Consider the following 57,671-nt stretch of genomic DNA (forward strand, 5'->3'; position numbering starts at 1 on the left):
AGAAGATATAGCGCACTTCAAAAATGAAATAGCGGAACAAAATAAAGATTTTATTAAATTAGAGAAAGCATCAAAAGAACTATCAAATTTAAGTAATGAATTAAATGAATTAATTAAACAATTTAAATTATAGAAAATTAGGAGAAGCGATTGCTTCTCCTAATTATATTAATAAATTTAATAATTCATCATAATTGTTAACTTTTTTACAAGGTAAATTATGTAAATTTTTAGGATCATATAATATGAAATCCATTCCAGCATTTTTTGCACCTAAATAATCTGAATCAGGATTATCTCCTATATATACAGAATTTTCAATTGGTACATTAGATATTTTTGCTGCTTCAAAAAATATTAAAGGATGTGGTTTTGGTTTTCCTACTTTTTCAGAAGTTAAAATAAATTCAAAATAATTTTCTAAATTCAAAGCTTTACTTCTTCCTTGTTGAACCTTCTCTACCCCATTTGTAATAGCAGCCATTCTTTGTTTATGTTTTTTTAATTCTTCTAAAAGTTCTTTTGCACCATGAAAGAAAAATCCTAGATGGGATAAATATTCTAAATATAATTCAGAAATTTTTTGATAATCTATATTCATATTTATACCAATTGCATTAAAAAACTCTTTAAATCGTTCGACAATAATAATATTTTTTGAGAATTTTCCTTCTGAAAACAATTTCCACCATTTTTCATTTATAGGTCTATAAATTTCTAAATATTCATCTTTTGTAGGAATATTAAGTTCTTTTAAAACTCCAAAAAGTGCAAATTTTTCTGATTTTTCAAAATCAAGTAAAGTGTGATCTAAATCAAAATAAACAATTTCGTATTTCATATTTTCTCCTTTCTTACTATAAAATAATAAAATGATTTATTTAAATATCCGTATTCAACTAATTTAAAATTTGCGTATTGTAAATAATTTAAAGGTTTTCTAATCATTGACGAACCCAAAAGTGGATAAGTAAATAAAGTAGAAAAATATAGCCAAAAATCTTTTAAAATATTTCCAGTTAAACCATGTTCAACAAAAATACCTTTACCGCCATTTTTTAATACATTATAAACTTTTTTCATTGATTTAAAAGGATTATTTACAGAACAAAAAACATCAATTGATAATATTGTATCAAAAGTATTCTCATTAAAAGGTAAGTTTTCTATTGAAGACTGAATGAATTTTAAATTTAAATCATTTCTATTTTTTGCTTTATTTTTTGCTATTTCTAACATCTTTTCGCTTTCATCTATTAAAACAACATTGGAATTTTTAGGATAATATTTTATATTATTACCAGTTCCAACAGCTAAGTCTAATGTATAACCTTCAATTTTTCCTACAAATTTTTTTCTATATTTATCTAAATATTTTTCTTCTAAAGAAAAAAGTAATTTGTCATAATATTTTGCAATATAATCATATTTACTCATGTTGCCACCTCTAATTTAAAAGTGTATAATATATTTATATTCTATCAAAAAAATTAATAAAAATAAAATAGGAGGGGAAAATGAAAATAGATGTATATGGAGCAGTATTTTATGACATATATATATTCGGTGAAAAACCGCATGAAAGTGAGATACTTGAAATGCCAGGTGGGTCAGCATTTAATATAGCATATTTATTATATAATTTAGGTCATGAAGTTAATTTAAATAGTTTTTTAGGATATGACTATAGAGGAGATATTTTAAATAAATTAATACCTTTCAAGAATTTAGATAGAAAAAATGAAAAAACAGCAATTTTTATATCAAAAAATGAAATTCCTATAGCAGTTGAAAGAAAAATAAATGATTGTGAATTTATCAAATTAGAAAAAAAATCAGATATAGCTATTATTACAACAGAATTATCAAAAAAAGAATTAAAAAAGATAGAAAAATTAAATTACGATTTTATATTTTTTGATATTGGTCCTAGACCTTATATTTCAAAAGATATATTCAATAATGCATTTGTAATTGGAAATGAAAAAGAATGTGAATATAGAAACTGTGATATAGTTAAAATTGGAATTAAGGGTGTTGAGTATAAAAATAAAATATTTGAAAGCAATAATAAAGAAGCAAAATATAAAATAGGATTGGGAGATATATTTGATGGTTTTTTTATTCATTTTTATTTAAAATTCAATAATATAGAATTAGCTATAAAAGAAGCTATTAAAGAAGTTGAAAAAGTATTAATTATACCAGGAGCATATAATAAAATAAATTCCTTAATAAAAAAGATATAATTTTTTTACATAAAAGATATAATTTTTTTACATAAAAGAAAATTTCTTTTGATAATATAAAACCAACTGGTCGGTATTTTTAGAGAGGAGTGATTGTATGAGTAAATTAAGTAGCTTTATTTTTAAAAACTCTAAAATTATCTTTTTATTATTAACTGTTATAACTATTATATCAATATATCTTATTTCTAAATTAGAAATAAGACCAGGTTTTTTAGACTTATTACCTAGTAATGATTCATATGTTGAGGTATATGAAGAGGCAATAAATGAATTTAAGAGTATTGATAGTATAATAATTGGAATAGAAGGGAATAGAGAAAATATAATTGATTATATTGAAAATATTTCTTTAAAATTAAAAAATATAGAATATATAGATTATGTGTATTATAAAAACCCGATAGAATTTATTTCAAAAAATATATTTTTATTGAGTCAAGAACGTGACCAAAAAATTTTAAAAGAGTTATATTCTTCTACAAATCTCGAAGAATTTTTTAAAGCAATAAATGTTATGTTTACTGAACCAGAAAATGGATTTAAAATACATGAAAGTGAAAAAAAGCAATTTGAATATATGTTGAATTCTTTTGAGAATTTATTATACAGTATTGAAAATATAGATGAAGAGGGTATAAATAAAAACTTAAAAAGTATGTTATTTGGTGAAGAATATTTATTATCGAAAGATGGTACTTTTGGAATGATAATAATAAGACCAACAATAAATTCAAATGATATAGAAAAGGTTGTATATTTAGTAAATAAAATAGAAAATTTAATTAAATCAGAATCAAAAAATTACAATGTAAAAGCTGGATTATCAGGAACATTAGTAATTGCTAGAGATGAGATGGTTGTTACAGAAAGAGATATGTTAATAGCTACATCAGTTTCAATTATTTTAATATTAATTATATTTATTTTAGGTTTTAGAAGCCTTAGATATATGATTTTAGCAGTTATTCCATTAATATTAGGAATTATTTGGGCTTTAGGATTTGCAAAAATAACAATAGGTTCTTTGAATATAATGACTGTTATGATGGGGGCAATATTAGCTGGTTTAGGTATTGATTATTCAATTCATATTATTTCACTCTTTATTGAATTGAGAAAAAATGGATTATCTGTAAAAGAATCTTTAGTAGGGGTTTTTGAAAAAAATATTAGAGGAGTAATTGCAGGAGCAGTAACAACTGCTATAGGAATGGGGATTTTTTCGATTAGTTCTTTTCCAGGGTTTAGAGAATTTGGAATTGTATTATCTTCTGGAATTATTCTAACATTATTAGCATCAATATTTGGACTAACAATATTGTTAAAAAAATTTGGAGATAAATATAAAGATCCAGGTAATTTCTTTGTGGTAGATTATAACATAAAAAAGTATAGAGTTATAAGTTTAATATTGTTTTTTGTGCTTTTAAGTATATCATTAGTTAAAATAAATAATATAGAATTTGATAAGAATATGATGAATATAGAGGCAAAAGGATTAGAAAGCATTAAATTAAATGAAAAGATATTAGAAAAATTTGAATTTTCTCCTGATAATACAATATTTATAAGTAATGATTTATCTGAAGCTAAAATTTTATACAATGAATTAAAGGAATTAACGATATTTTCTGAAATAGATAGTATTGTTAATTATATACCAGAAACAGAATCTCAAGTAATTGGATTGAGTATATCAAATGAAATAAAAAATAAAGAGTATATAGAAAAAGATATTGGTAATATAAAATCAGAAATAAACAATTTAAACTTTAGTTTAACTAAGACAGCGCTTTCTTTAAATTTAATAGGACAAAAAGATTTAGGAGATAATTTAAATGGAATTGTAAAAAATGGAGTGTTATTAAGAATAGCAAATAAAAGTGTAGAAGATTTAAAGAAAATACAAAAAGCTATATTAGATACATTGAAAGATATGAGGGGAAATTTAAATACAAATAGTATTATAACTTTTGAAAATATTCCATATGAAATAAAAAATAACTATGTTGGTGAATCTGGGAAACTTTTAACAACTGCATATACAAATGGTGATATTTGGAATGTTGATTTTCAAAAAGAATATTTTAATTCTTTAGAAAAATTAAACTTTAATAATGTAAGTGGAACAGCTTTGATTTTTTTAAGGGTTATTCAAATATCTTCAAAAGAAGGTATAAAGGTTTTACTGTTAACAATATTATTTATATTTATTGTATTATTATTAGATTTAAAAAGTTTAAAATATGCCATTTTGTCTTTGCTTCCTATGTTACTATCAATAATATTATTACTAGGAGTAATGGGATGGTTCAATATCAAATTTAATGTAGTAAACATTATAGCCTTGCCGCTTATTATTGGTATAGGCGTAGATGATGGGATTCATTTTATACATAGATATAAGAAAGAAAAAGATTTGAGATCCTCTTTAAAAAGTACTGGTAAAGCAATTACTATGACAACATTAACAACTGGAGCAGCATTTGGTTCATTTATATTATCAAAATATAGAGGGTTTATAGGTTTTGGGTTATTATTGTTATTAGGAGTAATTTTTAGTTATTTAATTACAGTATTTGTAGTTACATCTATTTTAAGCTATTTAGAGGAAGAAAAATGAGGACATGTATAATATATGATACTAAAAGAAATTCAACAAATATTATATCTAATTGGATAAAAAAAGAGTTAGAAGATAAAAACATAGAAGTGAATATTTTTAAAGTTAATGAATTTGATGGAGATTTTAATTATGATTTATTTATAATAGGATCACCTATATATTATGAAAGACCATTAAAAGGCATTTCTAATTTTATAGAAAATAATTCATATTCATTAAATAAAACAAAAGTAGCAATTTTTATAGTATGTATGGCAAAAATCTTTGGAAATGCGACTGGAGGATATATAAAAAAACATTATTTATTTCCTTTAGAAAAATATTTTGATAATTTAATTATTTCAAGTGCGATATTTGAAGGCTGGTTAAGAAAAGAAAATTTAAAAGAAAAAGAGAAGATTAAAATTTGGATAAATGAATTAATAAAAAAAATGGAGTGGTAATATGGAAGATACATATGAGAAAATAATAAAATCTGCATATGAAATTTTTTCAAAGGAAGGATATCAAAAAGCAAGTATAAATAAGATTAAAGATAGAGCTAAAGTATCAAAGGGAGCAATATATCATTATTTTAAAAGTAAGGAGGAATTATATTTTAAAGTTTTAGAATATTTTTTGTTTGAGTTTACAAATATTGTTGATAATGTTGAAATATCTAATTTAAAAGATTTAGAATCATTGGGTTTAGTATATATAAAAAGATATAAAGAAGATAATGAAATGCAAAAATTTTTAATAGATTTTTTTCTTCAATCTATGTTAAATAAAAAAATAAATAAATTAATGAATGATTTTCTAAAGAAAGCAATAGAATTTATTGAAAGTAAAATAGTAGAAATGCAAAGAAAAGGTATTATTCTTAATGAAATTAATGCAAATTTTTTAGCGCAAAAAATATTTTTAATTTTAGATTCTTTAGGTATATATATTTCTATAGGATCTGATATAATTGATTTAGAAAGAATTTGGATTGATTATGTAAATAATAATTTAGGTATATATTTTAAGGACTAGATATTTCTAGTCCTTAATTTATAAAATTTATAATTTTTTTACTGAGAATATTTTTAAATAATATACTACTTTTATGACCTGTAGGTATTTTGTCAACAATAACATTAGGTAATAATGATATTAAGTCATCAGTTGCTTCTTTTGGAATAACCTTATCAAATATTCCTCTAATTAATAATATAGGTTGGTCAACAAACTTTGCAAATGAAATTGGATCATAAGAATAACATGGAATAGGTGCTTTATCAAAGATATCATCTATTGTTTTAAAATTGTTTAAAACAAAATCAACAGCATTTTTTCTAAAATTTTCTATGCAAAACTTTTCTGAATTACACCCATATGAATTACCTATAGTATAATATTCTTTCCTTATAACCTCGGTGTAGGGAGAATGAAAATTAATCCATCTCCAATTCCCACCTGTTATCATTAAAACCCCTTTTTTAATTCTTTTATCTAATGCTAATGTCATTGTTCCTATAATTCCTCCAAAAGATACACCTACTAAATATAATTTGTTTGGATTATAATCATTAAAGTTTTCTATTATATCTATAGTCCTTCTGACATCTTTAACTGCATTATGAAATTCTACAACGCATTTATCTGGATTTGCAGAATAAAATAAATCACCACCATTATACCCTTTAGGTGTTCTTTGAAGATGATAAGGTAATATTACAACAGATGTCCTATAATTAAACTTTTTAAAATATCTTGCATACCATTCTAGATATGGAATGTTTGTATTTCCAATTCCATGTAAGAATACAATATCTCCATTAACTTTTTTTGGTTCGAATAAATGAACATATACATTTTTATTCTCATCATAATTTGTATTATAATTTACTGGAAACTTTAAAACTGTATAATCATTTTCATTATACTTATCAAAATTAATGTTTTCTTTTTTATACATATACATATACATCACCTCTTTAAATATTATAATTATAAAAGATTAAATAAATATGATTAAGTATTTAATTTAAAAGCAAATTATCAATGGTATAATAATTATGCTAAGAAAGGAGGAGATAAAATGCCAATTAATTATGGTTCTGATACTGGGAAAGGATTTTATAAAGAGGAAGATTTATCTATATTTTTAAAAGCAGTGGAAAGCTCTATTATAAAAGCGCCTGTAAAAAACAATAACAAAGTGTTTTTGAGCGATCTTTGGGTTATTTCGTCATTGCCTATGGACTTAATAATAGAGGTGTTAAAAAAATATAAAGATGAATTGACAGTTCCTGAAGATATAGAAGAAATATATGATGATAAGCACAATGAAATTGTTTGGAAAAAATAGAATACAATAAAAATAAAAGAATTTCTATTATAATTAGAAATATTTTTCCATAATCAATTATAATATTCGTTTTTTAAACTTGAATATTTTTTCGAGTTAGAGTATCATAAACATGGAAATTAGCACTCGGATATTGTGACTGCTAAAAAAATAAAAAGATAAGGAGGGTGATTTGAATGAAAGTAAAGCCATTAGGTAACAGATTATTAATAAAACCTGTTATTGAAGAAAAGAAAACTGAAGGCGGTATAGTTTTACCAGATACTGCAAAGGAAAAACCTATGAGAGCAGAAGTTATTGCTGTTGGAAATATAGATTCTGATGTAGAATTAAATGTAGGTGATCATGTAATTTTTGCAAAATATTCAGGAACTGAAGTAAAAATAGATGATGAAGACTATATTTTAATTGATGTAGATGATATTTTAGCAAAATATGAAGACTAAGGAGGTGTTGTGAAATGGCAAAAATAATGTTATTCTCAGAAGAAGCAAGAAGAGCTCTTGAAAGAGGTGTTGATAAAGTAGCAGATGCTGTTAAAATAACTTTAGGTCCAAAAGGTAGAAATGTTGTATTAGAAAAAAGCTGGGGTTCTCCAACAATTACAAATGATGGTGTTTCAATTGCAAAAGAAATCGAATTAAAAGATAAATTTGAAAATTTAGGTGCTCAATTAGTTAAAGAAGTAGCTTCTAAAACAAATGATGTTGCTGGTGATGGTACAACAACAGCTACAGTATTAGCACAAGCTATGATTAGAGAAGGTTTAAAAAATGTTGCAGCTGGTGCTAACCCAATGTTAATGAAAAACGGAATTCAAAAAGCTGCAGCAAAAGCTGTTGAAGAAGTAAAGAAAATGAGTAAAAAATTATCAAGTAAAGATGACATAGCACATGTTGCTTCAATTTCTGCAAATAACGAAGAAATTGGTAAATTAATTGCAGATGCTATGGATAAAGTTGGTGAAGATGGAGTTATTACAGTTGAAGATTCAAAAACAATGGAAACATTTGTTGAATTTACAGAAGGTATGCAATTTGATAGAGGATACATTTCACCATACTTTGTTACAGATACAGAAAAAATGGAAGCAATCGTAAAAGAACCATACATATTAATTACAGATAAAAAGATTTCTACAGTAAAACCATTAATCCCAGTATTAGAAAAGGTTGCTCAAGCAGGAAAACCATTAGTAATTATTGCAGAAGATGTTGAAGGAGAAGCATTATCAACATTAGTATTAAATAAATTAAGAGGAACATTAGAATCAGTAGCAGTAAAAGCTCCTGGATTTGGAGATAGAAGAAAAGCGATGTTACAAGATATTGCTATATTAACAGGTGGAGTTGTAATTAGTGAAGAAGTTGGATTAACATTAGAAAACGTAACATTAAACGACTTAGGTAGAGCAGATGTTATAAAGATTAGAAAAGATGATACAATTATTGTTGGTGGAAAAGGTGACGAAGAAAAGATTAAAGAAAGAATTAAACAAATAAAAGGTCAAATCGAAAATACAACATCAGAATATGAAAAAGAAACATTACAAGAAAGACTTGCAAAAATGGCTGGTGGTGTTGCTGTAATTAAAGTTGGTGCTGCTACAGAAACTGAATTAAAAGAAAAGAAACACAGAATTGAAGATGCATTATCAGCTACAAGAGCAGCAGTTGAAGAAGGTATTGTACCTGGTGGTGGAGTAACATTATTAAGAGCTAAAAAAGGAATTGAATCATTATTATCAGAATTAGATGGTGATGAATTAATTGGAGCTAAAGTTGTATACAATGCTTTAGAAGCTCCTATTAGACAAATAGCTAAAAATGCAGGTGTAGATGGCGCAATAATTATAGATAGAGTATTATCAAAAGATACACCTTCATACGGTTATGACGCATTACACGATGATTATGTTGATATGTTTGAAAAAGGTATTATCGATCCTGCAAAAGTTACAAGAAGTGCAGTTCAAAATGCAGCATCTATCGCTTCAATGTTATTAACAACTGAAGTATTGGTTGTAGATGAACCAAAAGAAGAAAAAGCTCCAGAAATGCCTGATATGCCAGCATACTAATACCAATTAAACCCTCCAGCATGACTGGAGGGTTTTTATTATAATGAATGATATTGGAATGAAAAAAATTTCATGGAAAATTGAGATTTTTTAATTTATTTAAACATAAACATTAAAATTTAAGATTTATGGTATAATATAACTGATAATAGAACTTGATAGAGAGGGGATAATAATGGCTAAAAAGATAAGAGGTTTAGGTGGTAGAAGTTTAAAATCATCAGGCGGAAAAAAGAATGATATTATGAAATTAATGCAAGAAGCACAAAAAACACAAGAATTAATGGAACAAGAATTAAAATTATTTGAATCAGAATTATCTATAAAAGAATTTGAAGCAACTAGTGGTGGGGGAGTAGTTAAGGTAATAGCTACTGGAGATTTAAAAATAAAAGATATAGTAATTTCAGATGAATTGGAAGATGAAGATTTTGATATTATAAAAGATATGATAATTGCTGCTACAAATGAAGTATTAGAAAAAGCTAAGAGCTATAAGGAAGAAGAAACAGAAAAAATATCTCAAAAATATTTAGGTGGATTAAATTTAGGTATCTAATTAACAATATTTAAATATAATCACCAATAAATGTTTATAATTGTAAAATATTTACTTTAAAAAAGTGTTATATAATAAATTAGAGAAAAAAATAACAAGTAATTTTTAATCACATTATTATTAATCTTATAGGAGGTGTTTATTAATGGCTATTAAAGTTGCTATTAACGGTTTTGGGAGAATTGGGAGAGTTGTATTTAGAGAAATGATGAAAAGAGGAAATTTTGAAGTAGTTGCAATAAATGATTTAACAGACACAAAAACTTTAGCTCACTTATTAAAATACGATAGTGTTCATGGAAAATTTGATGGAACTGTTGAATTAGCTGAAAATGGTTTTATTGTAAATGGAAAAGAAGTTAAAGTTTTTGCAGAAAAAAATCCTGCAAATTTACCTTGGAAAGATTTAGGAGTAGATATAGTTATTGAATCAACAGGTGTATTTAGAAATAAGGAAAAAGCTATGCCTCATATAGAAGCAGGTGCAAAGAAAGTTATTATTACAGCTCCAGCTAAAGGTGATGTTGATTTAACAGTTGTATTAGGTGTTAATGATGAATTGTTATCAAAAGATCAAGTTGTTATTTCAAACGCATCATGTACAACAAATTCAATCGCTCCAGTAATTAAAGTTTTAAATGAAAAGTTTGGAATTAAAAAAGGATTATTAACAACAGTTCATTCATTTACTAATGACCAAAGAGTATTAGATTTACCACATTCAGATTTAAGAAGAGCAAGAGCAGCTGCTGTTAATATTATTCCTACAACAACAGGTGCGGCAAAAGCTGTTGGAATAGTAATTCCTGAATTAAAAGGTAAATTAGATGGTATAGCAATGAGAGTTCCTACTCCAGATGGTTCTATTACAGACTTAACAGTAGTAGTTGAAAAAGAAACAACTGCTGAAGAAGTAAATGCTGTTATAAAAGAAGCTTCAGAAACATATTTAAAAGGAATTTTAGGTTATACAGAAGAAGAAATAGTTTCTTCAGATATTATTGGAACAACATTCTCAGGTATCTTTGATGCATCATTAACAAAAGTAATGGAAGGTAACTTAGTAAAGGTTGCATCATGGTATGATAATGAATATGGATATTCTGCAAGAGTTGTTGATTTAACAGAAAGATTAGCATCAATGTTATAATAATACTACAAGGGGACTTAAGTCCCCTTTTTTGAAAGAAAAAAAGTAAAAGGGGGAAAAATATAATGGAAAAAATGACAATTAAAGATTTAGATTTAAATGGAAAAAGAGTAATAATGAGAGTAGATTTTAATGTTCCTATGAAAGATGGAAAAATTACAAATGATAAGAGAATAAAAGAGGCAATACCTACTATTAAGCATGCATTAAAAGAAGGTGCTAAAGTTATATTATTATCACACTTAGGAAGACCAAAAGGAGAACCTAAGCCAGAATTTTCATTAAGACCAGTTGCTGAAAGATTAAGTGAATTATTAGGACAAGAAGTAAAATTTGTTCCAGAGGTTGTTGGTGAAGAAGTGAAAAAATCGGTTGAATCATTAAATGAAGGAGAAATATTATTATTAGAAAATACAAGATTTATGAAAGGCGAAACAAAAAATGATTTAGAATTGGCAAAACAATGGGCTGAATTAGCTGATATCCATGTTAACGACGCATTTGGAACTGCACATAGAGCACATTCATCAAATGTAGGAATTGCTCAATTTATACCAAGTGTTGCTGGTTTCTTAATGGAAAAAGAAATAAAATTCTTATCCAAAGCAACTAAAGATCCAGAAAAACCATATGTAGTTATTTTAGGTGGTGCTAAGGTATCAGATAAAATTGGAGTTATTACTAATTTATTAGAAAAAGCTGATAAGATTTTAATTGGTGGAGCTATGATGTTTACTTTCTTGAAAGCACAAGGAAAAGAAATAGGTTCTTCTAAATTTGAAGAAGATAAAGTAGATTTAGCAAAAGAATTATTAGCGAAAGCACAAGAAAAAGGTGTAGAATTAGTATTACCTGTTGATACTATAATAGCACAAAAATTAGAAGCTGGAGTAGAAAAGAAAGTTGTTAAAATAGATGATGGAATAGAAGAAGGATGGATGGGATTGGATATAGGTTCTGAAAGTATAGAATTATTTAAATCAAAATTATCTGGAGCTAAAACAGTAGTTTGGAATGGGCCAATGGGTGTATTTGAAATAGAAGATTTTGCTACAGGAACAAAAGAAGTAGCAATGATGGTAGCAGATATTACAGATGAAGGTGCTACAACTATTATCGGTGGTGGAGATAGTGCTGCTGCTATAGAATTGTTTGGATTAGAAAGGAAAGTATCACATGTTTCAACTGGTGGAGGAGCTTCATTAGAATTTTTAGAAGGTTTAGAATTACCAGGAATTGCAAGTATTGCATCAAAAAAAAAAATAATTAATAGAAAATATATATTAGCTGGTAATTGGAAAATGAATAAAACAAATATAGAAGCATCTGAATTTATTTCTAAATTAACAGCTAATATAGGAAAAGAAAAGAAGTTTGAGGTTATTATTGCACCAACATTTTTAGCTTTAGAAAAAGCAGTTGATTTAACAGCAAGTATAAATATATCTGTTGCAGCACAAAATATGTATTTTGAAGATAAGGGTGCCTTTACAGGTGAAGTTTCTGCAGAAATGTTAAAGGCTATTGGTGTAGAATATGTAATATTAGGTCACTCTGAAAGAAGAAATATTTTTGGCGAAACAGATGAAATTATCAATAAAAAAATAAAAAAAGCTTTAGAAAAAGGATTAAAACCAATATTCTGTATTGGTGAAAAATTAGAAGAGAGAGAAAAAGGATTAACCTTTAATGTAGTTGAAAAACATATAAAAGAAGGATTCTATGGATTGAATAAAGAAGAAGCAAAAAAGGTAATTATAGCTTATGAGCCTGTTTGGGCAATAGGGACTGGTAAAGTAGCAACTCCAGAACAAGCTGAAGAAGTTCATGCTTATATTAGAAATCTACTAACAGAATTATATGATAAGGAAATAGCTGAATCAATTACAATATTATATGGTGGTAGTGTAAATCCAGGAAATTATTTCGGTTTATTCACAAAACCTAATATAGATGGTGGTTTAGTAGGAGGAGCTTCTTTAAAAGAATCATTTATTGAATTAGCAGATATAATGAGAAGAATAATATTATAATACAGCAGGCTTTTGCCTGCTGTTTAAATTTTAATATTTTTAATATCTTTTTGCATATCTAAAATATTTTTTATTACAGAATTAAGAGATGATATAATATTTATTAAATTCATAATATCCTCTTTAGATATATTTAAACTACCGATGTTTTCTTCTAAAGAAAGTGTATTTTGTTCTAAATTCTTTATTATTTTTTCTAAAAAATATTCATTTTTTTCGATGATTTCTAAAGAGTTTTCTGTTACATTAGCAACTGTTTCAAAAAGAATGGAAATATAATTAATTTTCTCTAAAACATTTTTTATTTCTTCTGAAAGATAATTAATTTTATTATTGATTTTCTTTGCACTTTCATTTGTTTCTGACGAAAGTTTCTGTATTTCTTCAGCAACAACAGAGAAACCTCTTCCATGCTCTTTTGCTTTTGCAGCTTCAATAGAAGCATTAATAGATAAAATGTTAGTCTTTCTAGCAATTTTATTTATATTTTTTGTTATTTCTTTTACATCATTGAAGCTTTCTAGAGCATTTGAAGCTAACTTTATAGATTCAGAAACATCATTTTTAACCTCTTCTAAATTTCCTCCAATAGTTTGCAATTTATTTATTATATTTTTATTTATTTTGGATATTTCATTTTTTTCTTCTTTGCTATTATTGTATAAATCATTAATTGAGTAAGCAATATTTGTAGTATTATCTATAGTTTTTATAATGTTATATCCAATATCTTTAGTGATTTTATTGGCATTATCAAATCTTTCGCCTAACACCTCATCTAAATTCTCAATAAAAGAAGTTAAAATATTTTCGTGGTATATACTTTGAGCTATTTTTTCTATTGTATATTTTAATTGTTCTAATTTTTTTTCGCTCATAATATCACTTCCTAATAAATTTCATTTATAATATCTATACCACATTTTAAATCTTTAAACCAATCTAAGAATTTAATAAATTCTTTTTTTCTAAATAACAATCCATGTTGTGGTAACATCATATCTATTTCATATTTTGAAATAGCATTTATCCATTTTTTAATAGCTATATTGGATGTCATATATCTTTTATGAAAACCCTCCATATATCTTTTATAATCATCAAAATTTTCAACAAATATTTTTTCTTCAGAAGGCTGTACCACACCTACGCCAATATCCCCGGAAAATAAAATTTTTGATATAGGGTCATATAATACAAAATTACCTAAAGAATGTAAAAAATGTGCAGGTATAACTTCTAATGAATAACCATCAGAGAAAGTGATTTTTGTTCCTTTGTCAGGAATTGGTTGCATTAATGAATTATCAAATATACCAAAATGAGGTAAGAAACGTTCCCATAATCCAGATATATAAATTTTAGCGTTTTCTAAAGTTGAATTCCATAATGCAACTCCTGAGGAAACGTCAGGGTCTTGATGAGTATAAAATATTGCCTTTATATTTTCAGTATTAATATTTTCAGAAACATTAGCTAAAACCCTTGGGAAAACATGAACCCCTCCTGGATCTAATAATATTCCTTCATCATTATGAATTATTAAATATTGATTTGTAAAAATTCCTTCTAAATTATTTTTTTCAATACCTAAATAAATAAATTTATGATTTTCATTTTCAAATAATACAATAGATCTAGACATTATAATCCTCCTTATAAAATATATTTAAACCCTAGAAAATAAGTTTCTAGGGTTTAAATAATTATTTATTGAATTTCTCCGTATGTTCTCCAGAATAATTTTTTTACAAACTGAGGTTTTTTTGGATTTTCTATATTAAATATCATCATTCCATTTTTACCATCAGCAACATATAGATAATTATTCTTAACGTATAAGTCATATGTATAACCTGGTGTGTCTATTATAGATAAAATTTTATTTGTTTTTGTATCAATTAATGCAAAACCATCATCTCCTAAAGCAGCAAAAATTATATCATTAAATATCCTAACTTTCAAAACACCAGAGTTATTAATATTTATTATATTTTCAACAGAAGAATTTTCAGGATCTTTAATGTTTATAATATAAATTCCAGGTTCTCCAACTTTAATTGTAGAATTTTTTATTACACTATATTTCCAATCAACGGCAACGTAAGCAAATCCATTATATAACTCTATATCTTTAGAGAATCCATTTATTCTAAATTTTGGAGATAATTGAGAAATATTATTATTTGATATTTTAAGTGTTTCAAAACCAACATCATCTGTTGCTAAGAATATATAGTTTTTATATTTTTCAACATCCATAGTTCTTCCAAGAACCCTATTAATAGAATTAATAATAGGTTTGTTTTTATTTGTAATATCTAATACTACTAAATCCTTATAACCATCAGCAATATATGCTGTATTTTTTTCTACAATAAAATTATTGGTATATCCTAAAATAACATTTTCATTATCTTTTACATCTACATAATTTGATAATACTATAGGATTATTTAAATCTGAAATATCAAATATAGTAAAACCATTTTGCCTATCAGCAATATATGCAAAATTTTTATCAGCAAAAACGCTAGCTGCATCATTTAAAGTTTGTTCTAATTTTCTAGGTAATAATTTTAAATTTAATGTTCTTTTGGAGGATATTTCTTTAGGATTAATAGGATCTGATATATCAAAAATTATTAAACCATCTTTTTTATCAGCAGCAAATAAGTAATTATCTTTAGCAAATAATCCTTGTAATATTGTATGATTATTAAAAACTTTTACTAATTCAGGTTTTTCTGGATTGGAAATATTAAATACTTCTAATCCTCCCCAATCATCAGTTACAATTAAGTAATTATTATCTAGAATTTTTAAATCTATAGGTGTATTCAATGTATAATGTTTGAAAATAGGTGAAATTTTCTTATTTGCATCAGGATCTAAAATATCATTTATATTAAATACTTCTAATCCAAACCATTTATCTGTAATGTATAAATAATTTTCATTTTTTAATATTGCATTTGCTCCTCCACCAGTGTCGATTGTTTTTACTAAGAATGGGAGTAATTTAAATGAAATATCAAAAACAGAAACACCTTTTGCGCCATCTAATGTATAAATATAATTTCCATCTATATAAATTTTTTGAACATCACCACCAGTTTTTAAATGTCTCATATATTTAAATGTTCCATTAGATTTGGAATAAATAGCTAAACCTTTTATTCCATCTGCAACATATAAATAGTTATCTGAAAAAGCAAAGTCAAATGTTTCGCCTATTGAGTTAATTCTAAAACCTTTTACAATGTTATTGTTTTCTATTTTAAAAGGAATAATTTCGCTTTTATATACTGAAACATAAATTGTATCTTCGTACATTTTTATTTGAGTTGGATAATTTTTTAATTCAAATAATTGAAAATCTTTGTTTTTTAAATTGATAAAATAAAGTTTATTTGATTCTAAACCTATAATTAGTAAATCTTCATTCATAAAAAATGAGGTAACTTTTGAATCAAAGAATACAGGTAAATCTGTAATATTTAATACGTATGGATATGATGAAATAAATTTAGGCGATAATGGGTTTTCAAAATATATTTTGCTAACACCTTCTTCATAACTATTAATAAATATTGATTGGCTTGCTAATATACTTATAACTAATAACAACATAGTAACTAAGAGTGTTTTTAATTTCATTAAAAAACGTCCCCCTTTCAAAATTTTATTTTATAATTATAGTATACCAGAAAATCGCTAAAATTTGACATTAATATATTAAAAATGATAAAATGATTTATTGAAAAAATCTTATGGAGGTAAAAAATGATAGGGAAAAGGTATATTGTGTATGGAAGGGTTCAAGGAGTTGGATTTAGATGGTTTATTAACAATGTAGCTGAAAATTTAAACATTAAAGGATATGTTATGAATATGCCAGATGGTAGTGTTGAAATATGGGCAGAAGGAGAAGCTGATTCATTATATACTTTTAAAAATTATATTTTGAAAGGAAATGGTTTTTCATTTGTAGAAAATATAGAAGAAGAAATAGTCCCTGTTCAGGGGTATACGCACTTTTCTATTAAATATTAATTATAATAAGGTTGGTGAAAAAATGTGGAAGGATATATTAAAAGAAATATATGATAATAAAATAGAAGGACTTGGAATTTTACCTCATTATAATAAATATTCAATACTTAATATAGCGAATTGGGTTATATATAATTTCGGTGGGACTCCAGCATATGAACCATATCCAATACCATACAAAAATAAAAAACACGTAATAATGTTTTTAGTTGATGCTATGAGTTATAATACTTTTAAATTAGTTTTAAAAGAAGGGAATTTTAAATATTTAAAACAACATCAATTTTTTCCAGCAACATCAGTTTTTCCATCCACTACAGCAAATGCTATAACTACAATTATGACAGCACAACCTCCAGCTAAACATGGTTTTTTAGGATATATATTATATTTAAAAGAGTTAGGATCATTAGTAAGCATGATAGACTTTTCACCACTTTTTGGAGATAAAGGGATATATGAACCATTTTTGGTAAATGATTTTTTAAACATAAAAACTATATATGAAATATTAAATGAGTTAGATGTTAAAACATTTACTCACACTCATTCTGATATAGTAAATAGTGGTTTAAGTAAAGTACATGGAAGAGGGGGGAATATAAAAGGATATAAGTCATTAGTAGAATTATTTGGAATGGTATATGATAAATTAAATGATTTTAAAGATGATAAATCATTTCAATTTGCTTACTATGGATATGTTGATAGCATAGGACATAAATATGGACCTAAGGATAGAAAATATAAGTCAGAGATATATTGGTTTTTAAAAATGTTAGAAGATGAATTTTTAGATAGAATAGATTTAAAAGATACGGCAGTAATAATAACTGCAGATCATGGTATGTTAGAATCACCATTAGATAAAGAAATAAGATTTTCAAATAAAGATGAAATATCAAAAAATCTATGGATACCACCAGGTGGAGAAATGAGAATGATGTACTATTATACTAAAAATAAAAAAGGATTTTTAGATTATTTTAATCTTAACTATAATGATTATGGAAATCTTTTAGATATAAATGATGCTGAAAAAATAAATTTATTTGGATCAAAATTAGATGAAAGATTTAAAGAAAGAATTGGAGATTACATAATGATTGCAAAAAGTAATTATAGTTTCGTATATAAGTATGGAAATTCATTTGTTCATTTAAAAGGTAAACACGGTGGATTATCTTTTCATGAAATGGTAGTTCCTCTTATAGTTTTTGGTTAAAATTTTTTGGTTAAAAATAATATAAACCCAATTGAAGATAAAATTTGAAGGGTAATAAATATATTATTAGAGTATGAGAGAATACCAGCAAAGATTCCACCAATAATAATATATATATAATTATTATATGAATTTTCATTATATGAATTTTCGTGATTTAAAAATAAATTTAATTTCGTTGTTTGAAGGAAAATGTTTATAAATGGAAAATACAAGTAATCAAAAGATGAAAAAATAATTAATATATATAACATTATTATGCTTTTTTTATTAAAACTCTTTTTTAATTGCTCAGAAAAAATATATGATAATAGAATTAAAAATGAGAATATTATTAAGTAAGTATTTGTAAGGTTTATGTCATTTAACTTATTCATAATAATATGTTTAATATTAAATACTAATAAGAAAAAAACAGTACTATCTATAGTTATTATAGAGTTAATAAGAAAATTATTTTTAAATGATTTTTTTTTCGGAAATTTTGGGAAATAAAATAATGGAATAAAAATGAAAAAACCGGTGAATAAGATATAAATAGCAATTTTCCAGCTTAAAACTGGAACGAAAAAATATGTAATTAAAGATGCAGTAATTAATCCCAAAGGCCAAATAAATGAATTTGGTAAAATAAATAAAATAATTCCATAACTAAATCCGGAAATTATTCGTATAATTAAAAATAAAATAAAATTGTTTGGTATAAAAACATTAAAAAGTATAGAGATAAACAAGAATAAAATGGGAAGATTAAATTTACTGGATAAAATAAATCCTAACAATGCTCCTGAAAAGGTTAATATATTTATTAATAAAAAGCTATTATAATTTATTTTGAAATAATTGATAATTTCAATTGATAAGTAATTTTGTATTATTAGTCCATACATAACATAACTCAAAATAATATAATAGCTATATAAATTATTATTATTATTATTATTTTTCATAGAATCACCTCATTTTAAATTATATATTTTTGTTTAAAAAAAGTCAATTTAGATAATTGACTATAAAAATAAAATATGATATAATAAATTGCGAGTTTCGGGGCGTGGCGCAGATGGGAGCGCGTTTGCATGGGGCGCAAAAGGTCGCTGGTTCAAGTCCAGTCGCCCCGACCAAAGCCAACCTTATGGGTTGGCATTTTTTATTAGGAATGGTAAAATTAATTATAGAACAATAAAATGTAAGAAAAATATATAGAAATACATAAGAGGTGAGAAAATTGAAATTAAAGTTTATAATATTAGCAGTATCTGCTTTTGTAATTGTTATGACAGGTGTAGTGATTTTTCCATTATTATCTAAAAACGATCCTCCATCTATTCCGGAATTATATTATCCAGTTAATGGAGCAACGGAAATACCTATAAATGTAGTGTTTACTTGGGCAGGTACAGATCCTAATGGCGATACCTTAAAATATGATTTATATTTATCAAATGATAAAGAAAATATGACAATTATAGCTTCAAATTTAACAGAAACATCATTTTCCAAAACATTAGATTATAATAAAACATATTATTGGAAAGTAGTTTCTAAAGATAAAAAAGATTCGACTAATAGTGATATTTGGTTTTTTAGTACAGAGAATTCAATACCTATAAAACCGTATTCACCATATCCAAGTGATGGTGAAACAAATGTTCCGCTAATTATAAAATTAAGTTGGAAAAGTGAAGATGTTGATGGAGATAAATTATATTATGATGTTTATTTAGGAAGATCAATTGATACAATGAAACCAATAGCGACAAATATTACAGAAAATGAAATAGATGTAAACCTGACAGAGGATGCCAGATATTATTGGAAAGTGGTTTCTAAAGATGGACATGGTGGAGTTAGATATGGAGATATATGGGCTTTTCAAACAAAATCTGTAAAAGAATTGGGGATGCCATTTGATCCAAATCCGACAAATGGAGCTACTGATTTAGAAATCAATATTACATTAGAATGGAAATACGAAGGTAAAGAAGCTTTATTTGATGTGTATTTGGGTAAAGATCCTAAAGATATGACAATTATAGCTCAGGATTTGGGTTATCAATTTTATGAACTATCAGTTGATTATAATTCTACATATTATTGGAAGGTAGTTGCTAAGTCCGATAATGAATCAAAGGAAAGTTCAATATGGAATTTTACAACAAAAGAATTACTTATAGAAGAAACAGAAATGTCAACACCTGTGATTTTAGAAAATTCGATTACAGAAAATTCAATTACTATCGAATCAACGGAAATTGTTGAAATACCTACACAAAAGAATAAATATGTATATACAACTGGTAGTGGAATAGGAATGTATATTATTGATGTAACAAATCCTAAAGAACCTAAAGTTGTTAATCATGTCTATACAGAAGGATGGGCAGTAGGTTTATTTGTAAAAGATAAACATGCCTATATTGCTGACTGGATTAATGGGGTTATTGTTGCTGACGTGAATGATATTAAATCTCCAAAGAAAATAGCTAAATTAAAAACATATGGTAAAGTATATTCTATTTTTGTTAAAGATGATATTGCATATGTTTTAGAGGGTAGTTCGGGTATGGAAATTGTAAAAATAAATAATGATTATTCTTTGGAACCTTTAAGTTATATTGAATTAAAAGGAAGTTCAGGAAGAATTTTTGTTGAAGATAATTATGCTTATATTCCTATGGGATATGATGGTTTTGTAATTGTAGACGTTTCTGATCCAAAAATACCAAAATTATTAAGTTATTATGATGTTGAAGGATTTGCATATAATATCTTTGTTAAAAATAATATAGCATATGTTGCTAGTGGTAAAGATGGATTAACATTGGTTAATGTAAAAAATAAGAAATCTCCAAAATTTGTATCTAATGTAAAAATAAAATCTGAGTGGGCTAGAGTGCATTATGAAAATAATATTGTGTTTTATGCAAAAGGACAAGATGGATTTTCTTTAATAGATGTATCTAATCCAGCAAAACCTATTTTAATATCATCAATTGATACTAAAGGTTTTTGTTATGGAGGATATATAAGAGATAATTATCTATATGTTGCTGATGGTGAAAATGGATTAATAATATATGATATATCAAACCCAGAAAAACCTCAATTATTATCAAATTTGAATGGATTATATTTACAGAATATTATATTAGAGATTAATTGAACAAAATATAAATTAAATAGTCTAAATTTAAGTATAACCTCTTATGTGGTATAATATATAAAAAGCCGCAAAAGAGGTGATCTTTTTGAATGAAAAAAAATTAATTGAAAGATTAAAAAAGAAGGATACTGAAGCGTTTGAAGAATTATATAATCAATATGCCCCTAAAATATATGCAACATTAAGAAAATTTGTAGATCAAAGCGAAATAGAAGATGCTCTTCAAGAAGTGTTTTTTAAGATTTTTAAAGGAATACATACATTTAGAGGAGATTCGAAATTATCTACATGGATTTATCAGATTACTATTAATGTTGGTAAGGATTTAATTAGAAAAAAGAAAAATAATTTAGTTGAGAATGTCGACTTAACAGAAAATTATACAGAGGGTATTGGTATTCAACCTGAATCTGATATAAATGTTTCTAAAGAGGTTTTAGATGAATTACAAATGGAAAAGATTAATAAAATTATGGAAAGGTTATCTGAAGAAGATAGAATATTAATTAAATTAAGAGATATAGATGGTTTTAGTTATGATGAGATTGCTGAAAAATTAAATAAGCCATTGGGAAGTGTAAAAAGTCGTCTTCATTATGCTAGGAAAAAGCTTCAAAAGTTGTTGAAGGAGGAAAACCTCGTATGATAAATGAAAAAGAAAATGATTTATTTAATAAAATATTAGATGGTGAAATAATAGAAGAATTAGATAAATCATTAGAAGAAGAAATAGAAAAATATAAAATATATGTAAAGGCATATTTTGAAAGTTATACTATAGTTAATAAGTGTAAACAAAATATTATATCAAAAGTTATAATGAATTTAGAGATGGAGGAATAAAATGAGAGAAGTATTTATAGTAAATTCTATAAGTGAAGATAGAATTAATTTAATTAGTACTAGAAGTTCAAGTTGTGAAAGTTGTTCAATAAGCGGAGCTTGTAATCTTACGGGAAGTAATAATGAAAGAGTTATGAGTATAGAAAAAAAAGAATTTAAAAACATACCTAACATTGGAGATTATGTTGTTGTCGAGATTCCAGATTTTTCAGTTTCAAAAATTTCATTTATCATATATGGTTTTCCACTATTATCTTTTATTATATTGCTTTTAATTTCCTATTATTTTACAAAAAATGATATGCAAGCTTTCTTATTTGGATTATTAGGATTAGGCGGAGCATATGGCATCATAGCATATTTGGATAGAACGATATTTAAGAAAAAATATAAACCTTCAGTTGTTGAGGTATTAGCAAAACAAAATAATTTAAATTTAAAATTAGGAATACAAAATTAATTGGGCGGAATATCCGCCCAATATTATTTAATAACTTTATTATAATAACTTTTCAATTTCTTCGTATGGTGGTTCTTTTCCTGGATCTTCAGAAACCCAATCAAATATAATTGTTCCATTTTCATCAATAACATATACAGCTCTTTTTGAAACAGTATAATTTTCAATTCCTATAAAGTTTTCATGAACTCCACCATATTTTTTAGATACTTCGCCGCAAAAATCAGATAAAAGATCAAAACTTAATCTATTTTTTTCTGCAAACTCTTTATTTGAGAATGGGGTATCAACACTAATACCTAAAACTTTTGCATTTAAATTATTAAATCTAGCAATCATATCCCTGAATGTACATAACTCTTTCTCACAAACGCTTGTAAATGCACCTGGATAGAAAACTAAAACAACCTTTTGACCTAAAAAATCCTCTAATTTTACCTTTTCTAATTTTGTATTTACAAGTTCAAAATTTATACTTTTTTCTCCGGTTTTTAACATAAAATCACCTCTATTATAATTTTGGAATCATTATAATTATATCATAAATTCAACAAAAAATCAAATCTATTTTTTAATTAATTTATTTTTTTTATAAAAATTAAATTAATTAACATAAGTAGAGACGATATAATTATTAAAGATATTCCAATATCAAATTTATCCGCTAATAATCCAATCAATGGAACCAATATTGCTCCTAATATGGTTTTTAATTGTGATTCAACTGATAATACAGAAGCCAATATATTGCTATTAATATTTTCTGATATATAAGCTACTCCAATAGGTCTTCTGAGATTTTCAATTAGATAAATCCCAATATATAATATTATTGAAAATATATATAAATTATATTCATATAATATACCGCTAACAATTCCAAAAATAAGACCTAAATTCATAGTTATTATTAATGGAGAATAAAGATTATTAAATCGTTCAGAAAAATTACCAGATCTTCTAGAAAAGAAAGATGTTGTTAAATATAATACAAAATATACAATACCAATAACTATAGCAGATCTTTTTTCGTCATTTAAATAAAGAAATATAGGTAAAGATAATGCGAAATTTTTTAAAATTGGCTGCAAGAAATCCTTTATTGCAGAGTAATAACCACTATATGTTGCGGTTAAAAATATACTTTTTAATAATTTAACTTCTTTGAAAGATATCATGAATTCTTTAATTACATTATTAAATGAATTTTTTAAATTGCTTAAATTAAATTCTTTTAATTCACCATCTAATTCTTTAGGATAGGTTAGCATTAGAATTAAATCTAAAATATACGGTATTATAGAAGCTAAAAAAACTATATTATAATTTCCTGAAATAAAAACAATAGATGCTGCTAATAACGAGGATATTGCAGAACCAAATTGTGACCATGAACGAGTGTTTCCGTAATAATATACTTTTAAGTTAGTCCAATTTTTTAATTTTAAATATTCTAATATCATTGCCTTATGAGTTCCTGATCTAAAGGCTTCTCCGAAGGCATATAAAATCATGGCAAAGGAAAATAAATAGAAATTTTTTGAAAAATAGAATATAATAAAAGATATAATATAATTTTCAAAAGAGAATACCATAGATCTTCTTCTACCTAATGAATCTGCAATAATTCCAGTAGGTATTTCAAGAATGTTAGTAGCTATTTTCATTATTGAATATAATATGCCTATTTGAAAATAAGTTAATCCTTTTTCAAGAAAGAATAAAATTAAAAATGGATCAAAAAACCTTAAGTTTTTTAAAAATCCGTATGCACAAAATTTGTAAAATTGAATATCTTTATATTTTTTGTCCATACATCCTCCTTAGTATTAAAATTTTATATATTAATTATATCACAAATATTAATAGGAAAATCTGTTCATTATAATGAAACGTATTAGAAAAGTTTTCTTAATTATATGAATATAGAATATTATTGTAATAATTATAATTGTGAATTTATTAAAAAGGGGGAATTAATATGGTTAAAAGAGAAATGACAAGAAAATTCTTGGAAGATGCTTTTTGTGGTGAATCAAAAGCTCATATGAAATACACTATTTATGCAGAAGATGCAGAAGCTCAAGGTAAAAAAAATTTAGCTAAACTATGGAGAGCTATTGCGCATGCAGAATTTGTACATGCAAGAAATCATTTTAAAGCATTAGGATACTTAGGATCTATTGATTCAAATTTAGAAGATTCAGCTGCTGGAGAACATTTTGAAATTGAAGAAATGTATCCGGTTTATAAGAATGCTTCAGAATTTCAAGAAGAAAGTGAAGCAGTTAGAAGTGCTCATTTTGCATTAGAAGCAGAAAAAATACATGAAAAAATGTATAATGATGCAAGAGAATTATTAAAATCAAATGAAGATTTAGAAGATAAAAAAATATTTGTTTGTGAAATATGTGGATATACAACATTTGATGCAGCTCCAGAAAAATGTCCAGTTTGCGGAGCTCCAGAAAATAAATTTAAAGAATTCTAAACAATAGCCTGCGGGCTATTGTTTTTATATTTTAATTTTAAATTAACATATATAAGTTATAATTATCACAAATAAAATTTATAAAAAAGTTATTATATAAAAGTTAATATTTCTCCTGAGGTGAAGGAGTAATCTGACACCAAGGGAGGGGAAATAAGGGATTTAATATTCCCCTCCTTGGTGTAATGCAAGGAGGGGTTTTTATATATGGAAAATAAAATAAGTACAGTATCTATTGTAGTATATAATAGAGAGTTAGCTTATCAAAAAGTAAGTGATGTTTTGCACAATTATGGAGAAAAGATTCTTTTGAGGGTTGGATATCCAATGAAAGAAAAAGGCATTGCAATTATATTTTTAGTAGTAGAAATGTCTACAGATGAATTAGGAGCTTTATCTGGTAAATTAGGTCAAATAGATTCTGTTAAGGTAAAAGCAAATACTTTAAAAATATGAGGTGATGGTATGTTAAATATTAGTTATATTAATAAGGCCACGGAAAATTTAAAATCATTTATTCCTGAGGATAAAATTTTTGAATTATTAGAACAAACAAAAAATCCTGATCCAGTAAGGGTAAGAGAAATTATACAAAAATCATTAGATAAAAATAGATTAGAACCAGTAGAAATGGCTACACTATTAAATGTAGAAGATAAGGAATTATTAGAAGAGGTATTTGAAGGTGCAAGAGAATTAAAGAGAAGAATATATGGTAATAGAATAGTATTATTTGCTCCGTTATACATAGGAAATGAATGTATAAATAATTGTCAATATTGTGGATTTAGAGTGACAAATAATAATATTGAAAGAAGAAGTTTGAATTTGGAAGAAGTAGTAGAAGAGGTAAAAGCATTAGAAAATAAGGGTCATAAAAGGTTGATTGTTGTATTTGGGGAACATCCAATGTACGATGCTAAATTTATGACAGAAACAATTAAAACTATATATAATACCAAAGAAGGAAAAGGAGAAATAAGAAGAGTTAATGTAAATGCAGCTCCACAAACTGTAGAAGATTATAAGTTGTTTAAAGAAGTTGGAATTGGAACTTTCCAAATTTTCCAAGAAACATATCATACAGAAACTTATAAAAAATATCATATAAGCGGGCCAAAATCAAATTATCTTTGGAGATTATATGGTTTAGATAGAGCATTTGAAGCTGGATTAGATGATGTGGGAATTGGGGCGTTATTTGGATTATATGATTGGAAATTTGAAGCAATGGGATTATTATATCATACAATTCATTTAGAAGAAACATTTAATGTCGGACCACATACAATATCATTCCCAAGAATTGAGCCGGCTTTAGATACACCTTTAGCAGAAAGACCTCCATATGCTGTGTCAGATGATGACTTTAAAAAATTAGTAGCTATTTTAAGACTTGCAGTACCATATACAGGTTTGATATTGACAGCTAGAGAACCAGTTGAAATTAGAAATGAAGTATTAAAGTTCGGCGTATCCCAAATAGATGGAGGGTCTTCTATAGGAGTTGGAAGTTATCATGAAAGTGATGAAGAAAAAATAAAAAGAAGTCAATTTTTATTAGGCGATAATAGAACTTTAGATCAAATTATTGAAGAATTATCCGAAGAAGGGTACTTGCCATCATTCTGTACAGGATGTTATAGACTTGGAAGGACAGGGGAACATTTTATGGAATTTGCAATTCCGGGGTTTGTAAAAAGATTTTGTACCCCAAATGCTATTTTAACATTTTTAGAATATTTAGAGGATTATGCTCCAGAAAAAACAAGAGAAATAGGTTTAAAAAGAATTGAAGAAGAATTAAAAAATATTCCTGATGATAATAAATTTAAAATGCAATTATTAGAGAAAATAGAAAAAGTTAGAGCTGGAGAGAGAGATTTATACTTCTAATTTTGGGCGGTGATTATTATTTCAAAAAGATTTGATAGGTTAACAGAAAAATTATTATCTCTTGATGTTTCAAAAGATATAAAAAATATAATTGATTATTTTATCGAAAATAAAACATTAAACTATGAAAATATATTAAAAATTTTATCATTTGAAGATGTAGAATTAAGAGAAGAAATATATAAAGTTGCAGATATAGTCAATAAGGAATTAAATACAGATATTATAACCTTAAAAGGTGTAATAGAATTTAGTAATTATTGTAAAAAAAGTTGTTATTATTGCGGCATTAGAGTTCAAAATAATAATGTAAATAGGTATAGAATTCCAGTTGAAGAAATGTTTGAAATAGCAAAACATGGAGTTAATATGGGATTAACTACTATCATCTTGCAATCTGGAGAAGATGATTATTATAGCGATGATGATTTAGAGCAACTAATATATAGAATACATCATGAGTTAAAGACAGCTGTCTCTATTTCTATAGGAGAAAGAAGTAAAGAAGCATATAAAAGGTTTAGGGATGCAGGCGCTTCTAAAGTATTATTAAAGCATGAATCAATAAATAGAAAGGTATTTGAAAATGTTCATCCTGATAAGGATTATGATTTACGAATAGAATTGCTTGATTATTTAGTTGAATTAGGATATATTACAGGTTCCGGAAATATTATTGGATTGCCTGGTCAAACACTTGAAGATATAGCTAATGACATCCTTTTTATGAAAGATCATAATATAAAAATGATAGGTATAGGACCATTTATATCAACACATAATACGCCATTAGAAGATTTTCAAAATGGTTCTGCAGAATTAACATTAAATGCATATGCGGCTACTAGATTAGTTATACCATATGCTCAAATGCCTGCGACAACAGCGCTTGGTACAATAGATAGAAGCTTTCAATTTAAAGCTTTAAATTGCGGATGTAATGTAATAATGGTTAATATTACACCTGATAAATATAGGGAAAATTATAATATATATGATGAAAAAATAAAAGTTGATCTAGTTGATACTGCAAAAAAGATTGTAGATATGGGATTGAGAGTTCCGCCATATACTATAAGAAAAATATATGAAATGGAGGCGTAATATGGCTTCTGCAATGAAAGGATATAGGAAATATATAGCAATAACAGGAAAAAGAAATGTTGGTAAGTCTACTTTAATAAATGCTATATTGAATCAGGAAATTGCTATAACAAGTGATGTACCTGGTACTACTACTGATCCGGTTTATAGAACAATGGAATTGGTACCATTGGGGCCGGTGACTATAGTGGATACACCAGGTATTGATGATGAAGGATTAGTAGGAGAAAAAAGAGTACAAAAAGCTAATAAGGCTATGTATAAAGCGGATATCGCATTATTAGTTGTAGCGGATGTTTTGTCTGATTATGAAAAAAAGTTAATAGATGAATTTAATAAACTTAATATTCCATTTTTAGTAGTAATTAATAAAATAGATGAATTAAATAATTTGGATGAAATAAGACAATCATATAGCGAATATGATTATATTGAAATTTCTGCAAAAGAAAAGAAAAATATAGAACAATTAAAAGAAAAAATGGCTACAATATTACCTAAAGAAGAAGAAGTGCCTTTAGTAGCGGATTTAATTGAACCAGGGCAATTAATAGTTTTAGTTGTACCTATAGATTTAGGTGCGCCTAAAGGAAGATTGATAATGCCTCAGGTTACAGCAATTAGGGAAATATTAGATAGAGAAGCAATAGCAATAGTTACAAAAGAAAGAGAATTAAGACATACATTAGAAAAATTAAATCAAAAACCAGATCTAGTCATTACAGATTCTCAAAGTGTAATGAAAGTTGTTTCTGATATTGATTTTGATATACCTCTTACAACATTTTCTATATTGGAAGCAAGACATAAGGGAGATTTGAAGGTATTATCTGAAGGAGTAAAAGCTATAGAGAGTTTAAAAGAGAATGATAAAGTTATAATTATGGAAGGGTGCTCTCATAGACCTTTAACAGAAGATATAGGGAGAGTAAAAATACCAAGATGGCTTACTAATCATTTAGGTATAAACTTGAATATAGAATTTTTTGCTGGGACAGAATTTCCTGATTATGATATAGTAAAGGATGCTAAATTAATAATTCATTGTGGAGGTTGTACATTAACTAGAAAAAGTATGATTAGAAGAATAAATATAGCTAATATGTATAATATTCCAATAGTTAATTATGGAGTGATAATATCTTATTTGCACGGAGTTCTAGATAGGGCTTTGGATATTTTCCCTGAATTAAAGAAGGTGTAAAAATGCGAATTGAAAAGGATTTTATAGGTGAAGTTGAAATTCCTAATGATGTATATTATGGCATTCATACATATAGGGCTTTAAATAACTTTCCATCTACAGGTGAAAAATTAAATGATAGTTTTATTTGGGCACTGTTTATGATTAAAAAAGCAGCTGCTATATTGAATTTTGAATTGGGTTATTTAGGCGAAAAAGAAAAAAATTCTATTGTTCAAGCATGTGATGAATGGGAAATATTAAAAGATCATATAGTAGTTGATCCTCTAAGCGGTGGAGCAGGGACATCTATAAACATGAATATAAATGAAGTGATTGCTAATAGAGCTACTGAATTACTTGGAGGTAAATATATAATTCATCCATTAGATCATGTAAATATGCATCAATCTACTAATGATGTTTTTCCTACAGCTGGAAAGATTGCTATAATAAAAGAACTAAGAGAGTTAGTAGATAATGTAATTAAATTACAAGATTCTATACAAGTTAAAGAAAAAGAATATATTAAAATAAGAAAAATAGGAAGAACACAATTAATGGATGCTGTTCCAATTTTATTAGGTCAAGAATTTGGAGCTTGGGCTGATGCATTAAGCAGAGATAGATGGAGATTATATAAGGTTGAAGAAAGAATAAGAAGTGTAAATATTGGAGGCACAGCAATAGGAACTGGAATAGCAGCTCCAAAAGAATATATTTTAAAAATCACTAATAAGGTTAGAGAAATAACAAAAATTGGTATTGCAAAAGCTGAAAATTTAATAGATGCAACACAAAATTTAGATGTATTTTCAGAAGTAAGTGGATTGTTAAAATCATTATCTGTTAATTTAATAAAAATATCTAATGATATTAGAATTTTAGGATCAAATGCAGTTAATGAAATTATTTTACCCAAAGTGCAAGCAGGAAGTTCTATAATGCCTGGTAAGGTAAATCCTGTTATACCAGAATATGTGATCCAATTATCAGCTAGTGTAATATCATTTGATAATTTAATTACTTACTCATCTAGCATGGGAAATTTGGAGTTGAATCATCTAACGCCTATGATTATTCATTATACTTTGAAATCAATTGATTTTTTAAAGAAAGCAACATATTCACTTAAAAACTATATTGATTTAATACATCCAAATGAAAAAAAGTGTGAAGAGAATTTAATAAAATCATTTACGTTAGTGACGCCTTTAATTGAAATGTTTGGATATGATGAGGTATCAAATGCTTTAAAGGAAAGTAATTTTGATATAGAAGAAACAGTAAAATATTTAGCAGAAAAGAAGAACTTAAAATTTGAAGAAATAATGAATAAAATAAATTCAAACAAAGCAGCAGGATTAGGATATCGCCTAAAGTGAATCTTTAGGCGGTTTTAAATATATTGATTGACTTGGAAATGCAAAATCAATATCATTATTTTTGCTAAATTCATTTAAAATATCTTCCCAAATATTGTGAGAAGTACTTCTTCTTTTTCTAGGATCACATAAATATCTAATTGTTAATAGTATTCCGCTATCTTTAACGTTAGTGTATACTATGGGAGTTAAATGAGTGTAATATATCATATATTTTGCTGCTGCTTTTTTTAATTTTTCTTGAGCGTCTTTATTTAAATTTTCAGTGTGTTTAAATGCGATTTTTAATAGTATTTCCTTAGCTTTTTTCCAATTGCTATCAAATGTTACTAATACTGGAATTTCATTCCATATATATTTGAATTCTTTGGTATAATTAGCCAAATTTTGATTGAATATAATTCCATTAGGTATATGAACAATTCTTCCAGTACTCTGATCAGCTTCTACCCAATTTCCAATTTCTAAAATAGTAAAATTTAAAACGCTAATGTCAATAACATCGCCAGAAAATTTACTAATTTCTATTCTATCCCCGATAGAGAAAGGTTTTTTTGATATGATATATAACCATCCAGCAAAATTAACAATTATTTCTCTAAGTGCTATTGCTAAACCAGCAGAAAACAACCCTAAAAAAGTAGAAATTGATTGAAATCCATTAATCCATATTCTTCCTATACCTAAAAAACCAATTAGGACAAATAAATAATTGGAAGTTTTATTCCAATAATACTTTGATTTATTATCTTTAATATTTTCAACTATTATTTTTTCGTTTAATGATTTGAGAATATATATAATTATAATTACGATTATTGAATATAATAATTTTTTCCCAGTTTCATTATTAATTATAGAATTTATAATATCCATACGGCACCCTCAATCTAAAATTTTTTTAATTAATGTATCTAGATTAAATGGTTTTAAAATAAAATTATTTATATTATATTTTGTTAAGTTTTTTAATGTTTGATTTGAAGAATCTGAACTTAAAATATTTATTTTCATATCTTTGAAAAAAATATTGTCGTTTATTTTCATTAAGAAGTTTATTAAATCATCAAAGTCATCATAATCAGCAAATATGCTATGTACATTTTTATAATTATTAAATAAATATCTATATCCTTCTAAAAAATCTTTTGCTTCAATAACGTTATAATTAAGTTTTTCACCAATAGCTTTAATTATTTTTCTAATAGTAGTAGAATCACTAATAGCTAAAATTTCTTTTTTAGAAAATGTTTTTAATAATAGGAAAATAAAATTATTTAATAATTCTTTTAGATCATACACAATTTGAATATTACCTATTAATTTTTCAACATTTGAATTTTTATCTTCTATATATACTAATGAAGGTATATTTTTTAATAATTCAATATTTTTTAAATAAGAATCAAGATCTGTAATAATAAAATTTTTTTCATTAACATTGTTTATAGAATCAATAATATTAAATTGTTGATTTATTTTTTTTGAAATTTTATCAAATTCTTCAACAAGTTTTGTATTCTTGCTAAAAACACTTATTTTTATGTCTAAAAAATTAAGAATATAGGGCAAAGATCTCATTATTATTAAATTTTTTGTGAAAGGTTTAACTAAAAAATCATTTACCCCTTTCTTTACGGCTAATAGAACATTATTTTTATTATAATTTTCGCCTGTAATCATAATAATAGGTATATCTTTTGTATTTTTATTATTTCTTAATACATCTAAAAATTCAATTCCGCTTTCGCCAGGTAAATTCCAATCCAAAAAAATCAAAGAAATAGTATCTTTTTCTAAGATACTAGATGCTTTTAAAGTATTTTCTGCAAATAATATTTCTATATAATTTGAAAATTCATGAAAAGAATATTTTAAATATTCTCTTGAAGTATTTGAATCATCAACAACTAGAATTTTCATCATTAATCACCTAAAATCTAAATATTAATTATATTATATCATAAAGAAAATAAAAAAATTATATTATGGCAATACTAAGTTAAAAAATAATTTATATAATTCTTAAAGAAAAAATAAGGGAGGGTTTAAAATGCAAGTTTCTTTAGATCAACTTATAAATGTTATTATGGCAAAGTTAGAAGGATTAGAAATGTCAGTAGAGGATTTAAAATTTAGAACCAATATTGCTTTGAGAGTATTATACAAAAATGAATTATTAACAGAGGATAATTTGGTAGAAGCAATAAAAGATGAATTTAAAGCTCATACAGAATTAGAAGGAAAAGGTATTGAATTACCAGAAGAAAAAGCTAAAGAAATGTCTAAAGATATTTTAAATTGGATAAAAATAGACTTGGAAGAAATGAAGAGAAAAATGAAAGAATACGAAGAAGAATTAAAAAGAATGTTGCAACAAGCAGATACTCCAGATATTAGTATAGCTTCACCAGATTTATTAAATCAATTAGATCAAATGAAAAAGAATAATAAAGGCGGAAATGGTGGTTTAATATTATAAAATCCAGAGGGATCCTCTGGATTTTTTAGTCTTTCAAGCTTCCTTGAGTTAAACCGGCTATAATATATTTTTGAGCAATAGCAAATACAAGTATAGTTGGTAATAATGCTATAACTATTCCAGCAGCTAAAACATTCCATTGAATACCAGCTTTTGAAATTATTGAATATAATCCTACAGGTACAGTAAATTTATTTGATGTATTTAAAAATATTACAGCAGTAAATAATTCATTCCAATTATTTACAAATGAAAAACTCATAACTGCAGATAGACCTGGCAACATTAATGGGATTGTTATTTTAAATAATGTTTGAAATTCATTGCATCCGTCTATTAATGCAGCTTCTTCAATGCTTTTAGGTATTCTATCGAAAAACCCCCTTGCCATAATAGTGCTAAATGCTGCACCTATACCGCTATATACTATAATAATGCTAATTAATTTATCAATTAATTTTAATTCTGAAAACATTATATATTGAGGTACCATTATTAAATATGATGGTATCATTTGAGAAAAGAATAAAAATAATATTAATGCGTATTTTCCTTTAAATTCTTTCCTGGATAAAATATATCCAGTCAACATTGCAAAAAAAGTGGATATAAAAGATGCTAATACGGATACTATAACACTATTAAGAAAATATCTTTTGAAATTTACAAACTCAAATAATTTCCTATAACCATATAAGCTTGGACTTTTTGTCCAATATTGTATTGGAAATGTATATAATTCATTTACAGGTTTAAATGAGGTAAGTATAATCCAATATAATGGAAATAATGCGAAAATTAAAAATAAAGCTAAAAGAATAAATTTTATTATTTTCATATATTAAACTCCTTTTTGGAAGTTAATTTTAAGTACATTATTGTATATATTAATAATATTAAAACAATTATTACTCCATGAGCTGCAGCTAAGCTATAATTTGATTCATAAAAAACAGTATTAATCATTTTAACAGATAATATCTCTGTGCTTCCAGCAGGTCCTCCTCTAGTCATTCCATATATAATATCTGGGAAATTCATTACCCATATTATTCTTAATAATACTGTATTTATTAAAGTGGGTTTAATATATGGAATAGTTATCTTAATAAGTTTTGTAAAATAACCAGCACCATCAATTTCAGCAGCTTCGTATAAAGAATTTGGAATTGATTGTAATGCTGCTAAAATCATTATTGCGAAAAATGGAATTCCATACCATATATTTACTAGAATAACAGAATATAATGCTATTGATGGATCTGATAAAAAATTAATACTTTTTTTGATAATCCCAAATTTCATTAATATATCGTTTATAACGCCGAATTGCCCATTTAAAAGCCAAGACCAAATTAAACCTATAGCAAATCCCGAAACCGCCCATGGGTAAAACACTAAACCAGCATATATGCCTCTTCCTTTAAAAGGCTCTTTCATTAATAATGCTAATATGAACCCTAAAATTAATTGAAAAAAAACTGAAAAGAATATCCATTTTATAGTATTCCATATTACATCAATATAGAATATATCAGAAAAAATTTCATTATAATTTTCAAATCCTATCCATTTAATATTTCCAAAATTAAACAATGAATAATTTTTGAAAGAAAGCAATACCCCACTTATAGTGGGGTATAATATAATAAATGAAATTAAAATTAATGTAGGTAAAATCATTATTAGAATAAAGCTTTTATTTTTCATTTACCTAATCCAGCGTCTTTCCAAAAATCTGTCCATTCTTTTAAACATTTTTCAACAGATAATTTGCCAAGCAATACTTGTTGCATTGTCTTTTCTTGAAATTCATTCCACTTCCCCCAATTTTCATTATCCAAAGGATATTGGGTGAATTGATAATGTTCTGAGTTAAACATATCTCTCCAACCTTTAAATATATCAGAACTAAAATATGAGTCATATTCGTATACGGATTTTAAAATAGGTAATGCTCCATATGCTTTACTCCAGTAGCCATTAATTTCTGCGGAACTTACAAATTTTATAAATTTCCAAGCTAAATCCTTGTGTTTTGAATAATTTGGTATTCCCCAACCAACAAAACCAAAGGAAGGATAAGTTTTTCCGCTTATACCTAAAGGTAATGGAGCTGTTTTATATTTTCCGGGAATCATTTCATTAAGCATACCAGTAGTATCAGGATCTTGGAATAATAATGGGGTTATTCCAGAAACAAATGAGTTAACTTGTTCATCCCATCCCCAGTTAATAGAATCTTTTGGAGCTGTATCTTTGTATAAACTTACATAGAAGTTTAATGCTTCTATAGCTCGAGGATCTTCAAAAATAATCTTTTCAGATTTAGTTAAATACATATTATTTGGATCTATATCATCAAAGAAAGAAGTTACTACTATATCAATGAATGAAGTAGGATAACCTTTTCCTCTAAAATCAAATCCAAATTGATTTTTATTAGACTCAGTAAGTTTTTTAGCCATATCATACATTTCTTGCATAGTTTTTGGGAAGGTATTTATTCCATATTTTTCAAGTATATCAGGTCTATAGAATAAAGTTTTTACAAATATTCCATGTGGTAATAAATATGGTTTATTATTATAAATACTAGCTGCTTCTAAAACACCATCTATTAAATCATCTTTTTCTGACCAAGAATTAATATATGAAGTTAAATCTTCTAATTTCCCCATAGATGCTAATGTACTTAAATTCCAATCTCCTATTTCTACAATATCAAGTGGTTGTTCGGTACTAATCATTAAATTGATTTTTTGATAAGCAGTTTCATATGGTGGAGATATAACATTAATTTTAACGCCAGGATTTAATGTTTCAAACATTTCTATAATTTTATTTAGCGTTGGTGTTCTCCAAGGGCTTGAAAATGCTTCAATAAGGTTTAATGTGATAACTTCTTCAGAAAAAACCATTAAAGTACTTAAAACTAAAACTAATAATAATATAAACTTTTTCATAGTATCCCCCTCCTTATATTATTTATCCAAAAATATTATATCATGTTAATAAATTTTAATAAAATAATAATTGAAATTTATTTTTTATATAATTTTTTTGAGTAACATTATTTCAATATATGTTTACATACAATAAAAACATTTGTGATATACTTTAGAAAAGTAATTTTAGGAGGAATAATATGACTAATATTGGTAAATGGTTATTTTCTACTGGAGTTTTACATAGAGTTAGAAAACCCGCAAGGTATATAGGTGGAGAATATAATGATATTATTAAAAATCCAAAAAATAAAATAAGAATTGGATTAATGTTTCCAGATTTATATGAAGTAGGTATGTCACATACTGGATTTCAAATATTATTTCATGCATTTAATTCTAAAGAAAATATATTTGCTGAGAGAGTATTCCTTCCTTGGAAGGATATGATAGATGAAATGAAAAAAAGTAATATACCACTTTTTACTTTAGAAACATATACTCCTATAAAAGATTTAGATTTAATAGGTATTACCTTACAATATGAATTGTCATATACAAATATTGTACACGCATTAGATTTAGCAGATATACCTATATACTCAAAAGATAGAAAAGAAAATGATCCTATAATAATAGCAGGTGGACCATGTGCATCTAATCCAGAACCAATAGCAGAATTTATAGATGCATTTTATAATGGTGATGGAGAAGAAGTTATAGATGATTTAGAAAATATACTTTCACAAGAAATTTCTAGAGAAGAAAAAATAAAAAAATTACATGAAATAGGTTTTTATGTCCCAAAATATTATGAAACTAGAGAAAATGAATTTGGATATATTGTTCCTATATATGATCAAAGAATAAAAATAAGAAAAACTACTGATTTAAATAAAATTTCTTTTCCAACAAATCAAATTGTACCTAAGATTAAAACTATTCACAATAGGGCGATTATTGAAATAATGAGAGGTTGTAATAGAAGTTGTAGATTCTGTCATGCAGGATATTATTATAGACCTGTAAGGGAAAGAACTGCAGATGAAATTATTAGATTATCATTAGAAACGCTAGAAAAAACCGGCTATAATGAATTATCATTATTATCTTTAAGTACTTTAGATTATAGTGATTTAGAAAAAGTATTAAATGAATTAGAACCATTTTTAAAAGAAAATAGGATTTCTATATCATTACCTTCAAGTAGAGTTGATAGATTTGGTATAGAAATAGGAAGCAAAATTTCTGGTGCAAGAAAAACAGGATTAACATTTGCTCCAGAAGCAGGTTCTCAAAGATTAAGAGATGTTATAAATAAAAATATTTCTGAAGAAGAAATATTAAATGTAGCAGAATATGCCAAAAAAGCCGGATGGAGAAAAATTAAACTCTATTTTATGATTGGACTTCCTACTGAGACAGAAGAAGATGTAAATGCTATAGTTGAATTAACAAAAAAAATAAAACAAGTTACTAAAATAAAAGATATAACAGTAAATGTATCAATATTTATTCCAAAACCACATACACCTTTTGAAAAAGAAAGATTTTATCAACCTAAGGAAATAAAAGAAAAGATAAAAATATTAAATGAAGTAAGAAAAGTTGCAAAATTAAAGGTTCATGATCCGTATGTTAGTTTAATAGAAGCTTTACTTTCTAGAGGAGATAGAAGATTATCTGAATTAATATATAAGGTAGCATTGGAAGAAAATGCTATATTTGACGAATGGGATGAAGAATTTGATTTTAGAAAATGGTCAAGAAAAATAAATGAGCTGAATATAGATACTGAAAAATATTTGGGTAAAATTGAAACAGATGATTTGCCTTGGAAAATAATTGATATTTTAATAACTGATAAATTTAAAAAAGATGAAATTGAGAAAGCAAATAGTGAAGAGATAACTGAAGATTGTAGATGGGATATTTGTACATTATGTGGAGTGTGTATAAAAACAGGATTAAATAATGTATTAGTTAAGTAGGTGGGAAAATGAGTGAATTTGATTTTTTAAAAGATAAGGTTATTGAAGTAGGTAAAAATCTTTTAGAGTGGAGAGAAAAAGAATTTACTATTTCTAGTAAATCTTCAAAACACGATTTAGTTACATCATTAGATTTAAGAGTACAAGAATTTCTTTACAATTCATTAATGCAAAAATACCCTGAAATAGGTTTTTTAGGTGAAGAAAGTGGAATGGATGAGAAACCAAAGAGTAATAAATATTGGGTTATCGATCCAATAGATGGAACGGTTAATTTTTCAAAAATGTTACCTTTATTTTGTATTTCAGCAGCATATGTTGAAAATGATGAACCCAAATATGGTATAATATATGCTCCAGTTATTAATCAGGTTATAATTGCTCAAGAGAATAAAGGAGTATTTTTAAACGATAATAAAATAACTCCAAATTGGGCAAAAGATATTGACGATGCTATGGTTTCAATGGGGAATATTAAAGGTAAAACATTTAAATATTATCAAGCCTTAGAGAATGAAGTAATGAGAGTTAGATTATTAGGTACAGCTGCATTACAAATTGCATATGTAGGAACTGGATATTTTGATGCTTTTGTAGCTGTAAAAGGCAAACCATGGGATGTAGCTGCAGGTTATATTATAGTAAAAGAAGCAGGAGGAGTAATTACAGATTATTTTGGTAATAAAACATCAATTTTCAATACGAAAAATATTTATTCAAATCCATATATTCATGAAAAATTATTAAAAATTATACAGGGGGTGTCGGAATGAAAGCACTTATTCTTTGTGCAGGAAAAGGAACAAGATTAAGACCACTAACCTTTACAAATGCAAAACCTTTAATTCCAATAGCTAACAAACCAACTATTGTATATAGTTTGGAAATGATTAAAGAAGCTGGAATTACAGAAGTTGGTATTGTAGTGAATCCTGATAATAAAAAGGATTTTGAAGAAACATTGGGAAATGGCTCTCAATTAGGATTGTCAATAACCTATATTGTACAAGAAGAACCTAAAGGTTTAGCTCATGCAGTTGCTATTTCAGAAGAATTTTTAAAAGATGATGAATTCTTAATGTATTTAGGAGATAATTTAGTTACAGTTGATTTAGGTAAATTTGTTAAAGAATTTAATGCTCAAAATATGGATTCGTTTATACTTTTAACACCTGTAGAAGATCCATCAAGATTTGGTATTGCTGTGATGAAAGATGATAAGGTTATTAAAGTAGTAGAAAAACCAAAAGATCCTCCATCAAATTTAGCAATTATAGGTGTATATATATTTAAACCTATTGTATTTGAAGCAATTAAGAATATAAAACCTTCATGGAGAGGCGAATTAGAAATTACCGATGCTATACAATGGTTATTGGAAAATGATAAAAATGTAGGAGCTCATATTGTATATGGTTGGTGGAAAGATACAGGGAAGCCTGAAGATTTAGTTGAAGCTAATAGGAAGGTATTAGAACAATTAAAAGAAAGTGTAAATGAAGGTATTATATACGAAAATTCATCTGTTCAAGGAAATGTTGTAATTGGTAAAGGTTCAAGAATATTAAATAGCGTGTTAAGAGGTCCAATAATTATTGGGGAAAATGTTTTAATATCAGATGCATATGTAGGTCCTTATACGAGTTTAGGTAATAATGTAACAATAGAAAATGCAGAAATAGAAAATTCAATTATTTTAGATGGAGCTACTGTTGCACATCTTGAAACAAGATTAGATTCAAGTGTAATTGGAGCAAATGCTACAGTAATTAATAGTGATAGAAAGCCAAAAACCATTAGATTAGTTGTCGGTGATTATTCAAAGATTGAAATACCAAAATAGTTGGAGGATATTATGTTAGAGAAAATAAAAAGATTATGGATTGATATATATAATAGTGAAGAAAAATTAGATGAATTAATCCAATTTCTTGAGTCAGAAAAAGTGGAAGATAATATCAGTGATAAAGATTGGTATAAAAAAGCAGTTATATACTCTTTATATGTAGATCTATATGCTGGTAATTTTAGAAATTTAACTAAGAAAATAGAATATTTAAAAGATCTAGGTGTAAATACAATTTGGTTATTACCTGTATTAGATTCTCCGCTAATGGATCAAGGTTTTGATATTAGCGATTATTATAAGATTAGAGAAGATTTAGGAACAAATGAAGATTTTAAGTGTTTTTTAGATGTAGCTCATCAAAATGGTATTAAGGTAATATTTGATATAGCTATAAACCATACATCTAGCAAACATCCTTGGTTTATATCAGCAAAAAGTTCAAAAGATTCTAAATATAGAGATTATTATATATGGAATGATAATACCGAAAAGTATAAAGAAGCTAGATTATTATTTAAAGGTATGGTAAATAGCAATTGGGAATATAATGAAGAAACAAAAGATTATTATTTTCACAGATTTTATCCATTTCAACCAGATTTGAATTACAAAAACCCTAATGTATTAATTGAGATGATTAAAGTTTTGATATTCTGGAAAAAAATGGGAATTGATGGATTTAGAATGGATGCTGCTCCATTCCTATGGAAAGAAGAAGGTACTAATTGTGAGAATTTACCACAAACTCATAAAATACTAAAAATTTTTAGATTAGCATTAGATTATGTCCAAGAAGGAAGTATTTTAGTGGCAGAAGCTAATTTGAGACCTAATGATGTTGTAGAATATTTTGGAAATGGCGATGAATGTCATGCAGGATATCATTTTCCATTAATGCCAAAATTCTTCTTAACTTTAGCTGAAAAAGATTATTCTCATGTTTTAGAAGCTTTAAAAATAGAAAATACACCTGAAATACCAGATAGTTGTAGATGGTTTACTTTTTTAAGATGCCATGATGAGTTAACTTTGGAATTTGTAAGTGAAGAAGAAAGAATTAAGATGAATAATTATTATTTAAAAGATAAATTATGGACATTTAGAGAAGGCGAAGGAATATCAGGTAGATTGTATGAATTAATGGATAAGGATATTAGAAAGGTTTTAATTTCTTTCTCTATGTTATTTACAACAGAAGGTTCTCCTATAATTTATTATGGTGATGAATTAGTTATTGAAAATGATTATAATTTCTATAATAAAATGGTTGAAATGACTGGTTTTAAAGATTCAAGGTTTTTAAATAGGGGACCGATAAATTGGGATTATGTGGAAAATAAATTGAATGATGTAAATTCAAAAGAATATATAGTATATAATGAAATAAAAAAGATGTTAAAAGTTAGAAATGATTATATAGAATTTTTTGTAGAAAAAGGTCAAATTATACCAGTAAAAGACAAATCATTATATGTAGTTAAAAAAAGGTATAGAGATAGAATGATGTGGGCTTTTCATAATTTAACAAATGAAGATAAGGTTGTAGAATTAAAGAAAGAAGGTTTAGATATACTATCTAATACCAAAATTGAATTATTAGATTTAAAACCATATGAGTATAAATGGATTTTATTTGAATAGCTTGTGCATTTTGCACAAGCTATTAGTATTTTTAAAGATAAATAATGATATAATATATATAATATCGATATAGTTATGGAGGGAAAAATGGATATTAAATTAGTTTTAAGAAAATCAAATGAAAATACAATTAATGATAATACAATTATTAATTTAGATACTACAAAAATAGGATATGGATATTTTACTATTATAGCTGGTCCATGTTCTGTTGAAGATAAAAATATAATTGAAGAGACAGCACATTTGTTAAATGAGCTGAATATTAATATTATGCGTGGAGGGGTTTTTAAGCCAAGAACATCTCCATATTCTTTTCAAGGATTGGGTAAAAAAGGATTAGAATATTTAAAATTAGCTGCTAATAAATATAATTTAAAAATTATAACAGAAGCTTTAGATGAAGATAGTTTGAATATAGTAAATGAATGTGCGGATATTATACAAATAGGTTCTAGAAATGCACAAAATTTCGGATTATTAAAAAAGGTTGGTAAATTAAATAAACCAGTATTATTAAAAAGAGGATTTATGATGACTATTGAAGAGTTTTTATATTCTGCTGAATATATTGCATATGAAGGAAATAATAACATTATATTATGCGAAAGAGGTATAAGAACATTTGAAACAAAAACTAGAAACACATTAGATATATCAGCAATACCAGTTTTAAAAAAAGAAACACATTTACCTATTATTGTAGATCCAAGTCATGCTGCAGGTAGAAGCGATATTATACCTGATTTAATAAAAGCATCGTTAGCAGTAGGATCTCATGGTATAATGGTTGAAATTCATCCACATCCAGAAAAAGCTTTATCGGATGGAAAACAAAGTTTGAATTTTAAGGAATTTGAAAAAATAATCAAAGAAGTAAAAGGTTTAGCTAAATATTTTGGAGTTGATATTAAATGAAAATAATGCCAGTAAAAAGGATAAGAGCAAAATTAATTATGCCACCTGATAAATCAATAACTCATAGGGTATTAATTTTATCATCAATGGCTAAAGATAAGAGTATATTATATAATTTATTAAATGCAGATGATACAAAAAGAACATATAATATTTTAAAAAGTCTTGGTATAAAATTTAAAGGTGATTTTAATAAATTAGAAGTGTATCCTAAAACTATAAAAGAAATAGAAAAACCATTATATTGTGGGAATTCTGGGACAACAGCCCGTTTAATAAGCGGATATTTATCCTCTAAAAACGGGCTGTTTGTATTATACGGTGATAAATCATTATCTAAAAGACCTATGGAAAGGATAATAACTCCATTAGAAATGATGGGAGCTAAAATTGATTCTAGAAAAGGATATTTACCTTTAATTATTAAAGGAAATAAATTAAAAGGAATAGATTATACACTACCAATTCCAAGCGCCCAATTAAAATCATCGATTATATTAGCAGCTTTAAACAGTGAAGAAAAAACAATTATTAAAGGGGATAAAAATTCAAGAGATCATACAGAAAGATTAATAAAACAAATGAATGGAAAAATTGATGTAAAAAATGATGTTATATATGTAGAAAAATCAGTTTTAGAACCGTTGAAATATTCAATTCCTGGAGATTTTTCATCAGCAGCATTTTTTATTACTTTGGCAATATTACATCCAAATGCAAAAATAATAATTGATAATATAAACTTAAATCCGACTAGAATAGGATTTTTAAAAATATTAGAAAAAATGAATGCAAATATTTCATATGAAATATTTGAAAGTAATCCTGAACCAATTGGCAGGATTATAGCAGAAAGTTCTAACTTAAAAGGAATTAAAATTCCAGAAAAATTAATTCCTAATGCTATTGATGAGTTGCCGTTAATAGCTTTAGTAGGATTGAAATCTGAAGGAAGAACTATTTTAAAAAATGCAAGTGAATTAAGAGTAAAAGAAAGCGATAGAATAAAAAGTGTAGTTTCTAATTTAAAAAATTTAGGTATAGAAATTGAAGAATTAAAAGATGGGTTTGTTATTGATGGAAAACAAGATATAGTTGGCGGAAAAATAAAAACATATAATGATCACCGCATTGCTATGATGTTTTCAATAGCAGGATTAATTAGTAAAGAAGGTATAGAAATAGATAATGTTAAATCAGTAAATATATCTTTTCCAACATTTTTTAAATATATTGAACATTTAAGTTTTTAAGGATTTTTTAAGGATATAATTATATAATTAATAAGAAAAAATTAAAGGGGAGTGAAAAAATGAAAAAAGGCATATTTTTATTAGTAGTAACATTATTTTCTTTGAACATTTTTGCTTTAAGCACTAGTGAATTATTAAACTTAGTTTCAAATAACACAGATTATATTTTAAATGAGTTAAATTATGAAAGTAATATGATTGATTACGAGAATGCAAAAATAACATCTGATAGTACATCAGCAAAGCTAAACCTTCAAAATAATTATTATTCAATTATGAAAAGTTATGAATCCACTAAATTTAATTTATTAAAAAGCTTAGTAAATTATTTATTTACTTTAAAAAATGATCAAATCAATCTTCAAATTAAACAATTGAGCTTTGAAAATGCTGAAAAAAACTATAATGATACAAAAAATTTATATAGTAAGAATTTAACGAGTTATTCTAATTTACTAAATTCAGAATATAATTTTAAAAATGCTAAATATAGTTTAGAAAATGCAAAAGTAACTTTAATGAGGGATTTTGAAGACTTTAAGATATTTATAAATTCTGATGATGCAACTATTAATTATGATTTAGAAATTAATTTACCGGAAATACCTGAGTTTAAAGTAGAAAATTTAGTAGAAAAAGATTATGATTATTTAATGCAAAAAATATCTTATCAAATTGCATTAAATGAATATAATGCTACTAAAGGATTTTTAAGTGGATCTGATTTAAGAAAAAAAGAAATTGATTTAAAAAAGAAAGAATTGAATTTAGAAAATTTAAGAATTTCAAAAACAAAAGCTATTAGTCAATTAGTATCTGATATTAATTTAGCAAAAATAGATTTATCCGCATCATTAATTAATTTGAAATATTTAGAAGAAAATTTAAAAGATACAGAAAAAAGGTATAATAGCGGATTAATAGAAAAATCGCAATACAATCAAACTAAAATTTCTTTTCTTTCTGCTGTAATGCAAATTAATAATAAGAAGATGGGATTGGTATTAAAATATATGGAATTATATAATTATTTAAATTTAAATATATCAGATCTCATTGTAGTAAAATGAGGTGTAAGTAATGAAAAAATTATTAATGATATTGTTATTATTACCAATATTATCTTTTTCAAATTGGCTTGATAATATCAAGAATTATGTATATGAAGATTCGCAATATATTAATATGGTAAATAATTATAATCTATCAAAAGAAAATTATTTTTTAAAAGAAACGTTTTTGCCATCTATAATGATTTCAAATGGTAGATATAATTATTCCGATGAATCATCATCATTAAATATTCCATTGAGAGTGAATGCAAAAATATTTGATTTTGATTTTAGTTTAAATAGTAATTTTTCTAAAGTAGATGATTGGAGAGATACTTATTCTTTAACTATTTCAAAAGATATATTTTCTGAAACAGATGAAGAATTAATAAATGCTAAAATAAATTTATTAAAATCCCAATGGAACTTATTAAACACAAAAAATCAATTATTTATTAATTATCTAAACAATGGATTTAATAATTATTATTATAATCAATTATATAATATACAAAAACAATTATTTGAATATCAAAAAAATGATTATGAGAATAATAAGATAAAATATGAAAAAGGATTAATAAGTAATATAGAGTATTTAAATAGTAAAAAATTATATTTAAACTCTCAAATTTCATTATTAAATGCAAAAAAGAATTATGAAAAGTATGCTAAATATAATATTGACTTTAATATTTTAGAATTGACAATACCTTCATCTGAAAATATATATAATAGACCAGATATTATTGCTGAACAATTAAATGTTGATTTGAAAAAAATGGAAAATAATAGGAGTTATAGGCTATATTTACCAGACATTACAACAGGCATTACATTTGATTATAATTATCAATTAAATGAAAAAAAATTAACAACATCATTATTTTTAAATTTTAATTATAATTTATATGATAAAGGATATAGGGAATTTCAGATAAGTCAAGTACAAAATAATTATCTTTTAACTAAAAAAGAATATGATGAGAAGATAAATGATTTATTTGAACAATATGAAAATTTATTAAATTCTTTAGAGTCTTTGGAATTATCTTTACAGACAAAAACTTTAGATCTAGAGATTAAAGAATTGAATTATAATGTTTATAATGAGAAATATCAAAAAAATATAATTTCAGAAAAAGAGTTGGAAGAAAAATATTTAGAGTATAAGCAATCAAAATTAGAATTAGAAAAATCAAAATTTGATATTTTTATACAAAAACTAAATATATATAGTTTTTTAGGCTATGATTTAATTGGCCTATTTGAGGAGGAGTTTAAATGAAAAAATGGATAATTTCTATATTAATTATTGTAATTATAGGTGTATCAATATTTTTTGCAATACAAAATAAAAAATCTACTATTACAAGTACAGCTATTAAATATATAGAATATCCTGTTCAAAAGGGAAGTTTAACAGAGGTTATAGATGTTTCTGGACATATTAAACCAAAGATATACAGATATATTTATCCGCAAGTTTCTGGGAAGGTAATAGAAATATATAAAAAAGAAGGGGATTATGTAAAGCAAGGGGATCCTATTTTAAAAATAGATGATACTTCATTATACATTTCATATTTAAACGCTAAACTTTCATATGAATCTGTTAAAGGTCAAAATACTATTGAAGAAGAAATAAAAAAAGCTCAATATGAAAAGGCTAAAAATGAATATGAAAGTGCTGTTATAAAAGCTCCTATATCAGGTAAATTAATTAATTTTAATTTGGAGTTGGGAAATACAATTGGTACTAATACATTAGTTGGTGTAATAATAGATGATACATCATTTGAATTTGTAGGTTATATTGATTTAATTGATTATCCTAAGGTGAAAATAGGTCAAGAATTAACCTTAACTATAGATGGGTACTTTGATAAGAATATAAAAGGAGTTATTACATATGTTTCTTTAGGAGATTTAACATCTAATAATGTTACTGTAGCAGAAATTAAGGCTGATTTAGATTTAAATACTCAAAATAAACTTTTGAATTTAGATGTTAATAAATCTGAAATTTTATCTAAAAAAACTTTATCAGAAAGAGTTAAATCTCCAGAACAAATAGCAGAATTAAAAAAGACTAAAAATCAGTTGACTAGAGAATTTGATTTAAAAATATATGCAGGAGTTTCAGCAGAAGGACAAATTTATTCAGTAAATGAAGAAAATGTTATTAAAGTTCCATTAACTGCTATAACAAGTAAAGATGGGGAAAAATATGTATTAGTTAAAAAAGGAACCGATGGCGAAAATCCAATCACTGAAGAAAGGAAAGTGCAATTAGGAACAATAACTGAAAGTTTTGCAGAGATAAAAGAGGGATTAAGTGAAGGTGAAATAATATTAATGAAATCTACATCAACTATAAAAAATGGATATAATAAATCACCTATACCAGCTGGAAGAGTTTTGGGTAAATGAGGTGTTTGTATGAATGATATTGTTTTTGAAGTAAGAGATGTAAAAAAAATATATAATATGGGAGAAGTTAAGGTAAATGCTTTAGCTGGTATAAATTTTAAGATAAAAAAAGGGGAATTTGTAATAATTATGGGGCCTTCTGGTTCTGGTAAATCAACAACACTTCATATTATGGGATGTTTGGATGTTCCTACTTCTGGTGAGGTATATATAGATTCAATTAAAGTTAGCGATTTAGATGATAAAAGTTTGGCAAAAGTAAGAAGAGAAAAAATAGGGTTTGTATTTCAACAATTTAATTTATTACCTAGAATGACAGCTTTAGAGAATGTTGAATTACCTATGATGTATAAAGGTGTTCCATCTCATAAACGAAAAAAAAGAGCTAAAGAGTTATTGGAATTAGTGGGATTAGGAGATAGAATTCATCATAAGCCAACGCAATTGTTTGGAGGGCAAATGCAAAGAGTTGCAATTGCTAGAGCTTTAGCTAATGATCCTAGTTATATTTTAGCAGATGAGCCTACAGGGAACCTGGACACTAAAAGTGGAGAAGAAGTTTTAAAAATATTTAAAAAATTAAACGCTGAAGGAATGACAGTAATTATTGTTACCCATGATCCTGAATTAGAAGAACTTGGAACACATAATATTTTTCTAAGAGATGGTCTTATACAAAAGGAGAGTTTTGTATGATTATAGAAATGATTAAAGAAGCATTAAGAGCATTATTTCAAAATAAAATGAGATCTTTCCTATCTATGCTTGGGATTATAATAGGTGTTTTAGCTGTTATTATAGTGTTATCTTTAGGTAATGGCGCAACTTATTCTGTGAAAAGTGAAATAGAGTCTATGGGTTCAAATGTTTTTTATGTTATAGCTAAAGGTTCTAGATATGCAAAATTATCTGTAGCTGATTTAGAAGATTTAAAAATGAATTCTCAATTTTTAACAAATATTACTCCAAGTTTTTCTAGTGGAGGTAATTTTAAATATGACACAAATGAAGTTTCTGCACAATATTATGGAGTAGTTCCTGATTTTATTAATATGTTTTCCTTAGAAGTAGAAAAAGGTAGAATGATTAATGATATTGACAATGAAGGTATTTTAAAGGTAGCTGTTATCGGAAGCTCTGTTGCTGAACAGTTATTTGAAGATGAGGATCCTATTGGAAAAACAATTAAATTGTTTAGAAATAAGGGAAGTATTAATTTTACTGTAATTGGAGTAATTAAACCTACAGGCTCAAAATTGTTTTTAAATGTGGACAATACAATTTTTATTCCGTATGAAACAATGAATAAAAGAGTTACCAAAGTAGACGTTGTAAATCAATTTTTTGCCAAAGCAATATCTAGTGATTTAAATGAAGAAGCAAAAAATGAGCTTGAAAATTTTCTATATACAAAATTTAAGGATAATAGAGCATATTTTATTATAAGTCAAGAAGAAATATTAGGTACAATAAATCAAGTTACAGGTATGCTTAATTTGACTTTAGGGGCTATTGCAGGTATTTCTTTACTTGTAGGTGGAATAGGTATTATGAATATTATGTTGGTATCTGTTACAGAAAGAACAAGAGAAATAGGTATTAAAAAAGCTATCGGTGCAACTAATGGGAATATATTAATGCAATTTTTAACTGAATCAATATTTTTAACTATTACAGCAGGTGCAATTGGTATTTTTTTAGGGATTTATTTTGCAAAATTAATAGGAAAATTTATTAATATAACTCCTTATTTTGATTTAAATCAAATAATATTAGCATTTGTAGTTTCTGGAGCTATAGGTTTATTCTTTGGTGTTTATCCGGCTATTAAAGCATCAAAGCTAAATCCGGTAGATGCCTTAAGATATGAATAGTCCGCTTTTTTTAAAGCGGGCTTTTTTATATACTAAAATTTCTAGCAATAAAAAGATATTTTGAAAAATAAAGAGTAAATGAAAGATTTTTCATTATAATTAGATATTTTTATTATATTACAATTAATTATAAAGAAATAGTAAAGATAATAATTTTGTCTTTGCTTAATGTATTAGAAACTTTGATAAAGTATTTGTAATTTTTATTTTTTTGTGGTAAAATAATACCGGAATAAATTTTAATCAAGGAGGGGACAGTATGAAGAAACTCTTAGTAGCACTTTTATTAGTATTTTCTATTTTTACATTTGCTGAAGTTATGAACCCCAATACAATAGTTGATGTAACTATTGGGGAACCAGACACATTAGATCCACATCAAGCATACGATACAGCTAGTGGTGAAGTAATTTTTAATGTATATGACAACCTTATTGAATATGTAGGTTCAAGTTTAAGTAAATTTGCTCCAAGAATAGCAGAGTCATGGGAAATTGACGGAAATACGGTTAAATTCAAAATCAGAAAAGGCGTTAAATTCCACAGTGGAAATGAATTAACACCATATGATATTGAATATACATTTGAAAGAGCATTAATTGGAAATCCTGGTGGCGGACCTATCTGGATGTTATACGAAGTATTCTTTGGAGATTACTTCAGTTTAAAATCAGCAGTTAAGGGTTTAACAGGACATTCATGGTCAGATTTAGTAGATGCTGATAAAAATCCTGTAAGTGATGAAGCAAAACAAATCTTATTAGATTTCTACAAAAATTATATTGATCCAAAAATTGAAGTAGATGGCGATTATGTAGTATTCCACTTAGCAGCTCCAAAAGTATATTTCTTAAATATTATTGCACAAGGTTCATCATGGGGAGCAATATTAGACAGTAAAGCTGCAATGGATTTAGGATTATGGGATGGAAAAGAAGAAGGATGGTGGAAATTCCACGATTGGAAAAAAGAAGATTCACCATTATACGCAAAAGAAATTGGTTCAGGTCCATTTACTTTAGTAGAATGGAACAGAACAGAACAAAAAGTTACATTAAAAGCATTCCCAGAATACTGGAGAGGTCCAGCAAAAGTTGAAAACGTAGTTATTTGGGGAGTAGATGAATGGTCAACAAGAAAAACATTGTTAGAAAAAGGTGAAGCAGATATCGCAGCTGTACCTGTACAATTCTTGAACCAAGTAAAAGGAAATCCAGATTTAGAAATTATCGAAGGTTTACCATCAGTATCTGTAACAACATTAAACTTCAACTGGCAAGTAAAACCAGATTCACCATATATTGGAAGCGGTAAATTAGACGGTGAAGGTATTCCAACAACATTCTTTGCTGATAAAAATGTAAGATTAGCTTTCATTCATTCATTTGATTATCAAAAAATGATTGATGATGTATTAGATGGTTATGGAGAATTGGTTCCAACAGCATTACCAAAAGGATTCTTAGGTTACTCTGACGAATTACAAAAACCAGCATTTGATTTAGCTGAAGCAACAAAATACTTCAAGAGAGCTTACAGAGGACAATTATGGAGAAAAGGTTTCAAAATGACAATTCTTTACAATACAGGTAATGAAGCAAGACAAAAATCAGCTGAATTATTAGCAGATTCATTAAAGAAAATCAATCCTAAATTCCAAGCTGAAGTTAGAGGAGTACAATGGCCAACATTCTTAGATGCTAGAAAAAATGGAAAAATGCCATTATACATTTTAGGTTGGTTAGCAGATTATCCTGATCCAAACAACTTTATTTACACATTCTATCATTCAGACGGTGACTATGGTTATTACTTTGGTGAAGAATATGCTAAATTTGCAAATGCACCACAAGCATTCTTTGGCGGTAAATCATTAAATGAAGTAATTAATGAAGCATCATCATTAACAGATCCAGCAGAAAGAGAAAAATTATATATTCAAATTCAAGAATTTGTAATTAGAGAAGGTTTAGGTGTTCCATTATATCAACCAGTTGGTGTAAGGGTTCATAGAAAATGGTTAAAAGGTTGGTATCCAAACTCAATTAGACCAGGTGACGATTATTACGCATATTCAAAATCAGAATAATTTAAAAATTTTTAGATAATTACTATTATTTCAATTTAAGGGGAGGGGTGAATACCTCTCCTTATCTTTTTTCTTTTTTGAATAATATGTTTCTGTGATATAATAAAATGATTTTATATTTTAAAATATGGAGGTGCTGTTATGACGGCGTATATTATTAGGAGGTTATTATTGCTACCTCTTATAATTTTTGGGGTTACACTGATAGTTTTCTCCATGATGCAATTATTAGGAGAAGATCAATTATTAGCCGCATATGTTGATCCTAACTCTTTGGATAAAATGTCTGTTGAAGAGTTAGAAATGGTTAAAGAAAAGTATGGATTAAATGATGATCCAGTAACAAAGTATGTAAAATGGATTGGAAATGTAGTAAAAGGAGATTTGGGATGGTCAATTGTTGGTAAGGAACCTGTAAGCAAGGCTATTTTAGGTAGATTGCCATCAACAATTGAATTAGCTTTATTTTCCATATTTCCAATTATAGGTGTAGGAGTATGGTTGGGTGTTAAGGCTGCATTGCATAGAAATAAGTGGCAAGATCATTTAATAAGAATTTTCTCTATTGTAGGATGGTCATTCCCGGATTTTGTTTTTGGCTTATTAATACTTATGGTATTTTATAGTTGGCTTGGTTGGTTCCCCCCTGGAAGAGTTAGTCTGCAAATTGAAAGTATAATCAATTCGCCAGACTTTCATCAATATACTAAGTTAGTAACTATTGATGGATTATTAAATGGAAGATTAGATGTATTTTGGGATGGATTAAGACATTTAATAGGTCCAATTTTAACATTATCCTACTTATGGTGGGCATATTTAATTAGAATTACAAGATCATCAATGTTAGAAGTTTTAAGTAAAGATTATGTTAGAACAGCAAGAGCTAAGGGTTTATCAGAAAGAGTGGTAATTAATAAGCATGCTAAAAGAAATGCTTTAATTCCAGTTGCTACAGTTGCAGGATCTATGATTATTGGATTGATTATGGGAGTTATTATTGTTGAAACAATATTTGTAAGACCAGGTATTGGAAGTTTTGCTGCAAAAGCTGCAGGACAACTTGATTATGCTTCAATAATGGGTATGTTATTATTTTCGTCATTTATACTAATAGTCGGTAATTTGATCATTGACATATCTTATGCATTAATCGATCCAAGAATTAGATACGAGTGAGGTGAGTTGAAATGAATGAAGAATTAAAAAGAGCTCTTAGGAAGTTCTATAAAAACCCTTCAGCTATGTTAGGCTTAATACTTTTAATATTTTTTATTTTAGTAGCAGCTTTTGCTCCATTATTAGCTCCTCCTCAAATTCCAATTGATCCTGAAATAGAAAATATGGAGCAAATGTTAAATGAATTGGAAGAAACAAAAAATCCATCTTTAATAGATGATTTAACAATGTCTTTTACTGACTATTATGATTTCACATATGGTTTTTATTTAGAATATTCTGAAGATGTTAAAAATTTAAAAGAAGCTTTGAATGAATATAAATCTAATAAAACAGATAAAAATTTGGAAAAATTAATTGAAGCATTATCTCCGTTAACAGATGAATATATATTAGATGAATCATACTTAACTAATATTCAAGATAATTTAAATGATAGTAAAAAATTTAATTTGGCTATAAAAGATTTGGAAAAAGGTCTTGATGCATTTTTAGCTAAAGCTAAAAATGCTGAAAAAATGAATGCTGAATTAGAAGAAATAAATTCTAAAAATACTTCTGTTGAAGAGTTTTTACAATCAGCAAAAAAATATTTTAAAGATTTAAAAGAAAATTACATTAAAGATTTAAATTATGATCCATATGTTATGCCTATAGTAACATATGAAAATACACCTCAACCACCTTCAAAAGAATATCCTTTTGGTATTAGTAATGGAAGAGATATTTATTATGGTGTTGTTTGGGGGACAAGAACTGGATTTAAAATTGGATTAACAGTTGTTTTAACAGCTACTGTTATAGGTTTGTTTATAGGATCAATTTCTGCATATTTTGGCGGATGGGTAGACGAAGTTTTAATGAGAATTACAGATATTTTTATGTCTATTCCATTTATGTTATCAGCTATGGTTTTAACCACAGTTTTAGGAACTGGTCTTGATAAGGTTATGATTGCAATGATTGTTTTTGGTTGGATGGGTTCTGCAAGATTAATTAGAGGTAATATCTTACAAGCAAAAAATGATCAATATGTTTTAGCTGCAAAAGCATTAGGAGTGAAAGATTCTAAAATAATTGTTAAACATATTTTGCCTAATACCGTGTTCCCTGTATTAATTCAAGCTTCTATGAGAATTGGATCAATGGTTATTACTGCTGCTGTTTTAAGTTTCTTAGGTGTTGGAGCTCCTCAAGGATATGCTGATTGGGGATCTATATTAAATTATGCAAGAAACTGGATTTTAGGTGGTACTGGTGGAGCATTTGATTATTGGTATACTGTAATGTATCCTGGTACAGCAATGGTTTTATTTGTTTTAGCATGGAACTTAGTTGGAGATGCACTCAGAGATATATTTGATCCGAAACTACGCGGTTAGGAAGGAGGCAAACAATGAAAGAGCCAATATTAAAAGTAAATAATTTACATACATATTTTTCTACTGAAGACGGTGAAGTAAGAGCTGTTAGAGGAGTATCTTTTGATGTTTGTGAAGGGGAAACTATAGCTATTGTTGGTGAATCTGGATCAGGTAAATCAGTTACTTCATTAAGTATTATGAGATTACTTGATGAAAATGGAAGAATAGCTGATGGTGAAATATTGTATAAGGGACAAGATATATCTAAAATTCCAGAAGATGATATGAGGCATATTAGAGGAAAAGAAATAGCTATGATTTTCCAAGAACCTATGACAGCTTTAAATCCGGTATTTACTGTTGGAGATCAAATAATTGAAATGATTATGCTTCATATGGGAATGGATGAAAAATCAGCAAGACAAAGAGCAATAGATTTATTAAGAAAAGTTGGAATTCCAGAACCAGAAAAACGTGTTGATCAATATCCACATGAATTATCAGGTGGTATGAGACAAAGAGCTATGATTGCAATGGCATTATCATGTAATCCAAAAGTTTTAATAGCTGATGAACCTACTACTGCACTTGATGTTACTATACAAGCACAAATTTTGGAATTAATGAAAGAGTTACAAAAAGAATATGGTATGGCTATAATATTTATTACTCATGATTTAGGTGTTGTAGCAGAAATGGCAGATAAAGCTGCTGTTATGTATGCTGGTAAAATTGTAGAATATGGAGATATAGTTTCTATTTTTAAAAGACCTAAAAATCCATATACATGGGGACTTATGCAATCAATACCTAAATTAAATGAAGAAGTAGATAGATTAATGTCAATTCCTGGAACTGTTCCTAATCCAAGAAGGTTTCCAAAAGGGTGTGGTTTTTCAAATAGATGTTTCTTAGCAAAAGATAGATGTAAAGATGATATGCCAGAATTAGTAGAGGTTGAACCCGGTCATTATTCAAGATGCTTCTATATAGATGAATTGGTTAAAGAAGTAGAGAAATCAAGGGTAGGTGAAAAATAATGTCTCAGAAAAAAGTTCTATTGCAAGTTGATAACTTAAAAAAATATTTCCCTGTAAGAGCAGGTGTTTTCAAAAAGGTTGTAGCTCATGTACAAGCGGTTGATGATGTTTCATTTAAAGTATTTGAAGGTGAAACAATAGGTTTGGTTGGAGAATCAGGTTGTGGTAAAAGTACTACAGGTATGACTATATTAAGATTATTAAATCCAACATCAGGAAGAATTGTTGTTGATGGTTTAGATACAACTCCTATGTTTATGAAAGGATCTAAAGCTAGAAAATATATTAATGAAACCTATGTAAATAGATTTAATGAAATGAAAAATAAGTATAAAACTGAAGATGAAGTAATAAAAAATTTGAAGGATGATGTAGATAAAAAATATGCAGAAATATATTTTAATAGTGGATATAATGGTTTACATGAAGAAATGTTGTCTAAATTAGAAGAAAAAAGAAAATGGTTTAGAAGAAATATGCAAATAATTTTCCAAGATCCATATTCTTCTTTAAACCCTAGATTAAGAATTAGAAGTATTATAGCCGAAGGATTATTTACACACGGACTAGTAAAAAATGGAGCAGAAGCTACAGAAAAAGTTAAAGATTTATTAGAAAAAGTTGGTTTATCTTCAGAGTATATTTATAGATTTCCACATGAATTTTCTGGAGGACAAAGGCAAAGAATCGGTATTGCAAGAGCATTGGCGTTAAATCCAAAATTAATTGTTGCCGATGAAGCTGTTTCTGCATTGGATGTTTCTATTCAATCACAAGTTATAAACTTGTTGGAGGATTTACAAAATGAATTTAAATTAACATATGTGTTTATTGCTCATGATTTAGCTGTTGTAAAACATATTTCTGACAGAATTGCTGTAATGTATCTTGGTAAAGTAGTTGAATTAGCAGATAAAAAAGAAATGTTTGACAATCCATTGCATCCATATACAGTATCATTAATGTCTGCAATTCCTATACCAGATCCTGAGTATAAAAAGAAGAGGATTATTTTACAAGGGGATGTTCCAAGTCCTATTAATCCTCCAAGTGGATGTAGATTCCACCCGAGATGTCCAATTGCAAAAGATATTTGTTCTAAACAAGAACCGCCACTAGTAGAATTAGAAGATGGACATCAAGTAGCATGTCATTTTGCTGGACAATTTAAAGGATAAAATATTATTAAAGCCCGCTTATTAATTAGAAGCGGGCTTTAATAATTTTTAATGATTAATCAAAAAAATTATTTTTATTGACAAAAATAAATTAAAATGATAAAATAAAATATCGAATAGATTAATTTTTTTATAAATATATCTATTGATATATTAATTTACTGTAAAAAAAATTAAAAGGGGGATATAATGAGACTAAAATTATATTTAGATTATAATGAATTAATTTTGCCAATTCATTATAACCATATTTTACAAGGTATGATATTAAAATATATAGATAATGAAGATTATGCAGAATTTATACATGATAAAGGTTATGAATATGGAAAAAGAAAGTATAAAATGTATACATTTTCTAGAATATTTGGAGAATTTGAATTAAATAAAAATTTTGTAAAGTATAAAAATAAAGGACAATTGATTATATCTTCAGCAGATAATCAATTGATGATGTATGTCATGGATAGAATGTTTAGAAATCCTATAATAGAATTATTAAATCAAAAGGTAAAAATATCAAAAATAGATTACTCCTCCATTATTCCTTCAGAAAAATTAACTGTAGTAACAAAATCAGCAATTACTGTTTATTCTACTTTTGAAAAGGATGGAAAGAAAAAAACTTATTACTATACGCCATATGAAACAGAGTTTAATGAATTAATTAGAAAAAATTTAATTAATAAATATAAAGCTTTTTATAATCGAGAACCAAAAAGTTATAATTTTCACATAAAAAATATAAAAAATGCTAAAGAAGTAATTGTTAAATATAAAAATATTGTGATAAAAGGTTGGATGGGTAAATTTGAATTAAATGGAGATCCTGATTTAATTCAATTTGCATATGACAGTGGAATAGGAAGTAAAAATTCAATAGGGTTTGGATGTGTAGAAAAAATTTAAGGGGGTGGATTTGTGGAAATACCTATTTCTTATTTAACTTCAGAATTATGGCGTGTTTTATTTAGAAAAGAAAAAAGAAAATTATCATATGATGAATTAAAAAAATATTTTGGATTAAATATTAATCATAATCCCAAAATATTAGATGAATTAAATTTTTTAGAGTTAGAAGATGAAAATAATATTAATCAAAAATTACTAAATGTTTTTTCAACAATTAGTAAAAATAAAAATTCTAAAAAAACTAAAAGCTATTTCCCTATTAGTATAATAGATTATGAAGGAAATTACGAAAAAATAGTTTTTCCGGATAGCGAAAATACAACAACATATGATGAGATTGTTGAAAATTTAAAAAATGATTTAAAAGAAAATCAAACATTAAATAAAATTATGTATATATTAGAAAAATACTTATCTTTTGTACCTGCTACGACTGGAAAAGAGATAGAAGTTTCATTGTATGAACATTCTAGGGTTAAATCTCAAATTTATACATCGTATATATTATCTGAAAATAAGGAAAAACCATTTTTATTGTTGCATGGAGATATGTCTGGAACACAAAAATTTATATATACAATAAATACTAAAGGTGCATTAAAATCTTTGAGGGCAAGATCAGTA

At 26.2% G+C, this 57,671-nt stretch carries 55 protein-coding genes, 1 tRNA gene and 1 pseudogene (1 of these 57 running past the window's edge); 43 read left to right on the plus strand and 14 right to left on the minus strand.

What is annotated here, in order from left to right:
- Positions 1-163: 163 nt before the first annotated feature.
- Positions 164-841: a YjjG family noncanonical pyrimidine nucleotidase gene (locus AS160_RS06010; protein ID WP_165146377.1), complete on the minus strand. Its 678-nt coding sequence runs from the start codon at positions 839-841 to the stop codon at positions 164-166.
- Entirely contained in the window at positions 838-1,437 is a 600-nt protein-coding gene (locus AS160_RS06015) for a class I SAM-dependent methyltransferase (RefSeq protein WP_165146380.1), read from the minus strand. The genes AS160_RS06010 and AS160_RS06015 overlap by 4 nt, the downstream gene beginning before the upstream one ends.
- Positions 1,438-1,517: 80 nt before the next feature.
- Between AS160_RS06015 and AS160_RS06020 the strand changes: the two genes are divergently transcribed.
- From AS160_RS06020 to AS160_RS06035, 4 genes are all read left to right on the plus strand, one after another.
- The gene (locus AS160_RS06020; RefSeq protein ID WP_165146383.1) at positions 1,518-2,249 is read left to right on the plus strand and encodes a carbohydrate kinase; all 732 of its coding nucleotides are present in this window, start codon (positions 1,518-1,520) and stop codon (positions 2,247-2,249) included.
- Between the two features lie 97 nt (positions 2,250-2,346).
- On the plus strand, positions 2,347-4,875 hold the full coding sequence (locus AS160_RS06025) for an MMPL family transporter (protein ID WP_165146386.1): 2,529 nt from the start codon (positions 2,347-2,349) through the stop codon (positions 4,873-4,875).
- On the plus strand, positions 4,872-5,321 hold the full coding sequence (locus AS160_RS06030) for a flavodoxin domain-containing protein (protein WP_165146389.1): 450 nt from the start codon (positions 4,872-4,874) through the stop codon (positions 5,319-5,321). The genes AS160_RS06025 and AS160_RS06030 overlap by 4 nt, the downstream gene beginning before the upstream one ends.
- Position 5,322: 1 nt before the next feature.
- On the plus strand, positions 5,323-5,895 hold the full coding sequence (locus tag AS160_RS06035; RefSeq protein ID WP_165146392.1) for a TetR/AcrR family transcriptional regulator: 573 nt from the start codon (positions 5,323-5,325) through the stop codon (positions 5,893-5,895).
- Between the two features lie 13 nt (positions 5,896-5,908).
- Here the strand turns inward: AS160_RS06035 and AS160_RS06040 are convergent, their stop codons facing one another.
- The gene (locus tag AS160_RS06040; RefSeq protein WP_165146395.1) at positions 5,909-6,826 is read right to left on the minus strand and encodes an alpha/beta hydrolase; all 918 of its coding nucleotides are present in this window, start codon (positions 6,824-6,826) and stop codon (positions 5,909-5,911) included.
- A gap of 117 nt (positions 6,827-6,943) precedes the next feature.
- On the opposite strand from AS160_RS06040, the gene AS160_RS06045 reads away from it, so the two are divergent.
- The 6 genes from AS160_RS06045 to tpiA all read left to right on the plus strand — a co-directional run bounded on the left by AS160_RS06045 (position 6,944) and on the right by tpiA (position 13,035).
- On the plus strand, positions 6,944-7,213 hold the full coding sequence (locus AS160_RS06045; protein ID WP_165146397.1) for a hypothetical protein: 270 nt from the start codon (positions 6,944-6,946) through the stop codon (positions 7,211-7,213).
- Positions 7,214-7,389: 176 nt separating this feature from the next.
- Positions 7,390-7,659 carry a co-chaperone GroES gene (groES, locus tag AS160_RS06050; RefSeq protein WP_165146399.1) on the plus strand — a complete coding sequence of 90 codons (270 nt, stop codon included), beginning with the start codon at positions 7,390-7,392 and terminating at the stop codon, positions 7,657-7,659.
- Between the two features lie 14 nt (positions 7,660-7,673).
- A complete protein-coding gene (groL, locus tag AS160_RS06055) occupies positions 7,674-9,293 on the plus strand; it encodes a chaperonin GroEL (RefSeq protein WP_165146401.1) in 1,620 nt (539 codons plus the stop codon).
- Positions 9,294-9,468: 175 nt separating this feature from the next.
- Complete coding sequence (locus tag AS160_RS06060; protein ID WP_165146404.1) at positions 9,469-9,852, plus strand: YbaB/EbfC family nucleoid-associated protein; 384 nt, start codon at positions 9,469-9,471, stop codon at positions 9,850-9,852.
- Between the two features lie 145 nt (positions 9,853-9,997).
- Positions 9,998-11,002 (plus strand): type I glyceraldehyde-3-phosphate dehydrogenase, encoded by a 1,005-nt coding sequence (gap, locus tag AS160_RS06065; protein WP_165146407.1) that lies wholly within the window; start codon positions 9,998-10,000, stop codon positions 11,000-11,002.
- A 65-nt stretch (positions 11,003-11,067) separates the two neighbouring features.
- Complete coding sequence (tpiA, locus tag AS160_RS06070; protein ID WP_165146410.1) at positions 11,068-13,035, plus strand: triose-phosphate isomerase; 1,968 nt, start codon at positions 11,068-11,070, stop codon at positions 13,033-13,035.
- A 23-nt stretch (positions 13,036-13,058) separates the two neighbouring features.
- Here the strand turns inward: tpiA and AS160_RS06075 are convergent, their stop codons facing one another.
- From AS160_RS06075 to AS160_RS06085, 3 genes are all read right to left on the minus strand, one after another.
- Positions 13,059-13,913, minus strand: a complete 855-nt coding sequence (locus tag AS160_RS06075) for a methyl-accepting chemotaxis protein (protein ID WP_165146413.1) — start codon at positions 13,911-13,913, stop codon at positions 13,059-13,061.
- Between the two features lie 11 nt (positions 13,914-13,924).
- Positions 13,925-14,680, minus strand: a complete 756-nt coding sequence (locus AS160_RS06080) for an MBL fold metallo-hydrolase (RefSeq protein ID WP_165146416.1) — start codon at positions 14,678-14,680, stop codon at positions 13,925-13,927.
- 65 nt (positions 14,681-14,745) lie between these two features.
- On the minus strand, positions 14,746-16,695 hold the full coding sequence (locus AS160_RS06085; RefSeq protein WP_165146419.1) for a hypothetical protein: 1,950 nt from the start codon (positions 16,693-16,695) through the stop codon (positions 14,746-14,748).
- 126 nt (positions 16,696-16,821) lie between these two features.
- On the opposite strand from AS160_RS06085, the gene AS160_RS06090 reads away from it, so the two are divergent.
- The gene (locus AS160_RS06090; RefSeq protein ID WP_165146422.1) at positions 16,822-17,091 is read left to right on the plus strand and encodes an acylphosphatase; all 270 of its coding nucleotides are present in this window, start codon (positions 16,822-16,824) and stop codon (positions 17,089-17,091) included.
- A 22-nt stretch (positions 17,092-17,113) separates the two neighbouring features.
- Positions 17,114-18,316: an alkaline phosphatase family protein gene (locus tag AS160_RS06095; protein WP_165146425.1), complete on the plus strand. Its 1,203-nt coding sequence runs from the start codon at positions 17,114-17,116 to the stop codon at positions 18,314-18,316.
- On the opposite strand, the gene AS160_RS06100 is transcribed toward AS160_RS06095, so the two are convergent.
- Positions 18,313-19,266: a hypothetical protein gene (locus tag AS160_RS06100; RefSeq protein ID WP_165146428.1), complete on the minus strand. Its 954-nt coding sequence runs from the start codon at positions 19,264-19,266 to the stop codon at positions 18,313-18,315. The two genes, AS160_RS06095 and AS160_RS06100, sit on opposite strands and share 4 nt — an antisense overlap.
- Before the next feature lie 98 nt (positions 19,267-19,364).
- Between AS160_RS06100 and AS160_RS06105 the strand changes: the two genes are divergently transcribed.
- The 5 genes from AS160_RS06105 to AS160_RS06125 all read left to right on the plus strand — a co-directional run bounded on the left by AS160_RS06105 (position 19,365) and on the right by AS160_RS06125 (position 22,785).
- Positions 19,365-19,440: transfer RNA gene (locus AS160_RS06105), tRNA-Pro, on the plus strand.
- Between the two features lie 104 nt (positions 19,441-19,544).
- The gene (locus AS160_RS06110; RefSeq protein WP_165146431.1) at positions 19,545-21,482 is read left to right on the plus strand and encodes a hypothetical protein; all 1,938 of its coding nucleotides are present in this window, start codon (positions 19,545-19,547) and stop codon (positions 21,480-21,482) included.
- An 85-nt stretch (positions 21,483-21,567) separates the two neighbouring features.
- Complete coding sequence (locus tag AS160_RS06115; protein WP_165146434.1) at positions 21,568-22,128, plus strand: sigma-70 family RNA polymerase sigma factor; 561 nt, start codon at positions 21,568-21,570, stop codon at positions 22,126-22,128.
- On the plus strand, positions 22,125-22,325 hold the full coding sequence (locus AS160_RS06120; protein WP_165146437.1) for a hypothetical protein: 201 nt from the start codon (positions 22,125-22,127) through the stop codon (positions 22,323-22,325). The genes AS160_RS06115 and AS160_RS06120 overlap by 4 nt, the downstream gene beginning before the upstream one ends.
- 1 nt (position 22,326) lies before the next feature.
- Positions 22,327-22,785 (plus strand): SoxR reducing system RseC family protein, encoded by a 459-nt coding sequence (locus AS160_RS06125; protein ID WP_165146440.1) that lies wholly within the window; start codon positions 22,327-22,329, stop codon positions 22,783-22,785.
- A gap of 39 nt (positions 22,786-22,824) precedes the next feature.
- On the opposite strand, the gene AS160_RS06130 is transcribed toward AS160_RS06125, so the two are convergent.
- Both AS160_RS06130 and AS160_RS06135 read right to left on the minus strand, forming a co-directional pair.
- A complete protein-coding gene (locus AS160_RS06130; protein WP_165146443.1) occupies positions 22,825-23,283 on the minus strand; it encodes a peroxiredoxin in 459 nt (152 codons plus the stop codon).
- A 77-nt stretch (positions 23,284-23,360) separates the two neighbouring features.
- Positions 23,361-24,599 carry an MFS transporter gene (locus tag AS160_RS06135; protein WP_165146446.1) on the minus strand — a complete coding sequence of 413 codons (1,239 nt, stop codon included), beginning with the start codon at positions 24,597-24,599 and terminating at the stop codon, positions 23,361-23,363.
- A 167-nt stretch (positions 24,600-24,766) separates the two neighbouring features.
- On the opposite strand from AS160_RS06135, the gene AS160_RS11505 reads away from it, so the two are divergent.
- From AS160_RS11505 to AS160_RS06165, 6 genes are all read left to right on the plus strand, one after another.
- Positions 24,767-25,276, plus strand: coding sequence for a rubrerythrin family protein (locus AS160_RS11505; RefSeq protein ID WP_165146449.1), 510 nt, complete (start codon positions 24,767-24,769; stop codon positions 25,274-25,276).
- A gap of 207 nt (positions 25,277-25,483) precedes the next feature.
- Positions 25,484-25,732 (plus strand): TM1266 family iron-only hydrogenase system putative regulator, encoded by a 249-nt coding sequence (locus AS160_RS06145; protein WP_165146452.1) that lies wholly within the window; start codon positions 25,484-25,486, stop codon positions 25,730-25,732.
- Between the two features lie 9 nt (positions 25,733-25,741).
- Positions 25,742-27,172 (plus strand): [FeFe] hydrogenase H-cluster radical SAM maturase HydG, encoded by a 1,431-nt coding sequence (hydG, locus tag AS160_RS06150; RefSeq protein ID WP_165146455.1) that lies wholly within the window; start codon positions 25,742-25,744, stop codon positions 27,170-27,172.
- Between the two features lie 9 nt (positions 27,173-27,181).
- Positions 27,182-28,276: a [FeFe] hydrogenase H-cluster radical SAM maturase HydE gene (hydE, locus tag AS160_RS06155; RefSeq protein WP_165146458.1), complete on the plus strand. Its 1,095-nt coding sequence runs from the start codon at positions 27,182-27,184 to the stop codon at positions 28,274-28,276.
- A 1-nt stretch (position 28,277) separates the two neighbouring features.
- Entirely contained in the window at positions 28,278-29,480 is a 1,203-nt protein-coding gene (gene hydF, locus AS160_RS06160; protein ID WP_165146461.1) for a [FeFe] hydrogenase H-cluster maturation GTPase HydF, read from the plus strand.
- A gap of 2 nt (positions 29,481-29,482) precedes the next feature.
- The gene (locus tag AS160_RS06165; protein ID WP_165146464.1) at positions 29,483-30,844 is read left to right on the plus strand and encodes an aspartate ammonia-lyase; all 1,362 of its coding nucleotides are present in this window, start codon (positions 29,483-29,485) and stop codon (positions 30,842-30,844) included.
- On the opposite strand, the gene AS160_RS06170 is transcribed toward AS160_RS06165, so the two are convergent.
- Both AS160_RS06170 and AS160_RS06175 read right to left on the minus strand, forming a co-directional pair.
- A complete protein-coding gene (locus tag AS160_RS06170; RefSeq protein WP_165146467.1) occupies positions 30,836-31,720 on the minus strand; it encodes a mechanosensitive ion channel family protein in 885 nt (294 codons plus the stop codon). The two genes, AS160_RS06165 and AS160_RS06170, sit on opposite strands and share 9 nt — an antisense overlap.
- Before the next feature lie 9 nt (positions 31,721-31,729).
- Positions 31,730-32,767 carry a response regulator gene (locus AS160_RS06175; protein ID WP_165146470.1) on the minus strand — a complete coding sequence of 346 codons (1,038 nt, stop codon included), beginning with the start codon at positions 32,765-32,767 and terminating at the stop codon, positions 31,730-31,732.
- A gap of 130 nt (positions 32,768-32,897) precedes the next feature.
- Between AS160_RS06175 and AS160_RS06180 the strand changes: the two genes are divergently transcribed.
- The gene (locus AS160_RS06180) at positions 32,898-33,326 is read left to right on the plus strand and encodes a hypothetical protein (RefSeq protein WP_165146473.1); all 429 of its coding nucleotides are present in this window, start codon (positions 32,898-32,900) and stop codon (positions 33,324-33,326) included.
- Between the two features lie 25 nt (positions 33,327-33,351).
- Here AS160_RS06180 and AS160_RS06185 read toward each other — a convergent pair whose 3' ends face one another.
- Genes AS160_RS06185 through AS160_RS06195 form a run of 3 tightly spaced genes read right to left on the minus strand, consistent with a single transcriptional unit; the run spans position 33,352 to position 36,292 of the window.
- Positions 33,352-34,164, minus strand: coding sequence for a carbohydrate ABC transporter permease (locus AS160_RS06185; protein ID WP_165146476.1), 813 nt, complete (start codon positions 34,162-34,164; stop codon positions 33,352-33,354).
- Complete coding sequence (locus AS160_RS06190) at positions 34,161-35,036, minus strand: sugar ABC transporter permease (RefSeq protein ID WP_165146479.1); 876 nt, start codon at positions 35,034-35,036, stop codon at positions 34,161-34,163. Before AS160_RS06190 ends, AS160_RS06185 begins: the two co-directional genes overlap by 4 nt.
- Positions 35,033-36,292 (minus strand): sugar ABC transporter substrate-binding protein, encoded by a 1,260-nt coding sequence (locus AS160_RS06195; protein ID WP_165146482.1) that lies wholly within the window; start codon positions 36,290-36,292, stop codon positions 35,033-35,035. The genes AS160_RS06190 and AS160_RS06195 overlap by 4 nt, the downstream gene beginning before the upstream one ends.
- Positions 36,293-36,474: 182 nt before the next feature.
- On the opposite strand from AS160_RS06195, the gene AS160_RS06200 reads away from it, so the two are divergent.
- From AS160_RS06200 to cas10, 19 genes and pseudogenes are all read left to right on the plus strand, one after another.
- On the plus strand, positions 36,475-38,265 hold the full coding sequence (locus tag AS160_RS06200; RefSeq protein ID WP_165146485.1) for a TIGR03960 family B12-binding radical SAM protein: 1,791 nt from the start codon (positions 36,475-36,477) through the stop codon (positions 38,263-38,265).
- An 8-nt stretch (positions 38,266-38,273) separates the two neighbouring features.
- The gene (locus AS160_RS06205; protein ID WP_165146487.1) at positions 38,274-39,038 is read left to right on the plus strand and encodes an inositol monophosphatase; all 765 of its coding nucleotides are present in this window, start codon (positions 38,274-38,276) and stop codon (positions 39,036-39,038) included.
- Complete coding sequence (locus AS160_RS06210) at positions 39,035-40,108, plus strand: glucose-1-phosphate thymidylyltransferase (protein WP_165146490.1); 1,074 nt, start codon at positions 39,035-39,037, stop codon at positions 40,106-40,108. Before AS160_RS06205 ends, AS160_RS06210 begins: the two co-directional genes overlap by 4 nt.
- Positions 40,109-40,120: 12 nt before the next feature.
- Positions 40,121-41,755: an alpha-amylase family glycosyl hydrolase gene (locus AS160_RS06215; protein ID WP_165146493.1), complete on the plus strand. Its 1,635-nt coding sequence runs from the start codon at positions 40,121-40,123 to the stop codon at positions 41,753-41,755.
- An 87-nt stretch (positions 41,756-41,842) separates the two neighbouring features.
- Positions 41,843-42,673: a 3-deoxy-7-phosphoheptulonate synthase gene (aroF, locus tag AS160_RS06220; protein WP_165146496.1), complete on the plus strand. Its 831-nt coding sequence runs from the start codon at positions 41,843-41,845 to the stop codon at positions 42,671-42,673.
- A complete protein-coding gene (gene aroA, locus AS160_RS06225) occupies positions 42,670-43,926 on the plus strand; it encodes a 3-phosphoshikimate 1-carboxyvinyltransferase (RefSeq protein WP_165146499.1) in 1,257 nt (418 codons plus the stop codon). The genes aroF and aroA overlap by 4 nt, the downstream gene beginning before the upstream one ends.
- A 59-nt stretch (positions 43,927-43,985) precedes the next feature.
- Positions 43,986-44,996 (plus strand): TolC family protein, encoded by a 1,011-nt coding sequence (locus tag AS160_RS06230; protein ID WP_165146502.1) that lies wholly within the window; start codon positions 43,986-43,988, stop codon positions 44,994-44,996.
- A 10-nt stretch (positions 44,997-45,006) separates the two neighbouring features.
- Positions 45,007-46,266: a TolC family protein gene (locus tag AS160_RS06235; RefSeq protein ID WP_165146505.1), complete on the plus strand. Its 1,260-nt coding sequence runs from the start codon at positions 45,007-45,009 to the stop codon at positions 46,264-46,266.
- Complete coding sequence (locus AS160_RS06240; protein ID WP_165146508.1) at positions 46,263-47,411, plus strand: HlyD family efflux transporter periplasmic adaptor subunit; 1,149 nt, start codon at positions 46,263-46,265, stop codon at positions 47,409-47,411. The genes AS160_RS06235 and AS160_RS06240 overlap by 4 nt, the downstream gene beginning before the upstream one ends.
- A 9-nt stretch (positions 47,412-47,420) precedes the next feature.
- On the plus strand, positions 47,421-48,107 hold the full coding sequence (locus AS160_RS06245) for an ABC transporter ATP-binding protein (protein WP_165146511.1): 687 nt from the start codon (positions 47,421-47,423) through the stop codon (positions 48,105-48,107).
- Positions 48,104-49,285, plus strand: coding sequence for an ABC transporter permease (locus AS160_RS06250; RefSeq protein ID WP_165146514.1), 1,182 nt, complete (start codon positions 48,104-48,106; stop codon positions 49,283-49,285). Before AS160_RS06245 ends, AS160_RS06250 begins: the two co-directional genes overlap by 4 nt.
- Before the next feature lie 259 nt (positions 49,286-49,544).
- Positions 49,545-51,374: an ABC transporter substrate-binding protein gene (locus tag AS160_RS06255; protein WP_165146517.1), complete on the plus strand. Its 1,830-nt coding sequence runs from the start codon at positions 49,545-49,547 to the stop codon at positions 51,372-51,374.
- Positions 51,375-51,515: 141 nt separating this feature from the next.
- Positions 51,516-52,553, plus strand: coding sequence for an ABC transporter permease (locus AS160_RS06260; RefSeq protein WP_165146520.1), 1,038 nt, complete (start codon positions 51,516-51,518; stop codon positions 52,551-52,553).
- A gap of 11 nt (positions 52,554-52,564) precedes the next feature.
- A pseudogene (locus AS160_RS11620) lies at positions 52,565-52,675 on the plus strand (ABC transporter permease); the annotation flags it as partial.
- A gap of 396 nt (positions 52,676-53,071) precedes the next feature.
- A complete protein-coding gene (locus tag AS160_RS11625; RefSeq protein WP_346774427.1) occupies positions 53,072-53,935 on the plus strand; it encodes an ABC transporter permease in 864 nt (287 codons plus the stop codon).
- A 14-nt stretch (positions 53,936-53,949) separates the two neighbouring features.
- The gene (locus AS160_RS06270) at positions 53,950-54,957 is read left to right on the plus strand and encodes an ABC transporter ATP-binding protein (protein ID WP_165146526.1); all 1,008 of its coding nucleotides are present in this window, start codon (positions 53,950-53,952) and stop codon (positions 54,955-54,957) included.
- Positions 54,957-56,135, plus strand: coding sequence for an oligopeptide/dipeptide ABC transporter ATP-binding protein (locus AS160_RS06275; RefSeq protein ID WP_165146529.1), 1,179 nt, complete (start codon positions 54,957-54,959; stop codon positions 56,133-56,135). Before AS160_RS06270 ends, AS160_RS06275 begins: the two co-directional genes overlap by 1 nt.
- A gap of 189 nt (positions 56,136-56,324) precedes the next feature.
- Positions 56,325-57,044, plus strand: coding sequence for a CRISPR-associated endoribonuclease Cas6 (gene cas6, locus AS160_RS06280; protein WP_165146532.1), 720 nt, complete (start codon positions 56,325-56,327; stop codon positions 57,042-57,044).
- A 12-nt stretch (positions 57,045-57,056) separates the two neighbouring features.
- On the plus strand, positions 57,057-57,671 hold the 5' portion of the coding sequence (gene cas10 / locus AS160_RS06285) for a type III-A CRISPR-associated protein Cas10/Csm1 (protein ID WP_165146535.1). The gene runs 1,527 nt beyond the window's last position; only the first 615 of its 2,142 coding nucleotides appear in the window; its start codon is at positions 57,057-57,059; the stop codon falls past the right edge of the window.

The organism is Marinitoga sp. 38H-ov, from assembly GCF_011057715.1.
GTDB lineage: Bacteria > Thermotogota > Thermotogae > Petrotogales > Petrotogaceae > Marinitoga.

What these genes read in the sequence shown, in the direction of transcription:
- AS160_RS06010 (WP_165146377.1), bottom strand. Translation starts at nt 841, where the DNA reads ATGAAATACGAAATTGTTTATTTTGATTTAGATCACACTTTACTTGAT.
- AS160_RS06015 (WP_165146380.1), bottom strand. Translation starts at nt 1,437, where the DNA reads ATGAGTAAATATGATTATATTGCAAAATATTATGACAAATTACTTTTT.
- AS160_RS06020 (WP_165146383.1), top strand. Translation starts at nt 1,518, where the DNA reads ATGAAAATAGATGTATATGGAGCAGTATTTTATGACATATATATATTC.
- AS160_RS06025 (WP_165146386.1), top strand. Translation starts at nt 2,347, where the DNA reads ATGAGTAAATTAAGTAGCTTTATTTTTAAAAACTCTAAAATTATCTTT.
- AS160_RS06030 (WP_165146389.1), top strand. Translation starts at nt 4,872, where the DNA reads ATGAGGACATGTATAATATATGATACTAAAAGAAATTCAACAAATATT.
- AS160_RS06035 (WP_165146392.1), top strand. Translation starts at nt 5,323, where the DNA reads ATGGAAGATACATATGAGAAAATAATAAAATCTGCATATGAAATTTTT.
- AS160_RS06040 (WP_165146395.1), bottom strand. Translation starts at nt 6,826, where the DNA reads ATGTATATGTATAAAAAAGAAAACATTAATTTTGATAAGTATAATGAA.
- AS160_RS06045 (WP_165146397.1), top strand. Translation starts at nt 6,944, where the DNA reads ATGCCAATTAATTATGGTTCTGATACTGGGAAAGGATTTTATAAAGAG.
- groES (WP_165146399.1), top strand. Translation starts at nt 7,390, where the DNA reads ATGAAAGTAAAGCCATTAGGTAACAGATTATTAATAAAACCTGTTATT.
- groL (WP_165146401.1), top strand. Translation starts at nt 7,674, where the DNA reads ATGGCAAAAATAATGTTATTCTCAGAAGAAGCAAGAAGAGCTCTTGAA.
- AS160_RS06060 (WP_165146404.1), top strand. Translation starts at nt 9,469, where the DNA reads ATGGCTAAAAAGATAAGAGGTTTAGGTGGTAGAAGTTTAAAATCATCA.
- gap (WP_165146407.1), top strand. Translation starts at nt 9,998, where the DNA reads ATGGCTATTAAAGTTGCTATTAACGGTTTTGGGAGAATTGGGAGAGTT.
- tpiA (WP_165146410.1), top strand. Translation starts at nt 11,068, where the DNA reads ATGGAAAAAATGACAATTAAAGATTTAGATTTAAATGGAAAAAGAGTA.
- AS160_RS06075 (WP_165146413.1), bottom strand. Translation starts at nt 13,913, where the DNA reads ATGAGCGAAAAAAAATTAGAACAATTAAAATATACAATAGAAAAAATA.
- AS160_RS06080 (WP_165146416.1), bottom strand. Translation starts at nt 14,680, where the DNA reads ATGTCTAGATCTATTGTATTATTTGAAAATGAAAATCATAAATTTATT.
- AS160_RS06085 (WP_165146419.1), bottom strand. Translation starts at nt 16,695, where the DNA reads ATGAAATTAAAAACACTCTTAGTTACTATGTTGTTATTAGTTATAAGT.
- AS160_RS06090 (WP_165146422.1), top strand. Translation starts at nt 16,822, where the DNA reads ATGATAGGGAAAAGGTATATTGTGTATGGAAGGGTTCAAGGAGTTGGA.
- AS160_RS06095 (WP_165146425.1), top strand. Translation starts at nt 17,114, where the DNA reads ATGTGGAAGGATATATTAAAAGAAATATATGATAATAAAATAGAAGGA.
- AS160_RS06100 (WP_165146428.1), bottom strand. Translation starts at nt 19,266, where the DNA reads ATGAAAAATAATAATAATAATAATAATTTATATAGCTATTATATTATT.
- AS160_RS06120 (WP_165146437.1), top strand. Translation starts at nt 22,125, where the DNA reads ATGATAAATGAAAAAGAAAATGATTTATTTAATAAAATATTAGATGGT.
- AS160_RS06125 (WP_165146440.1), top strand. Translation starts at nt 22,327, where the DNA reads ATGAGAGAAGTATTTATAGTAAATTCTATAAGTGAAGATAGAATTAAT.
- AS160_RS06130 (WP_165146443.1), bottom strand. Translation starts at nt 23,283, where the DNA reads ATGTTAAAAACCGGAGAAAAAAGTATAAATTTTGAACTTGTAAATACA.
- AS160_RS06135 (WP_165146446.1), bottom strand. Translation starts at nt 24,599, where the DNA reads ATGGACAAAAAATATAAAGATATTCAATTTTACAAATTTTGTGCATAC.
- AS160_RS11505 (WP_165146449.1), top strand. Translation starts at nt 24,767, where the DNA reads ATGGTTAAAAGAGAAATGACAAGAAAATTCTTGGAAGATGCTTTTTGT.
- AS160_RS06145 (WP_165146452.1), top strand. Translation starts at nt 25,484, where the DNA reads ATGGAAAATAAAATAAGTACAGTATCTATTGTAGTATATAATAGAGAG.
- hydG (WP_165146455.1), top strand. Translation starts at nt 25,742, where the DNA reads ATGTTAAATATTAGTTATATTAATAAGGCCACGGAAAATTTAAAATCA.
- hydF (WP_165146461.1), top strand. Translation starts at nt 28,278, where the DNA reads ATGGCTTCTGCAATGAAAGGATATAGGAAATATATAGCAATAACAGGA.
- AS160_RS06165 (WP_165146464.1), top strand. Translation starts at nt 29,483, where the DNA reads ATGCGAATTGAAAAGGATTTTATAGGTGAAGTTGAAATTCCTAATGAT.
- AS160_RS06170 (WP_165146467.1), bottom strand. Translation starts at nt 31,720, where the DNA reads ATGGATATTATAAATTCTATAATTAATAATGAAACTGGGAAAAAATTA.
- AS160_RS06175 (WP_165146470.1), bottom strand. Translation starts at nt 32,767, where the DNA reads ATGAAAATTCTAGTTGTTGATGATTCAAATACTTCAAGAGAATATTTA.
- AS160_RS06180 (WP_165146473.1), top strand. Translation starts at nt 32,898, where the DNA reads ATGCAAGTTTCTTTAGATCAACTTATAAATGTTATTATGGCAAAGTTA.
- AS160_RS06185 (WP_165146476.1), bottom strand. Translation starts at nt 34,164, where the DNA reads ATGAAAATAATAAAATTTATTCTTTTAGCTTTATTTTTAATTTTCGCA.
- AS160_RS06190 (WP_165146479.1), bottom strand. Translation starts at nt 35,036, where the DNA reads ATGAAAAATAAAAGCTTTATTCTAATAATGATTTTACCTACATTAATT.
- AS160_RS06195 (WP_165146482.1), bottom strand. Translation starts at nt 36,292, where the DNA reads ATGAAAAAGTTTATATTATTATTAGTTTTAGTTTTAAGTACTTTAATG.
- AS160_RS06200 (WP_165146485.1), top strand. Translation starts at nt 36,475, where the DNA reads ATGACTAATATTGGTAAATGGTTATTTTCTACTGGAGTTTTACATAGA.
- AS160_RS06205 (WP_165146487.1), top strand. Translation starts at nt 38,274, where the DNA reads ATGAGTGAATTTGATTTTTTAAAAGATAAGGTTATTGAAGTAGGTAAA.
- AS160_RS06210 (WP_165146490.1), top strand. Translation starts at nt 39,035, where the DNA reads ATGAAAGCACTTATTCTTTGTGCAGGAAAAGGAACAAGATTAAGACCA.
- AS160_RS06215 (WP_165146493.1), top strand. Translation starts at nt 40,121, where the DNA reads ATGTTAGAGAAAATAAAAAGATTATGGATTGATATATATAATAGTGAA.
- aroF (WP_165146496.1), top strand. Translation starts at nt 41,843, where the DNA reads ATGGATATTAAATTAGTTTTAAGAAAATCAAATGAAAATACAATTAAT.
- aroA (WP_165146499.1), top strand. Translation starts at nt 42,670, where the DNA reads ATGAAAATAATGCCAGTAAAAAGGATAAGAGCAAAATTAATTATGCCA.
- AS160_RS06230 (WP_165146502.1), top strand. Translation starts at nt 43,986, where the DNA reads ATGAAAAAAGGCATATTTTTATTAGTAGTAACATTATTTTCTTTGAAC.
- AS160_RS06235 (WP_165146505.1), top strand. Translation starts at nt 45,007, where the DNA reads ATGAAAAAATTATTAATGATATTGTTATTATTACCAATATTATCTTTT.
- AS160_RS06240 (WP_165146508.1), top strand. Translation starts at nt 46,263, where the DNA reads ATGAAAAAATGGATAATTTCTATATTAATTATTGTAATTATAGGTGTA.
- AS160_RS06245 (WP_165146511.1), top strand. Translation starts at nt 47,421, where the DNA reads ATGAATGATATTGTTTTTGAAGTAAGAGATGTAAAAAAAATATATAAT.
- AS160_RS06250 (WP_165146514.1), top strand. Translation starts at nt 48,104, where the DNA reads ATGATTATAGAAATGATTAAAGAAGCATTAAGAGCATTATTTCAAAAT.
- AS160_RS06255 (WP_165146517.1), top strand. Translation starts at nt 49,545, where the DNA reads ATGAAGAAACTCTTAGTAGCACTTTTATTAGTATTTTCTATTTTTACA.
- AS160_RS06260 (WP_165146520.1), top strand. Translation starts at nt 51,516, where the DNA reads ATGACGGCGTATATTATTAGGAGGTTATTATTGCTACCTCTTATAATT.
- AS160_RS11625 (WP_346774427.1), top strand. Translation starts at nt 53,072, where the DNA reads ATGAATGCTGAATTAGAAGAAATAAATTCTAAAAATACTTCTGTTGAA.
- AS160_RS06270 (WP_165146526.1), top strand. Translation starts at nt 53,950, where the DNA reads ATGAAAGAGCCAATATTAAAAGTAAATAATTTACATACATATTTTTCT.
- AS160_RS06275 (WP_165146529.1), top strand. Translation starts at nt 54,957, where the DNA reads ATGTCTCAGAAAAAAGTTCTATTGCAAGTTGATAACTTAAAAAAATAT.
- cas6 (WP_165146532.1), top strand. Translation starts at nt 56,325, where the DNA reads ATGAGACTAAAATTATATTTAGATTATAATGAATTAATTTTGCCAATT.